This window comes from Micromonospora sp. M42, from assembly GCF_000568915.1.
GTDB classification, from domain to species: domain Bacteria; phylum Actinomycetota; class Actinomycetes; order Mycobacteriales; family Micromonosporaceae; genus Micromonospora; species Micromonospora chalcea.
Window position 1 is genome coordinate 2,479,441 of record NZ_KK037233.1, and the last position, 57,671, is coordinate 2,537,111.

Genomic DNA, 57,671 nt, shown 5'->3' on the forward strand with positions numbered 1-57,671 from the left:
CGTGGACCCACACCAGCAGGCCGACCACCCGCGAGAGTCTGGACCGCGTACACCGTCACCGCCGCCGGCACCGACCGCAGTCCGGCCGTGCCGCCGGTGAGGACCGCGACCGGCCAGGCGGCGACCTGGCAGATCCGCACCACGACGAACAGCCCGATCAGGCCGGTGGTCAGCGGAATCGCCGGGGAAGGGCCGGGACCGGAGCGGGAAGCGGGCGGAGCGACGGCGGCCGTGGCAGTCATGGCACTCAGCATGCCGGACCGGGCCGGACCGCTGTCGGCAGGACTGCCGACAGCAGTTCGTCCGTCGTGCGGGGGTGCGACCGCACCAGGCATGATCGGGACGGCTCCACCGAATCCTGGTACGACCGGAAGGACAGGCAGATGAGATGTCTCCAGCGGAAGCTACCCGCGCTGGCCGGGATCGCGCTGCTGATCGCGGCGCCCGGTTGCGGCAACCCGGCCGTGCCGGTGAGCGGACCGGACAGCGCCACCCCCACGAGCACGGCTGCCCCGGCGAGCCTGCCGGGCAGCGACCAGGGCGACCGGGTCGAGGTGGACGGCCGGACTGTCGCCGGGGTGGCACCGGGGCTCGGGTTCCCCGCCGGCAGCAAGGTCGACACCGCGTTCGGCGACCCTGGCTCGGCCACGGTGATCCTCACCGCTCCTCCGCCCGAGCAGGTGCTCGCCCACTACCGCCAGGCGGGCCCGCCGGCCGGATACCCGGTGGGCACCGACACCGGTCAGACTCTGCACCTCGACGGACGCGGGTGGACCGTCGAGGTCATCGCCACCTCGCGCGACACCACAGTCACGTTCGCCCGCAACCGGCCGGCCGAGCAGTCGACCGCGCCGCCACAGGCGGAGGAGCCGGCGCTGACCGGCCGGGATCTGGGCGTGACGAACCTGCCGTTCAACTTCCGGTTCCCGCCGGGCAGCCAGGTGCGCGACCTCTCCGACACCGCCGCCGGCGCCCGGCTCACCCTGGTCGAGCCCGACCCTCAGCGGGTACTCGCGTTCTACCGCACCGCCCTGCCCCAGGGATTCTTCGACGTCACGGGCGACCGCACGACCGGCGGGACCACCATCATCACGTTCGAGAAGGACGACGGTGAGTGGACCGGCACCATCGAGGCTACGGACGACCGGGTCACCGTCAGCACGGTCCATCGTCGATAGGACGACCCTTCCGGCGGCCGGCACGTTCCCGTCCGACGGGCTTCGACGACGAACCGGGGCGGTGAAGGGCAACCGTCGGTGGCGTCAGCTGCGGGGGCCCGGACCGGCCACCTGCGTACCCTGGTCGCGCCGTACCCATCTGGCATCCTTCCGGGACACCCTGCGATCGACGAGCGCCAGCACCGTTGCGGGCCGGGCGAGGGCGAGGGCGGTTGGTCGAGCCGATGCTCATGCTCTGGCCTGCGAACGATGGCGTCGCCAGACGGCAACAACCCCCCGATGTGAGCCCGATCATCGATGCACGAGCACCCTATCCGACTGGGGAGTCGAGGAGAACTGGAGCGCTCCGGGTACGCGCTGCCCTCGAACCGGCGGCGTTCGCCACCGGTCTGGGTGTCGTGACCGCACCGCACGGCCGGCGCGTCCCGGCCGGACGGGGCAGGTCCGGCCGGGGGTCACCACGGGTTCGCCGGCGCCACCAGCAGCAGGCCGGTCGCGGGCAGCCCGGTGGTACCGCCCGTGGTACGGCCCGCCGTTGTCGCGCCGGCCTGCCGGGGCCGGTTGGCCTCACCCGGCTCGACGGCGTGCCCACGCTCGTCGTCTTCTGATCGTCCGCGGCCGTGGGCCGCTCTGCCTGCTCGGCTCCCCGCTCGCGCCTGTCCAACGTGTGTCATGCCGACTCGACTGTGAGGATGATCGGGTGCTGCCCGGTGCTCGGGTCTGACTCCTCCTCCTGGTCGCCGCCCTGACCGGCCTGGCGTACACCATCACCCCACAGCTGGACCAGGCCCTCTACGGCGACCAGCTGGCCGTGGCCGCCGTCGGCGACCAGCCGACGACCCTCGCCCAACAGGTCACCGCCGCACGGGCCGCGCACCCCGACGGCACCATCGCCACCGTGGCGCCCGGCGCAGGCGACCGGACCACCCGGGTGGTGTTCTCGCTCGAGAAACTCGGCGACAAGCAGCACACCGTCTACGTCGACCCGTACACCGGCGAGGTCACCGGGCAGCTCACCACCTGGTTCGGCTCCACCCCGGCCACCACCTGGCTCGACGACCTGCACCGCAACCTGCACCTCGGCGAGGTCGGCCGGCACTACTCCGAGATCGCCGCCAGCTGGTTGTGGGTCCTCGTGCTCGGCGGCGTCATCCTGTGGTGGCGCCGCCGCAGCGCCACCCGCGCCCGGACGACACACCTGCTCATACCGGACCTGACCGCCCGCAAGGGAGTCCGGCGTACGCGGGGCTGGCACGCCACCACCGGTGTCTGGCTCGCGGTCGGCCTGCTGTTCCTCTCCGCCACCGGCCTGACCTGGTCCCGGTACGCCGGCGCGAATTTCGGCGCCGGCCTGGACGTCCTGCGCGCCGGCACTCCGGAACTGTCCACCACCCTCGACGGCGTGCCCCCGCCCGCTAGTGGTGGTGGGCACCAGCACGGTGGGGCGGTGACCGGCACGGCGGACAATCCGGCGTCCTTCGACATCGTCCTGACCTCCGCGCGCGGCGCCGGACTCTCGGGGCCGGTGGCGATCAGCCCTGCCGCGGAGTCCGGCCAGGCATGGACCGTCGCCCAGGTCGACAACACCTGGCCGGTCGCGAAGGACCGGATCTCTGTGGACCCCACCACCGGCGGGGTCACCGACCGCAGCGACTTCGCCGACTGGCCGCTCCTCGCGCGGCTCAGCAGCCTCGGCATCCAAGCCCACATGGGAATCCTGTTCGGCCCGGTCAATCAGATCCTGCTCGCCGCGCTCGCTCTCGGCCTGCTCTGCGTCATCGTCTGGGGCTACCGCATGTGGTGGCAGCGCCGCCCCACCCGCGCCGGTCGCCGCGCACCGCTCGGCGCGCCGCCCGCCCGAGGTGGGGTCCGAGGGCTTCCGTGGTGGGCGCTGCCGCTCGGTGGACCGGTCACCGTGGCACTCGGTTGGGTACTGCCCTGGCTTGGCGTCACTCTGCTCGGCTTCCTCTTCATCGACATCGCCCTCGGCATGCTCACCCGTCGGCGCGGTCGGCCGATACCCCGTCTCACCCGCCCCCGGCCGGTAGCTGACCCCGCACCGCTGTCCGGCCGCCACCGCTGCGGGGCGGCCGGACAGCGGGGTCGCGTGTCGGTCAGCGGGGCCGGGAGCCGGTCACCGGCGGAATGGCCCGGTGATCTCCGAACCGCTCTGTCCGGTGGTCCGCACGAAGACCGAGATCTTGTCGTCGGGCGTGATCATGCAGATCTCCATGTTCCGGCAGTAACAGCAGGGGTCGGCGCGGCACGGACTGCCCGATCCCTCCGGGCGTGCAGGACCCCTTCGGCGGCTCGGCGCGGGCGACAGCGCCGGACGTGACGGTCCACGCCGTCGTGGTCGTGCCGTTCTCGGCCGTCGGCCGGTAGCGCCCAGACTCGACGGGGAGTTCATAGGTGGCACCGCGAATCCGGCTCCTGCCGCGCCGGCCCTAACCTCGACGAGCACCAGCGCCCGAAGGCCCGGTGAGCACCTGGCCCAGCCAGAGCAGGTCCACCTCGCGGCTGATCAGCAGGGGCGCCGCCACCCCGCCCGCGCCCGGGCCGGCCACATCGCAGCTTTTCCCCGGCTGCATCGGTGGACGGCCTGCCGACCCACCGCACACGTACGGCCAAATCTCGCCCTGCCCAGCCTGACCGTTTTCAAGGGCGGAAAGGAGGTTTTACGCTCTCAGATCGATCGGGTTGAGATATAGCACATTGTCGTTTGCCGTTGCATAATGTCCGCTGCACGCATGGTCGCACCATCGGTTTCCGATGCAGCGACGTCGACCGAAGGGAACCGATTCCGTGAAGCAGGACCACTCACCTGTGCTGCCCGGCGACGGCGCCACGGACTATGCGCGCTACATGCGACTGAACACGCTGCTCGCCCTGCAACGACGGCCGGACGAGATGATGCACCGCGACGAGTTGCTCTTCCAGGTGGTGCACCAGTCCACCGAGTTGTGGCTGAAGCTCATCGCCGCCGAGTTGGCCGAGGCGGTCACCCGGCTGCGCGTCGGCGAGCTGGCGGTGACCGAGTCGCTGCTAACCCGGGCGACGTTGGGGATCCGACTGGTCACCGACCAGCTGGAGATGTTCCGGCACCTGTCCCCGGCCGACTTCCAGGCCATGCAACCGGCGCTGGGCAAGGGATCCGGGGCCGAGTCACCCGGATGGCGGCAGGTCCACGCTATGAGCCGGCAGCTCGGCCGGGCGTTCGCCGAGCACCTCGAAGTCCGAGGAATTGAACCGGCCGCACTGGGTCGGCCGGATCCCGCCGACCCCGTCCAGCGGCTCGCCGAGGCGCTCATCGAGTGGGACGAGCGGGTGTCGCTGTGGCGTATGCGGCACTACCGGGTCGCTCTGCGCGTCGGGGGCCACGATCCCGGCGGCGCCGAGGCGACGATGCTCGCCAAGCTCGTCGGGCACCGGTTCTTCCCTGCACTGTGGTGGGCCCGCCTGAAGCCCTCCGACGGATCCGCTAACGAATCACAGGCCGACCAACGTTGACAATCCTCGTTCACCAGTAATTGTCAATTTTTCCTCACCCACCTGCGTAGCGACCGAAATGTCGAGGTGCGGTTTCGTGCGCGAACTGACGAGTTGGCTGTCCGGCGGCGGTCAGACCTGCCGTTTTCCGTACTCCGCCGTGCTGGCGGAGTTTCACCGGGTCGGTAAACACTTCGTCGAAAAGGAAGTGCTGGCTCTGCTCGACCAGGCCCGTACGCAGCTGACGGTGCCGGCGACCGCGCGGGAGCCGCAGGCCCGGCTGCTGGGTGACTTCCTCGACGTCGCGCTCGATAAGTGGGACGGCCGGTACGACTACCGCAGCTATCTTGCGCTGCGGCTGCTCCGGCTGCCCGGCGGGGGCGACGTCGCCGGCCCGTTCGGTGCGCGACGGGACCGGGACCGGCTCCTCGTTCGCCTGGTCGCCGACGTGCTGGCCTTCGAGTTGACCGCCGCCTCCGGTGCCACCGACCTGCTGCCCGAGCGGCGCCCGAGCCGGGACGTGGTGTCCAAGCGCTACCGGCTCGGCGTGCGGGCCGTGTCACCCGCTCTCGCCCGACTGGGCATCGCCGGGATGGTCCCCGGCCGGGAAGCTGTGGCGACCCCGGACGAGCTGCGGGCCGTCGCCGCCGACGCCGATCCCGCCGGCGAGTTGGTCCTGCGGCTGACCATGCTGCCGGTCCATGTGTCGCACGACGAGTACCTGTTCATCCGGGTGCTCCAGTCGTACGAATGCCTCTTCGCGGGGGTCGCCGAGGAGTTGCGCGCCACCATCGCCGCCCTGACCGCCGGCCAGGCGGGGCGGGCGACCGAACGGCTGGCGTACGCCCGACAGCAGCTCACCGCCGCCGGGCCGCTGTTCGCGCTGCTGGCGACGATGCAGCCGGAGGCGTTCCGGACGTTCCGGGAGTACACCGCGGGGGCCAGCGCCATCCAGTCCCGCTCCTACAAGCTCATGGAGTCGCTGTGCCGCACACCCGAGGGGTCGCGATTGGACTCGGCCGCGTACCACCAGGTCCCGGAGGTACGCGAGCTGGTGCACGCCGGCCAGCCGTCGATCGACGACGCGTTCCGGGCGGCGGTGCGTGACGGCCTGCTCGCCGCGCCCGAAGGCGGGCGGGTCGAGGAGGAGATGCGGTCGTTCGCCGCCGCGGTATTCCAGTGGCGGCGCACGCACCACCGGCTCGCGACCCGGATGCTCGGCCCGCGGGCCGGCACCGGCTACACGGAGGGCACGCCCTATCTGGCCGCCGCCCGATCCATCCCGGTCTTCACCTCCGTCGCCTGCGAGCCCCGACCCGTCCCCCATCGAGCCGACCAGAGGCAGCCCTGAGTGAGCCCACCGCACCGGAACTCCGACCTCGATACGCCCGAGTGCCTCGACGCCAGCGCGCACGCCGCACTGCGCGCCGAGTTCCCCCTGCTGAGCACCGGCGTCTACCTGAACAACAACTCGACGGGCGCGGTGCCGCGAGGCGCGGAACAGGTGCTCACCGGCTACTGGCGGACGCTGCGGAACTGGCGGGACGAGGTCTGGCAGGACTGGCACGCCGGCCTCGACCGGTACGCCGACTCCGTCGCCGCGTTCATCGGCGCACCGCCGGGCAGCGTGGTCACCGACGCGAACCTGAGCACGCTGCTCGCCCGGGTAGCGTCCTGTTTCGACTATCGTCCGCCGCGGAACCGGATCGTCACCACCGATCTGGAGTATCCGACGGTGCCGTTCATCTGGAACGCGTTCCGTCGGTACGGCGCCCGGCTCGACGTGGTCGGCTCGGGCAGCCCGCGGTTCGACGAGGACGCCGTCGAGGCACGGATCGACGAACGCACGCTGCTGGTGTGCATCCCGCACGCCAGCTTCTCCTCGGGGGCCACCGTCGACCTGCCCCGGCTGGTGCGGCGCGCCCACGACGTCGGCGCGCTGGTGGTCGTTGATGCCTTCCAGAGCGTAGGGGTCATGCCCATGGACGTGACGGCGCTCGGCGTCGACGTGGTTCTCGGCGGCGCGCACAAGTGGCTCTGCGGAGTCGGCACTGCCTTCCTCTACGTGCGCCCGGGTCTGGTGCCGCAGCTGGAGCCAGCGGCGACCGGCTGGCAGGCCGGTGACCGGGCCTTCACATTCCAGCCGTCGACAGGCTGGGCCGGTGGGGCCCGACGGTTCGCCGGCGGGACGCCGTTCCCCCTGACCTCGTTGATCTCCCAGGTCGGCCTGGATCTGCTGGCCGGGGTAGGTGCCGGCCCGATTCGACGGCACTCGCTCGCCTGCACCCAACGGATCCTGGAGCGGGCCGCGGTGGCTGGCATCGACGTGGTCAGCCCGACCGAGCCGCACCGGCGCGGTGGCGTCGTGTGCCTGGACGTCGCCGACGGCGAGGCGGTCAAGCGGCGGTTGGTCGCTCGCGACATGGTCTGCAGCTGGCGGGGCTACCTGCGGGTCGGCCCGCACGTCTACAACACCCTCGACGAGATCGACACGTTCATGGACGCCCTGGAAGAGGAGCTGAAACGGTGAAGGTCACGCTGTCCCCACGCGCGCTGATGAGTCTGCTCGCCAACGGGCCGAAGGCCATGGACGTGCTGGAGACCGCGCTCGGCACGGGTCTGCTCGACGCCTTGGAGCCCGGGCCGGCGAGCCTCGGTGAGCTGGCCGCCCGCTTCGACGTGCGGCCCCTGCGGCTCTACAAGTTCCTCGACTGCTTGGAAAGCCTCGGTGTCGTTGAGCGCAGCGAGCCAGGTGACGACATCGCGATGGCAACGTACCGTGCGGTACCCGGCCTCCGGGATGCCGTCATGGCGGTCGTCGGCCCCGGTGCTGTCGAACGTGACCGGGACCGTTACCCCTGGCGGTTGCTGCACGGCCGGCTGGCCGAGAGCCTGCGCGGCGAGGTGAGCATGAGCGACGACGACTTCGCCTGGCCCCCGAAGACCGACGAACAGACCGCCGACTTCGAGCGCAGCATGGCCGTCGGTCTCGGTCCGGTGATCGAGACGATGCATCGCAACGCCAGCCGGCTGTGGTCGGACCGGCGCCGTCTGCTGGACATCGGCGGGGGTGACGGCACGCTCGCCGCGCACATCCTCGACGACGCGCCTGGGCTACGGGTCGACGTGTACAACCTGCCGGCCGTGGCTCCGCTGGTGGAGGCGACCCGGACCCGCACCGGGCATGTCGACAGGCTGGGTTTCGTCGGCGGCGACTTCTTCGCCGAGCCGCTGCCCTCGGGCTACGACGCCATGGCATTCGTCCGGGTGCTGCACGACTGGCCGAACGACGTCGCCCGCCGGCTGGTCGAGAAGGCGTACGCGGCCCTCGAACCGGGCGGGCTGCTGGTGATCTGCGAGGAGTTCCGCACCCCAGACCGCCTGGCGATGCAGTTCTTCTGGAGCTACTTCCTCATCGGGGTCGACAGTTGCGTCAGTCGGCTGCGGGAGGTGGAGTTCTACACCAGTCTGCTCAAGGAGGTCGGCTTCGACCGGGTGGCCGTGCTGCCCGGCGGCTGGGAGCTGGCCTGCGGGCACAAGCCGGTGGCCGAAGCGTGACCCGCCCAGCCGGCGTGACGATGCGGGCGTGGCCGCACCCGCCGCAAGTCGTCCCGGGCTCACCGTTGCCGGCCGGCGCGCCCGTCCCTGCGGCCGTGACGGCCGATCCGTCCGGCGCATCGGTGCGGAGCTCGGCGTCGCGCACCGCCCACCGTGTCGCCGTCGGTCAGACACGTCCCAGCGCTGTGCGGCACCAGCGACTCCGGCAATACACCTAGGTGAGCGCGTGCACCAGTGCGGTCGCCGCTCCGGCCAGGAGGGCCACACCCGTGCCGGCACCGACGACGGCGCTGGGGGTGAAGTCGCACCGTCGGGCGACAGGGACGCTGACGAGCGCGACCAGGGCGACGAGCGCGGCCCAGATCGCGAGGGCCGGATACCCCAGAAGCGGCGCTAGGGGGAAGAAGTGCAGGCCGACGATCAGGGCGATCCAAACCGGAACCAGGGAGGTGCGGCCGGCGCGCCGGAGCCAGATCGCGCCGACGGCACAGAGGACCACCTCGATCAGAACGATCACCCCGAAGACCGGCCCCGTCCTCTCGTCCACGGAACTGCCCTTGTCCCAGGTGCGTGCGGTGACGATGCCGCCGATGATCGCTGCGACCAGAGACAACACCGAACCGATGCCGAGCCACGGACGCCACGCCTTGGGCGGTGCCTCCTGCGCCCAGCCGAACCAGACGATCCCGAAGACCCCGAAAATCGCGGCGGTGGCCGCGGCGTTGGCCGCGAATTCAGCATCCATCGGCGCAGTCTAGGTGCAGATGACCACCGCTCCGAGCGGTGCCCGCACAGGCGCCACGACGCAATGTCGCCTAGGAAACACGACCAGGACGGCCCGCACCAGTGCGTCACGGTGGACGGCACCCCGGTCGACCATATGGGACTCCGGCAACCGCCAGTCCGACCAGACGTGGAGCTCCCGCTGACGTCCGGGTGGTGACCGGCGCTCGTCCCGTCGATCCGCCGAGACGGGCGCGACGGCCGCTCAACTGGGGAATAAATCGAGTCCAATCTATTGACAAGGATCGTTTACGGTTTCAGGCTGAGAGCGCTCTCCCGCGCCGCCTCCGGTGCGTCACGAACAACCGGAAGGAGTTCGATGATCAAGACAACTGCGCTGCTCACCGCTGCGATGCTCGGCCTGTCTGTCCCGGCCGTCCCCGCGGCGGCTCACATCGCCCACCAGTCCGAAGCACGGCCGGCCGTGGCGGGCCTGCCGCTCGGCATGGCCGCCGCGATGCGCCGCGACCTGCACCTGACCGACGATCAACTCACCGCCCGCCTCGCGGCCGAGGCCGCCGCGGCGGTGGTCGACCGACGGCTGCGCGGGCGCCTCGGCACCGGGTACGCCGGCTCGTGGCTGGAGACGGACGGCCCGCTCACGGTCGCCGTCACCGACGCCTCCGCGGCCGACGCGGTGCGGGCCGAGGGAGCCCGGCCCAGGCTCGTCCCTCGGACGCTCACGAGCCTGACATCGGCGCGTACCGCCCTGGACCGGAGCGCCGCCGGTCAACCGCCCGGGGCCGCCGTCCGCGGCTGGTACGTGGACGTCGCCGCCAACCAGGTGGTGGTGCGGGTGGCACCGGGACAGGAACGCACCGGCCGAGCGTTCGTGCGCGGCGCCGGCCTCGCCGACGCGCTCGTTCGCTACGCGCCTGCGCCCGACGCGCCGCGCCCGATGTACGACATCCGCGGCGGCGACCAGTTCGTCATCAACGGCAACGTACTCTGCTCCGTCGGCTTCGCCGTGGTCGGCGGGTTCGTCACCGCAGGGCACTGCGGAGCCGCCGGCAGCCCCACCCGCGGCTTCAATAACGCAGCCCAGGGCACCTTCGCCGGCTCGTCGTTCCCGGGCAACGACTACGCCTGGGTCCGCACCAACGCCGACTGGACGCCGCGGCCCTGGGTGAACAACTACGCCGGCGGCAACGCTCCCGTCGCCGGGTCCCGGGACGCGGTGATCGGCAGTTCCGTGTGCCGGTCGGGACGCACGACCGGCTGGCGGTGCGGCGTACTGCTGGGCCGGGAGGAGACGGTCAACTACGCGCAGGGCGCGGTTTACGGGCTCAGCCGCAGCAACGCCTGCGCCGAGGGCGGCGACTCCGGCGGCGCCTGGCTCTCCGGCGATCAGGCCCAGGGAGTCACCTCCGGCGGATCCGGCAACTGCACCACCGGCGGCACCATGTGGTTCCAGCCGGTCAACGAGATCCTCGGTGTCTTCGGACTCAGTCTGGTCACCACCGGCGGGGGCGGCTCCGGCACCCGGATCATCAGCAACTGGAACAACAAGTGCGTCGATGTGCCGAACTCGAACTTCTCCGACGGAGTCCCGCTGCAGGCGTGGAACTGCAACGGCACGGCCGCGCAGGCGTGGACGTTCACCGGCGGCAGCCTGCGCACGCAGAACAACATGTGCATGGATGTCGCCTGGGGCTCCCGGGACAACGGAGCGGTCATCCAGATCGCCACCTGCAGCGGCAACCCGGCCCAGCAGTTCGTGCTGTCCGCCGCCGGCGACCTGGTCAACCCGCAGGCCAACAAGTGCGTCGACATCAAGGACTGGAACGGCAACGACGGTGCGCGGTTGCAACTCTGGGAGTGCGCCGGCACCGCCAACCAGAAGTGGCGCTCCGGCTGATCCGAGGCCTGACACGGCGGTCCCGCCCGGGGCGGTCCGAGGTGGGCCGACGGCGGCACGCCGTGTCGCTCCGGGACGTGCCAGCTCAGGTGCGGCCGTCGCCGCGCAGTGACCGGTGTCGAACGGTGCGCCGATCACCCTCGTCGCGGGTGCTGGCGAGCCGGTTCCGCGCTGCGCCCATGGTGACCGACGGCCCCCGGCGGACCGACGAGCCCGCCGAGGCGGACCCGCTACTCCGCCAGTCAGGATGGCCGGACCGAACCGTGGAGGCCACCTCGGTAGGCATGGCGGATCGTTCGCCGGGGAATACTGCCGGGCATGGCCTCGTACTCGGTGGATCAGGCGGCTGTCGTCCGCGCCCGGCGGCTCATCGAAGCACGCCAGTACGTGCTCGACAGTGACTGGGGTGTTGTCCAGCCCCGGGCCACCAACGAGAACGACTACCTCGACAAGCACTCGTGGCGCGAGTATGGCGAATGGTTCCTTGGCCGTACCGAGGGTGCGAACGAGGAGACGAAGGCCCGGTACGCCTTCGCCTAGGGCGACTTCCGCCGCGTCCACCGGTCCGGTCTGGTCGCGTGCGTCTACCGCGCCTCGGAGTGGCGGCACAAAGACGTCGAACTGGCCGCGCACGACCTGCTGCAACTGCTCGACCAGGTCGCCGGCTGACCCTGCGCGGGGTGGACCGGACACACGCGCGACGCCAGTTCAGCAAGCCGTGGACCCCGGCACCGGCGCCCGCCCTCGAAGAGGGACGATGGCTCACCACGAGCCGGCACACGTGCCCTCGATATCCTCACCGCAGCCGAAACCGACTCGCCGCTGGGCGAGGTGGAGTTCTACGTCGCCATAGCCAGCGGCCAGTCCCTGGCCTCCGCACTGACCCAGGGGCAGACCGCGATCGAGTTCCTCACCGGTGAGGGCAGCAGGCCCGACGTGCTCACCCGCCCGGGGATCGACCCGGCTGAAGTCGTTCTGGTGACGGCGCCACCCGACTGATCGCACTTGTCGGCCGGCGCCTCCACTTGCACTGGAGGCGCCCGCCGCCGAACCCGTATACCCCTCCTGAGGAGGAAAGAATTGCCTCTCCCCACCGCTGGTCGCGGCTCCGGGCCGTTTGCCCGCTATCAGGAGACCGTCACGATCGTCCGGCAGCGTGACGGCAAGCAGACCCGCGAGTCTGCGGCCGCGTTGATGCAAAGCGACTCTGCCACCTTTCCTGTCGAAACTGACCTTGAGGAAGGTGACCTGATCGAGAAGCCGCTGCCGACCGGCAAGACCAAGATCTACCGCGTCACCCACGTGACCTACCACACCCAGGCCGCGCTTCCCGCTTACGCGAAGCGTGTCACTGCCGCCATCGAGCCGGCCGCTACTCAGCTCGCCCCAGCGGTGCTACAGCGAGTCGAGATCTCAGGTCTACACCCGACCGTTTCGAGGGCGGCCGGAGCGCTGTTCGCGAACGGTCACTACAGCCGAGCGGTGTTCGAAGCCTTCCGCGCCGTAGAGCACGCGGTGCAGGAAGCCACCGGGCTGACCGAATCCGGCGTCCCGCTGATGCACCGCGTGTTCAATCCGCAACAGCCGATGATCGATGTCGCCCGTCACACCGGACGCAACGCTGACGACGAGCGCAAGGGCTTCCAGTTCCTGTTCGCCGGAGCGATCGCCGGGCTAAGAAACCCCAGGGCACATGGCGAAGAACTAGCCGACACTCGCGACGAAGCACTCGAATGCCTCGCCCTGGCGAGCCTACTGCTGCGCCGCCTCCCGCACCCGTAGCAGACTTGCCCAGGCGCCGTCCGGTTGATCTTCAGGCAGGGAGCACAGCGGCTACACGTTGCGATCGGTACATCCGAGGCAGAACTAGAGGAGATGCAGGTAGTCAGCCTGCGGCTGCAGATAGAGCAGCGTGTTAGGAAACCGATGCTCTATCCCCTGAGCTACGAGGGCGCGAGTGCCCAGTCTAGCGGCCTGCCGGTTCACCCGGGGTGGCAGGGAGTGGCCCACGTTCACCCACGTCGTCGCCCTGGTCAGGGCCGACCGATGACCACACCCCGAGCACACGGACCCCGGCAGCGACCCGGCCCGTTGACCCGCCGTGGCATCCGGTGGCACCGGTTGCCCCACGGTGGCATCCGCTCTCGAGCACACACCGCGCACATCATCGAAGGTCCGGAGTCGGGTCTCGGGTCGCCCGCCGATAGACGTTGCTCGGCGCGGACAAGGACGTCGGCGCCGGGGTTGTTGAGGCGCTGGCCGGTTCTGGCGGAGATCGGTTACGGTAACGTCGCTTTGCGTCAATGCAGCCGTCGTGTCCGTACGGGGTTGTGAAGGGACGGGCGTCATGATCGATCCGCAGCGGGTAGACGATGCGAAGCGGGCACTGGGTGCAAGGCTTGCCGCCTGGCGCAACGTGCGTGGGCTGACCCAGTTGGCATTGGCGAGGCGGGTGCCGGTTTCCCGGACCACGATCGCGGGCGTCGAGCGCGGGCAGCAATGCCCGGACCGGATCTTCTGGCAGCGCTGTGAAGCGGCCCTAGCCGCTGGTGGAGAGTTGCTGGCCGACTACGACGACTATCGGCGCCTGAAGCAGCAGCTTGATCAGGAGAAAGTCGAAGCGGCACAACGCATGCGGTGGGGCGAAGTCGAGGACCGCTCACTACCGGCTGGCACTCACGGTGTCCCGGTGACGGATCCGGCACGGGAGTCGTTGCGCGACCTCGCCGCCACGGATCTGACGGCCGGTGGTCCGAACGGCCTGACGGCACCACTCGCGCGGGTCGCCGGTGCCGCGGTGGCAGGTGAGACGGACTTTCACGATGGTGACGCGGTTACGCTTGCGGTCATGTCCGATGGGCAGGCGATGTCATTGCGGGTAAGCCGGAGGGCTCTGCTGGAACTGGCCGCTGGCCTCACCGCCGTGCCGGTTGTCACCACCACAGGCGTTTCTCACCCACGGTCCGTCGACCCTGCCGTTGTCGATCACTTCGCGGAGCTTCGCGCGCTCCTCGTACAAGCGGACGACCTGCTGGGTGGCCTCACCATCCTGTCGACCGTCGAACAGCAGATCGCGCTGATCGCCGCCCTGCGTCGGCAGACACGTGGACAGCTTCGTAACCGGCTTCTCAGCACCGAGGCACGGTGGAGCGAGTTCGCGGGTTGGCTCAGCGACGATCTCGGCGACCGGGCCGCGGGCGACCGCTGGCTGGACCGCGCGGGAAGCATGGCGCAGGAAGCCGACGATCAGGAGTTCTGGGCGTACGTCCTGACCCGTAAGGCACAGCGGATGGTGGGAGCCGGGGACGAGGACTGTGTCGTCGGGCTGGCCCGTGCCGCTTCCCGCCTGCCCGACACGCCCCCGCTCCTGCACGCCTTCGCCGCCATCCAGCAGGCGCACGGCAGCGCCATCGCGCAGGACGCCTCCGCTTTCCAGGCCGCGGTCGAGCGTGCCCACACACTCGTGGCGACCGCCAGGCCGCCGAGCGGGGGAAGCAGTGCCCTCGGTTCGTTCTGCACCCGGCCGTACCTTGCGGCGCAGGAGGGCGAGGGATGGCTCCGCCTCAACCAACCGCGTCGGGCCATCGACAGCTTCACCAACGCCGTCAACACGTGGCCCGACCGCTACCGACGCGAACGGGGCGTGTACCTCTCCCGCACGGCGCACGCCTACCTGGCGGCTTCGGAACCAGGCCAGGCCGCCACCGTCGCGGCTGAAGCGTTGACCACGGCTACCACGACGGGCTCGGTTCGGGTCCGCCGAAACGTCACCACCCTGGCCCGGCGACTCGAACCCTTCTCCAGCCAGCCGGAAGTGCGACAGCTCCTCGACCAGCTGGCCACCAGCGGATGAGTCACCAACTACCCGATCAGGTCCGTACGCCGCATGTCGCCTTCGTCGGCCGCGCCAACATCGACATCACCGTGCGGATCCCCCAACGGCCCGTCGCTGGCCGGACGACGTTCGCCTCGTCACCCGCGACGACCACACCGGGCGGCAAGAGCCTCAACCAGGCTTTGGCCGCACGACAAGCGGGCGTCCGCGCCAGCCTGATCACCAACGTCGGCGACGACGAATGGGGCGCCTCCCTGAGCCGAGCCCTCACCAACGCGGCCATCGACATGTCCTTCCTTCAAGTCGTGCCATCGGCTCCGACCGGTACCGCGATCATCGAGATCACCCCCGACGGCGAGAACTACATCGTCCTCGCACACTCCACAGAGACTGAGCTCGCCAGCGAGCATGTGCGCAACGCACTTCAGCAGCTACGAGCTCCGATCGTGGTAACCCAGCTCGATCTCCAGCCCGATGCCGTTGACGCCGTCTTCCGGCATCACCACGCAGAGACGCTCATCGGCAACCTCGTGCCACATCCCTCGCTCGGTCTGACCGCCCTGGCCCCACTCGACCTGTTCGTTTCGAACGAGGCCGAAGCGGCAGCGATACTGGGCCGCCACCATGCCAATCCGTCGATCGCAGCGCAGGAACTCCGCAAGCTGGGCCCACGAGCGGTGGTGGTGACCGCTGGCGCTCGCGGCGCCGCCTACAGCGATGCCGACCACACCGCACTCGTCCCCGCATCACACGTCAAGGCCATCAACACCAGCGGGGCCGGTGACGCCTTCCTCGGCACCCTCGCCGCACGACTCGCTCACAACGTGCCGCTACCCCACGCAGTCGCCAAAGGCGTCGCCGCCGCAACAACCTTCGTGCAGGTCGACAGACGCTAGGCGACTAGGTCGGGACGACGGTGACATCGCTGGCCTTCATGGTTGCCAGACGCCCGCACTGATCCGAGTCTCCACAAGATCGCGAGGGACGATCGGTTCGAACTCGAGTGCGTATCCGACAAGGCCTCTGGCAGCGGCATGCCTGGCACACCGACTGCGGTCAGCAGAACGGCCAGCCTCCCAGGGTCCTGCTCGAAGAGGATGTCGCTGAAGGCATCGAGGCTTCCGCTCGGGTTGCGTGACAGAGCAGCTGCGAGAACTCGTAGACGAAGCCGGCAAAGTCGACGAGCGACGCTCCGTCGATTACGAGCACAGGGGTTTACAACGATGCCGCAAGGGGTCTCGCCGGCAAGAGGGCCTCCAAGGCAGGATAATGCAGCGCTGCGCGCGGCCACGACTACAACGGACAGACGGAATGGACTTTCCCCAGCAGCCGTGTCGCCAATGGCCGCCGCCGCGAGATGGTCAGCCCTGCCTACTTTCTATACCCGGCGGTGACTGCTCCTGCTCTACCCTTGGGAAGAATTGGTGCCATTCAAGTCCAACATCTGCCCGAATGCGTTAAGAGCCGAGCGGCTAGTCACATCATTAGCAGGCGCTCGCATTCGCCATTCGGATACTTGATCAGCAGGCTTCGGCCATCGCCGCGCTTTAGGACATCTTGCACTAGATCATATACTTGAATTGCGCGGTTGATGGTGTCCGTTCTGGTATCTCCCGACTTCCGGACGGCACTATCGAGCGCCAACATTGACCTTTGAGTAAAATTGACGGTTACACGGGTTAGCGGCCCGCTGCTCCCACTCGCACCTCCAGACGCAACTGCCGGAGGGGTGATGCCGCCATCGGACTCACGCCGTTTCGGAACGCCGCCATTGCCCGCTTCAACAGACCCCTTCGCTGGCATATATATCCCCTTCTCCCATGCCCGGTACTCTTTATCGCTGCTGACAGTTCCCAGGAAAATTTAAGACACTTCGCGTTACCAATGGGCGCCCGTCAACAGACTCACGGGTTCAGGGCTGCTAGTCAACCGTCCCTCCAAGCTGGAACATCGCACACCATGTGCGACGGGTCTTGCGATGCACGTTGAGACCATGACAATGGGCCTAGGAGTCTCGTCCTACGACCCATGTCGGTCAGTCTTTATGCACAGCAACCGCACCCGATCCAACACGCAGGAAGGAAGTGAAGCTTGTTCGCTTGCACGATTGGGGTTATGCAGTGAACCAGGGGCGTTGCCCGTCCCAGCAGATTGACCAAGAGCTCAACCTGGCCGATCACACTGACCCCATCGAGTCCGAACCGTCGGACAAGGCACGCGTCTGGGCGCATCACCGAACAGAAAGATCAACGGAAGGGAATTTCTTCGCAACCTGGTGGCGATTCGCCATTGAGATAAAGTTTCTGCCTTCGAAGCGAACGGCTCGACACGCCCTAACCCTATCCGGGCTACTGGTAGCCGCAATCGCCGCAGCGGTTACATGGGTTGCCGCTTCGGTGAATGAAATTCCCGACGCCATTTCCGTGCCTACACCGATACTGGTCCCGTTGATCCTTCTAGCAGTTAGGGCAATCGTGACGAAAGGTCGGCGATAACTGGCCCGACTGAACACTTCGGACGCCAAGGCCAGGATCGACCGAAGCGGTTCAACCATCACGCACCAGCACTTTACTTGGGGCCGGACGATGTGTCCGGCCCCGCCAGCGCTTCACGACCATTGGGCACTAGCCCCCTCTGTGAGGAGTCTGCTGTGTCTTGAACTTGCAAGCGCCGCGCGACTGGGCGCATCGACCTCTGTTGGCGGTACCGCAGATGGTGGTACGGGTTCGACCGGGCGTGGCCACTGCTCGCCTGGCGGCACGGGGGCACGGCCGAAGATGGCTTCCGCGGCTGCTTGGGCGAGGACGGCCTGGGTTGTGGCGGGTATCCCGATCCGGTTCCAGTGGAAGATCACGTGCTCTGCGATCACGGCGCGTAGCCCACGGGTGAGTTTTCCTGTGTCGCGTAGGTGGCGGAGGGCTGTGCCGGCGTTCTCGAAGGCGGTCTGCCAGTCGCTGGTGGTGCGGGTGGTGCCGAGTTGCAGGTGACGGACCTTGCCGGTGAAGGCTTCCCAGGTGGCGGGGTCGGCGGCGGGGGGCCAGGTGCGGTGTTCCAGGCGGTGTCGGGCGACTCGCGCCCATACGTCGCCTTGTTCGTTGAGGTCGAGTCCGGTGGCGCGCATGAGTGCCGTGCACAGGATGAGGGAGCGTTCCCGTCGGTCTGCCGGCTGATGGTGAAGGTAGGTGAGGAGGTGGCGGCTGTCGTGGTGGAACAGGGTGTGTGCGGTGTCCATCGCGTCGGGGCCGCCGAAGGCGTGGATCTCGGGTTCGTAGATGTCGCTGGTCCAGGCGCGCGTTCCGGTGAGCAGGTCGTGTACCGGGCCGGGGTCGGTGTCGGGCGTGGTGGGCAGGTAGCGGATGCGCCACGGTCCTTTGCGGATGAACCACCAGGAGGTGATGAGGCCGGCGGTCTCGGCGGCGGGTAGGACGCGGTGGAGGTGGGGTATCGCGTGTTGTTCGCGTTCGTGGCGGCTCTGGCCAGGGTAGGTGATGTTCACCTGTTGCCAGGGGGTCTCCTTCATGGCGGGCCTTTCGTCAGCTGAGTAGGAGGCAGGCGTCCCACGAGGTTGAGGTTGTGGAGGCTGCGGCCAGGGCGTGACCGGCTGTGCCGTCAAGTAGTCCGGTGGGTTCGTCCGCGGCGGGGGTGGCGTGCAGGTGGAGGCGGGTCAGTGGGGCGAGGGGTGTCGGGGTGAGTGCGTCGGCGGCGATGCGCCGGCCGGTGGCGAGGAGGCCGGCGGTGCCGTGGCAGAGGCTGCGGTCGGTGAGACGGCGGATCTGTGCGGGGTCGTTCACGCAGGTGGTGAACGCCGTCTCGGCGAGGAGCTGCCGGGCGGTGTCGTGCAGGGCGAGGGCGGCCAGTTGTTGGGCGCGGGCGATTCCGGGGGTGCCGTAGCACCAGGAGGGGCGTAGTGGGTGTTGTTGTGCGGGTGCGCCGTGGTGCAGGTCGTCGAGGGTGAGGGTCTGCGGCCACCAGATGGTGTCGGCGGTGTGCTGCTGCCAGGTGTCCAGCCATCGGCATATCCGCAGGATCGCCTCGGTGTGTCCGTCGACGGTGATGCCGGCGCGGTGGGTGAGGGCGAGTAGCGCGAGTGGGCCGGTGATGCCGTGGGCGATCCCGTGGTTGGCGTGGCCTCCTGGTGGTGGTGGCTGGTGTCGGTCGGGTCCGTTCGCGCACCACCAGCCGGGGAGGTCGTTGACCGGTTCGGTGAGCCGGACCAGGTAGGTGAGTACCTGGCGGAGCAGGTCGTGGTCGCCGAGGCGGTGCAGGGCGACGCCGAGGCCGGTCAGGCCGCGGATGAGGTCGTACTCGGCGTAGTGGGGCCGCTGGTGGGAGTCGATGCGGCGGTGGGCGGCGTGCAGCCGTCGGCGGGTGACCGTGGCGGTCCCGGTGGCGGCGATCGATCGTGCTCGGGTGAGGCCGGGTTGGTTGGGGGTGGCGAGGACGAAGGCGAGTGCGGGTGCGCCGTAGAAGAGGCTGGCGCCTGCGGCGATGCTGACGCCGTTGGCGGTGGCGGCCCGCAGTGCCGCGTGGGCGGCGGGCCGGTTGCCGGTTTCCAGGTGTAGAAGGGCGACGCCGGCCGCCCCTTCGGCGAGGGACTGTGCTGCGGTCACGGCGTCGCCTGGCGGGTGCGGGCGACGGCGCGGGCCAGGCGGAGGCAGTGCCGTTCGGAGGCGGGGTCGACGCCGATCATGCGGGCGTGGTGCAGGTGCAGAATGTCGGTCAGTACCTGGTCGAGGTCGAGGTTGTCGGCGTGGGCCAGTGTCCGGTAGGTGGCCAGTGCCTTGTCCAGGTCGTCGTCGCGGTAGGGGGTGCGGGCGAGGTCGAGCTGGACGGGTTCGAGTCGGGGGCCGCGGTGGTGGGGGACGTGTTCGGCGAGCCAACGCGGCCCGTCGCCGGTGAAGGCGTCCGCGATGGCGATCATCGTGGCGGCGGTGCTGGCCTGGCGGTCGCCGGTCAGCCGCTGCAGGGTGGCGCGGGAGTCAGCGGCGAAGACCGCTTCGGCGGCGGTGAGGGTGGGGCCGGTGCCGTGGCGGGTCTCGGGCCGGTAGGTGCGCAGGCTGTAGTCGTGCAGGACGCGTTTGTGCTCCAGTTGTTGCGCCCATTCGGCGAGGCATGCGGCGGTGGCAGCGAAGGTGGTGTCCTGGAGTGGGATGCGTAGCCGCAGGTGGGGCTCGGGGTCCGGGTACCGGAGGAACCACCAGCCCGCCGCCGGGAGGTTGCCGGTCCGGTGGGCGAGGTCGGTGAGGATGTCGTCGGCCCGGCCGTACAGGCGGGCCTCCAACCACGGTGACTGGCCGGGCCGATGCTGTTGTGCGGTCACGGCCCGCGCTGGTCGGCTCGGGTGGGTGGCCGGACGGGTGTGCGCGAGGGTGAGGAGGAGTTCGGCGGGTCGGCCGCCGATCCAGCCGGCCGGGCCGGGAGCCTCGGTGAGGGTGGTGCGGGCGTGCCGGTCGACGTGCCGGCGCAGCACTGCCAGGTGGGTGTTGTCGTTCAGGTCCAGACGTACCTGCACGTCGTCGGCGCCGACCAGGACCTCGTCCGGGAGCCGGTGCTGTTCACGGTATCGCTGCCAGGCGTCGCGCCAGTGGGACCATGCCAGGGTGCGGGCGGGGAGCGCGGTCCGGTCGATGGTCCAGCGGGCGGGGTGCACGATGCTGCGTCCGCGTCGCAGGCGTGGCAGGAACGGCAGGCTACGCGCGTGCCCCCAGTCGAATCGGCTGCACGGAGCCGTCCACGCCGTCCAGATCTCGGTCAGGAACCGCATCAGGGGCTGCTGGAGGTCGGGTAGCAGCACGCTGTTGAGCAGCAGCGGCTCGACCGGTCGCCCGGAGGTCCGCGACACCAGCCACAGCCGCTGGCCGTCGCCGGTCACCGCGAGGTCCGCGAGCGTCCACGGCGGGTCCGGGTGGAAGTCGCCGACGGGCAGGACGGGCAGCACCGCAGGTGTCCGGGCGACCGCGGCCAAGCGGGCATCCAGCGGCGGGCCGGACAGTTGCACCGTGTCCGCGCCGGGCAGGGCGGTCGGCAGGTTCCGGTAGACGTGCTGGAACGACGCCAGCTCGGCGGGAGAAAGCAGGTGCAGGAACCGGCCGGCGGCGACCCCGGCGTGGCGGGCTCCGCTGACCACCGTCAACGTGAACGCGCCTCGGTCCAGGTCCTGTGGGGTCGCGGCGGCGAGGGTGAACCGTAGTTCGGTGTGTGGGATCGGCGGCCGGTCGTCATCTCCTCGTAGGCGGCCTGTCAGCTCGTCGTCGAGGATCACCTCCGTACAGTCGTTCAGCGCCGACTGCTGGGCGAGCTGCGCGAGGAGCCGGTCGCGGGCGGTGAACACCGCAGGTAGACGCCGGGTGGAACCCCGGTATCCGGCGGGAAAGCCCAGAACGTTCAGGACGTCGCGTAACGGCACGGCCGCGCCCGGGCCCCACCGCTGAATGAACGCGCCGTGGTATTCCGCCCATCCCGGCAGGGGCGCTGCCACCGCCACCAGCGTCGACGCGGCACGGGCCGCCTCGTGGAGCACCGCCGGTGGCAGCGTCACCGAGGCGTCGACACGCAGGTCGACCGCGACCCGGTCGCCGGGATCGGGCATCGGGACGTGACGGGCCAGGTGGGAGGCCGGGTCGGTGACAGTCGTCGCCGGCCGCAGCGCCGACAGCAGGACACCCGCCTGGACGAGCGACGCCAACATCCGTTCGGCCGCCCCGGTAGCGGCGGGCAGCGGCCCGGCGACCCGGGCGGCGAGGTCACCGAACATGACCGGGGAACGCGCCGCGCGGATCGCCGCCCGCACCGGCCTGGTCAGACGGATCTCTATGTCCCACCTGCGGTCGCCGTCGCCGCGCAGGCAGGGCAGCACCCACACCTCGCCGCGCTGGTACCCCACCGAGTTCGTCACCACCGCGACGTCGCGCAGCGCCGCCAGGTCCTGCTCGGCGCGCCCGGTGTGCTCGGCGACGAACGTCCCGTCAGGGCGGGTCACCACCTGATGCGCCTCGCCCCACCGAACCGATGCGCGGGCGCCGAACTCGACCGGAGCCACCCCGGCGAAGGTGCCGAACGGTGTCGCCCGGGTGGTCCACCTCAGCAGGTACCGGACCGTCGAGTCGACCATGCGCCCGAACCGGCGGTCGGTGGTCGGCGCACTGGCCACGGTCCGGGTGATCTGTTCGGCCAACTGGGGTGTGGCAGCGGCGACGGCGGTGGCGAATCCCGGCAGCGCCCACACTGCGGCCAGCCACTGCCGCCACTGCTCGGGCTGATCCGTCGTCAGGTCGGGCCACGCGGGCAGGGTCAGACCGCTGGGGTAGGCGGCAACTCTGATCAGCGCCGCACCGGCCGTGGGGAACATGAACGCACCCTCGAAGACGGGGGCCCGGCGCTGGAGACGCCGGGCCCGGGGTGGATCGTCAGGGACGGTTACTTGCTGCCGCCGGAACAGGCGTTCGAGCCCGTGTTGCCCGAGCCGCAGCCGTCGTCGGTGCTGGTGGCGTACCCGCTGGCAGCGGGGCCGGCGTCCACCAGGGTGATGTCCAGGTCGAACTCCTCGAGTTCCATGGTCTCCACTCGCGTGTTCCTTCCTATGCGGAGGTGAAGGTGAGGACGAGGCGACTGTGTCGCTTGTCCAGCACCGTCCCGGCCGGCAGGGCGCCGTCGGGAGTACCTGCGGGTAGGACGTGCAGCACCGGAGAGGGCTCGCCAGCGTCCACCCACGCGCGCATGTGCCCGGCCATCCGTCCCGCCGCCGCGGCGGCGTCGGGCCCGTGAGCGCAGGCGCCGAGGTCGAACGTGTCGTCGGTCCAGCGCAGCGTCGACCGGTAGGAGAACGTCCCCTCGTGCAGGGCGGCGGGCGTACCGAACCGCCAGGCAGGGGCGACGATGCCGGCGTCGACGGCCTCCTGCTGCGCCGAGAGCACCACGAACTGGTCGACCTCATCGGCGAGGCGGGCCGCCAGCCACAGGTCCAGGTCGGCCAGGACGCTACGAGGCGGCAGGCCCACCCCTGCCCATGCCTGCTCCTGCGGCTGCGACAGCAGCCCACCGACCGATTCCGGGTCGACCTGCTGGCCCTCATCCAGCCGCAGGTGGACACCGGCGGCGATGTCGACATACCGCATCTCGTGGGCTCCGGTGCCCCGCATCGCCACGAACCCGCAGAGGCGCTGGCTGTGGCTGACCAGCCGGTCACCGACCCGGCGCAGCGCCCACGACCGGGTCATCCCGAACGTCCGTAGCGGCACCACCAGCACGCCGTCCTCGGCGAGCTGCGCGATCCACGCCGCGGGGATGTCCCACGCCCCGGCCGTCACGATGATCAGGTCGTAGCAGCGCCCCAGGTCGATCGGCTGCTCCGCGTCCGCGCACACCACGCTGACATCGCCGTAACCTGCCACCGCCAGACACGCCACCGCCCGCTCGGTCACCTCCGGGTCGATGTCCACGGTCGTGACCGAACCCGACGGCCCGACCAGCTCGCGCAGCAGCGACGCGTTGTAGCCGCCCGATCCGATCTCCAGCACGTGCCGGCCGTGCAGGCCACCGGTGAGGGCGTCAGCCGCCTGCCCGAGCATCTCCGCGATCAGCCACGGCGCGGACACCGAACTGACGGTCTCATCACCGAGCCGCTTGGTGACGACCGCGGTGTCGCTGCGGTACGCCTCCTCCATCGGGACACCCGGCGTGTACAGCTCGCGGGGAACCACCCGCAGTGCCGCCTCGACCTCGGGCCGCATCGTCAGCCCCTTGGCCGCATGGTCAGCGACCAGCTGGTCGACCATCGCGTCACGGAGGTCGTCGCTGCTCATCGTGTCGACGCTCATGTGCGCGTCACTCTCCTGTTCGTCAGGACCGCCGCCGTTGCGGACGGCCCGCACTTTCCGTTATCCGCCAAGGACGAACACGGCCTCAGACGCCCGAGGACTGTTCCCCTGCTGGGCAGGACGCAGGCCGAACTCACCGGGTGCCCAACCGGCAAGGCGACGCAAGGCGGCCCGGGTTCGATCAAGCCGCAGTCAACGTGAGGTCCGAGCCGTCCCGGCCACCAGCGGTCCCGGATTCCTCGGCAGCGGCGAGAAACTGCGGTACAGGGTCACACGGATCAACTCCCCTCGGGTTGGGCGGTGCCGGGGACCCCTGAGCGGCGGGCGCCGAGCGGTCATGTCCACCACTCAACGCCGGTCTGACCGTGTCGAACACCCTCGACACGGGATTTCGACACGGTCAGACCGGCCCCAGCGCCTCTCGGGGGCCGACTACGACAGGCGGGCGGACAGCCTGTGGAGTTCGTCGAGGATCACGTTCCAGCGGAAGGGCTGATCGTCGTGAGCTGGTCGCAGCGCCTCGGTGGCGGTGAGGCGTACGCCGTGGTCGGCGAGGAGCCGCAGGTGGGCGTCGAACGCGGGGTGGCGGGCGAGGGTGGGTTTGACGTACGGGGAGACGATGATCGGCATGCCTGCGCCGAGAGCTTCGTTGAGGATGCCGAGGGCCAGACTGTCGTTGATGCCGGTGGCCCACTTGTTGATGGTGTTGAACGTCGCCGGAACGACCGCGACGGCATCGGCGCGTGGCAGGACGCTCGGTTCGTCAGGATGCCGCTGCCGGTAGCTGACGGGCCTGCCCGTAACGGCGGCCAGCCGATCGTTGGGAAGCCAGGTGTGCGCGGTTTCGGTCGCGATGACGTACACATCCCAGCCGTCGCGCCGCACCGCCTCGACCAGCTCGACGATGCGGCGGGCCGGTGGCGCGGCACAGACCACCAGGTAGAGCAGACGGGCATTCGCGGATCCGGACGTCACGCGGCGATTCCGGCGCGTTCGGCGAGTGCCCGCAGGCCGGGGGTGACGGCGCGCCGCTCACGGGTGAGCAGGTCGCCGATCAGATGGCGCGTCCGGCCGTGCACGTGCACCGTCTGCGGCGCGATGCGTTCGGCTTCGAGCAGGTGCAGCACGGCTGCGGGATCGTTGCCGGGCGAGCAGGCGTAGGCGGCGGCGAGGTCGAGGTGGACCCGGGCGCGGCGGCTCACCAGGGCCGCCGGCAGCGACGAGGTGTCGAGCTGTTCTCCAAGGTGGATCGCCAGCTGAGGCTGGTCCGTTCGGGCGGCGATGCTGATGCGGTGGATCATCACGTTCGTCGGACCGAACCCGGTCCACAGGTCGTTACGATCGGCGCCGAGCCGCCGGGCCAGGGCGTTCGCGTCGTCGAGGTGCCGCTCGACAGCGGCGGGCTGGGCCTGCCGGGCGGCGATCAGCGCCGCGAGCAGAGTCAACGCCCCGTGGGCCGACAGGACACGCGGACCCGTCGACGCGGAGTCCCTCGTGTCCGTCACACCATCGAGAGCGGCCAGCACCACCTCCTCGGCATCGCCGACGCGGTCCGGCATCGCCAGCAGCGCAGTACCCACCGAGAACGCCGCCGCAGCGACGAGCGCAACATCCTCGGCCTGCTCGGCGGCGACACGAGCGGCACGGTCCGCCGCCACCCAGGCAAGGCTGGGATCGCCGAGTTTCACGGTGAGTTTGGCGGCGGCGAGATTCGCCGCCGCCAGCGACCCGACGGCCAGGGCGCGCTGCGTGCCGGTGCAGGTCCGGGTCAACAGGTTCGCCTGCTCGAACGTGTCGGGCAACGCCCGGACCGCCTCGGCATAGTTGCCACGCTGGTAAAGGCTATGGAGATGGGCCACCCGCTGACGGACCTCCGAAAGCGTGAGAGGCTCGACCGGCTGTTTCGGTGCGGCAGGTGCGAGCAGGTGCCGGCGCAGCTCGGCCAGCAGTCGCGACCTGGCATCGTGGTCGGCTTCCTCGCCACGGCCTGCTACCGCGTTGACGACTGAGACCTGCCCGGTTCGTGTGGTGCGGCCCGCCTCCGGGCGCTCGCCGTGGAACCGGTCCGGCGGGCGTCGATTGTCGCCGACTTCGCCGTACCTTTCGCCTGTGGCCTCGCCGGCTGCCATCACCGCCTCGGGTACCGCTCCCCACCGCGCCCGCTGTGCCGCCTCGGCCTGCTGTGCCTGGAACCGGGACTGGAGGTGTCGGTAGGCGTCGTAGGCGGCGAGTAGCTCGCCCTGGGCGTCCAGCAGGGTGTCGCACTGCAGCCAGAAGATCCGGTCCACGACCTGCCGGCCCCGCTCGACCATTCCCAGGGTGCTGCGCGTCGTGTGCACCTGGCGTGCGAGGGCTTCCTGAATGAGTCCCCTCGACCTACGCAGGGCGGCGAGCTTACGGCCGAGATCGTCCCTGGCCTGTTGAAGATCCTGGCGATCAATCATGGGCTCGCCTTTCCGTTCGCATCGACCTGCGTCGAGCCGACTGTTGCGGCGCCCCGACGCACGGCGATTCGACGTTAGCGGATCGCACGCGACCTGGGCGTGGAGCTGGTGCGAATGGCGTGCTGGCCTGGCAGAGAGGGCGCCTGTGTCGAAAACCGGGGGAGCGGGGTTGGCACCTCGAACGTCAGCCACGATCACGGCGGAACACACTTCAGCCATCCCCACTCCCGGCCCAACGGGCACGGCAACCTCAGCCTGCCGCCGTCACCGACAGACACCCCGGACACGATGTGCGAGTTCGGTGGGCATCGGCCCTCTTCGACGAGCGCGGAAGAGCGTGCGGTGATGCCCATAAAGGGCGCGCGGCGCCAGCCCTGCCGCAAGGGCTTTCGGCGGTTCAGTAGCCCCACCGGTGCCGGACGCGGGTTTCGCGTACCGGGATTTCGGGGTGGGGACTTCGGGTTCGTCGCCTACGCCGACACCGACACCGCCCAGGACGTCCTGGTCCGCGTTGTCGGTGGCGACACCGACCCGGGAGCCCAGACCGCCCCCCTCGCACGCGCCCGCGAGTTGTGGTGGCTCTCCCGCGCCGTACGGGCCAAGTACACCGCCATCTCCCGCGCCGTGCCGCTGCTGCTCGCCGGGTACGCCGGCGCCGCCACCACCGCAGCCCTGGCGATCTGGGCCCGGTGACCACGATGACCGCGACCACCACCCTCGTCGTGCAGGACCCCGTCGACGCCTACGAACTGTTCGCCCACGCCCGCACCGTGCTCAGGCTGCCCCTGGACGGCCGATGGCACCTGGTCGACCACGGCCGCGTCCACATGCTGCAAACCCTGCCCGGACAGGGCGCACCGGCCCTGGCCAGCGTGCACCTCCCCGTCGACGGCAGCCGGCACCCCGGCGAGCCCCACGCCGGCATCCCCGGCGGCTACGCCCTGCTCGCCTTCACCACCGACGGCGGCGACACCAACAGGACCCAGCGCCGGCACCGCGACCTCGCCGGCCAGGCTAGTGCGTGGCTGACCCACCGACGGCTTCGCTGGACCTGGTCACACGCCGACGGGCCCTTCACGACCAACCACGCCGATCTTGCGACCAGGGGCCAAATAGTTGATCTTTTTGGGGGTCTGCGCGGTCCCTGATCGCTGCCACGGTGGTTGACCGCTGTGAGTCGATCTCCTCTGAGCATCGGCGAGCTGGTCGAGCACTGGACCCTTGTCCCTGCTGAGCTGGACCTGGTTGCGTCCAAGCATGGCGAGATACGGCCGGGTTCGCGCTGTTGCGGAGGTTCTACGACCGGTACGGCCGCTTCCCGCGAGGTTGGGCAGATCTGCGCCCGGAGGCGATGGACTTCGCCTCTCGCCAGGTCAAGGCGGAGCCGGGTTACTTGGCGTTCTACGGAGACCAGGGCCAGCGGATCCATCACACCCCCAATCGGCTAGATCAACCCGACAACGCACCCAGAATCCAATCCACGGATTCAGGCTAAGGTCCGGTCCGGCAGCGGAACAGGGGCGCAGGACCTGCGGCAGGGTGGGGCGAGCGCCCCACCCTGCCGTTGAACTCAGCCGATCTGCAGGGTCACGTCGTCCAGCACGAAGCTGGTCTGCAGGTAGGCGTCCTCGGTGCCGGTGAAGGTCAGCGTGACCGTCTGGCCGGCGTACGCGCCGAGGTTGACGGTGCGCTGCGTGTAGCCCGTGGCAGCGTTCATGTTGGACAGCGACGCCACGGTGGTGCCGTTGGCCTTGATCGTGAACACGTCGTAGGCGAGCGCCCCGTACTCGTTCGTGTCGATGTGCAGCCAGTAGGTCAGTACCGCACTGGTGCAGCCCGACGGGATGGTGACGGTCTGGCTGATGGCCTCGGTCGCGGTGTAGCCGTATCCGCCGAGCCACGCGTACCGGGTGCCGCTGCGCGGCACCTGCCCGATAGAGGTGCCGATCGCGCCGGTGGAGCCGGTCCACGGCGAGGTGCCGCTTTCGAACCCGCCGTTGAGGATCAGCTGGGCGGCGGTGCAGCCGCCCGGTCCGCCGGTCACGGTCAGCGTGTACGTGGTGCTGTGCGACACCGACCCCGTGCCGGTGATGGTGATGGTGTAGGTGCCGCCGGCCACCGACGAGCCGACCGCGATGGTGGCGGTCGACGAGCTGCCGGAGGTGACCGACGACGGGCTGAACGAGACCGTTACGCCCGTGGGGGCGCCGCTGGCGGTCAGGGTCACCGTCTGGGCGCTGCCCGAGGTGGTGGCGGTGCCGACGGTGGTCGTGGTGCTGGACCCCGCGTTCACGGTGCCCGACGAGGGGCTGGCCGAGATCGAGAAGTCGTTGGTCGGCGTCGAGGTGCCGACCGCCCGGTTCCACAGCGTGTAGGCGATGCCGTCGGCAGCCCGGTTCAGCGCGGTGGCGTCGATGTTGCTGAGGGTGTCGCACGAGGAGTGGTAGCAGGAGTCGTAGGACTGACCGGCCGTGCCGCCCCACTTCGACGCCTGGGCCGACGTCTTGGTGGCGCTGGCGCCCATCGCGTAACCGGAGGTCGGGATGCCCGCGTTCTGGAACGAGTAGTCGTCGGAACGGCCCTGGCCCTCGACGTTCTCCTCCGGCTGCAGGCTGAGGGAGTCCCAGTACGCCTTCATCGGCTGCGACGCGGTCGAGGTGATGTTGTTGATGAAGTAGCCGCCGTTCTTCGACGCGATCATGTCGAAGTTGTAGTAGGCCTTGATCGCCGTTCGCTGGGTACTGGTCAGCGAGTTGACGTAGAACTTGGAGCCGTTGAGGCCCTGTTCCTCGTCGGTCCACCAGCCGAAGCGGACCTTGTTCAGCATGGTCGGGTTCTGCGCGGCCAGCGCGAGGGCGACCTCGAGCAGCGCCGCCGAGCCGGAGCCGTTGTCGTTCATGCCCGGACCGGCCGAGACGCCGTCCAGGTGGGCGCCGAACATGTAGACGTTGCTCGCGTTACCGCCCGGCCACTCGGCGATCAGGTTCGGGCCTGCACCGCTGGTGCAGCCGGAGGTGCAGGGCTGCTCGGTGACGGTGAAGCCGGCGGCCTGCAGCTTGCCCTTGACGTACGCCACCGACTGCAGGTAGCCCTGGCCGGTCGAGCGGCGGGTGCCGCCGTTGTTGGTGGCGATGGTGCTGAGCTGTGTCAGGTGCGCCTGCACGTTGGCGACGTCGATGTCCGGCGCGGTGCCACCGGGGGTGCCGCCGTTGACCGTCAGCGTGTACTGGGCCGTGTGGGTGACCGACCCGGTGCCGGTCACGGTGATGGTGTACGTGCCCGCGGCCGCGCCGGACGTGGTCGCCACCGTCATCGTGGAGCTGCCGCCCGAGGTGACCGACGACGGGCTGAACGACACGGTGACCCCCGACGGGGCACCCGAGGAGGTCAGCGACACGGTCTGCGCGCTGCCGGAGACGGTGGCGGTGTTGACCGTCGCGGTCACCGAGGAGCCCGCGTTGACGCCGCCCGAGGTGGGGCTGATCGACATCGAGAAGTCGGTGCTGGTCGCGGTGCAGGTCGGGTCGCCGGTCTGGGCCGGGACCGCGACCGCGTTCCACGCGTCCTTGGTCCGGTTGAACAGGACGCACGAGGAGTCCAGGTTCTTCGCGGCGGTCAGGGTCGCGGTGCGGTACTTCTTGTGGGTCATGCCGGAGGTCTTGAGCAGCATGCCGCCGTAGAAGATCTTTCCGGCGGACTGGATGCCGACGCCGGTGACCGACGACGGGCCGCCCGAGCAGATGGGGCTGTTCGGCTTGCCGCCGCCCGGCGCGCTGCCCTCGGCGAGCAGGTAGAACCAGTGGTTGAGCGGGCCGGCGGCCGCGTGTACCTCGGTGTTCGGGATCGACGAGGAGTAGCAGTTCGGGTGGCCACCGACCAGCGAAGGGTTGTACATGTTGCGGATCGGGCCGCTGCCGACGAGGTCGATCTCCTCACCGACCAGGTAGTCCGGGTCGTCGTAGGTGGCGGACTGGTTGGCGTATGCCTCGGTCAGGGCGCCGAAGATGTCGCCGGTGGCTTCGCCGAGGCCGGCTTCGGAGCTGGTGCCGCCGGGGGTGTTCTGGTCGAGGCCGTGGCCGAACTCGTGGCCGACCACGTCCATCGACGAGATCCAGTTGCCTGCCGAGTTCTTGCCGATCGTGATCGTGGAGCCGTCCCAGTAGGCGTTCTGCTCGTTCAGGCCGACCTTGATCGGCCAGCTGCCACCGTTGCCGTTGTGCCCGTTGCGGCCCAGCCAGGCCGACAGCATGTCCCATTCCTTCTGCGCCGAGTACAGTGCGTCGACGCAGCCGGTCTCCTTGCTGGTGCCCACCCCGTTGCCCCAGCTGTCGTCCGCGCCGGAGAAGACGGTACTGGTGCTGTAGTCCTGGCAGTTCAGGCCGGTGCGCGTGGTGTCGCGCAGGTAGTACGTGCTGCCCGACTGCGACGTGGTGATCGACAACGGGCTGGGCCCGTTCCACTTGCCGGTGCCGGAACCGGCCGCGGCGTCCTCCTGCTTGGCCAGCACCTGGCCGGTGCGCGCGTCCACGAAGACATGCAGGTGGCTGGGCGCCGAGGCGGTGCGCCCGGCGACGACGACCTCCCACGCGAGGCGGGCGGTGCTGTCCTTGACGTGCACCACCAGGGTGCGCGACTCGACCCGGTCGACCTTCGCGAGCAGGCTCTTGGCGGTCTGCTCGGCACGGTCGACGGCGACCGTCGGCACCACCGACACGTTGATCTTCGTCTTGGTGGCGGCCGAGATCGCCCGGATCGCGCCCTTGCCGTCGGCGAGCACGGCGGCGTCGCCGCCGACCACCGGCAGGCCCCGGTAGGTGCGTGTGTAGGCGATGGAGAACAGCCCGTCGACCCACGGGATCACCATGCGCCGGTCGTACTGCTCGAAGGGGCCTTTCGCCAGCGCGTCGTGACCGCCGTCGGCGGCCCGGTCGGCCGCGGAGATCGCCAGCGACAGCGGGCTCTGCGCAACCGTGGGTGTAGGGGGCGGGGTGGCTGCGGTCGACTGGGTGGCCACCCCGGTCACGGTGCCCAGGGTAAGCGCAACCGCGACAGCGGCCGCCATGGCAGTTCTTCGATACATCGCAATCCTCCCGCCGAGATGGGTTGAGGGGTGTGGCAGCAGGGCCCGTGTTGATGGGATCTCCGGCAACCGGTGACAGCTCGGCTTTGGCGATGACACTAGGAACGGCGGAGGCTGGCCGAAATCAGGGCAACCCCTTGCTCTGGTGCGCGAAGGACCGTCGGGCGCACTATGATCCGGTGCCAGATTCTGCGACGGCAGTGAATGCGCATCAGGGGGCCACCGGCACCATGCTGCCGGTGGTACCGGGCGTCGTGCGCGGCGCCCGTCGGGTGGTGCTGTTCGGTCCGCCCGGGATCGGCAAGACCGCTGCGGCCGGTGTACTCGGGCAGCAGCTGGGCATGCCTGTCCTAAGGCTGGCTCCGAGCCCACAGGACGCCCAGGTCCCCTACACCGGACTGCTCGAACTCGCACTGGCCCTCCAACCGCTGCCGGCCGCGCGGGAACTCGCGACCGGAATCGACAAGGCCGTCGGAGTGCCGGGCTCTGCCGATCCCGCCGGGACCGCTCTACGGCTGCGCCGGTTGACCGCCACCCTGCTGCTGGACACCCCGCCTCTGACACTGGTGGTGGACAACGCCCAGTGGCTGGATACGGCCAGCGCGGCCGTCTTGCGTTGGGCACTGCGCCTGGCTCCCGACCTTCCCGTCATAGCCGCAGAGCGAATCTGGCGCCCGGGGAGCGAAGGCCACTGGTGCGGCGAGGACCCCTGTGCGGTACGCATCCCGGCGCTGACACCCGATCAGGTCGCAACCCTGCTGTCGCCGTACCGGCTAACCCCCTACGAGGTCACGCAGACCCACATCCGCAGCGGAGGGAACCCGGCCCTAGCCCTCGCATTCGCCGGGGCCCGCAGCCGCGCCACCGACCTGCCGGCCGCTCAGGGTCTCGTAGACGACCTGGTCCTGCCGCCGGCCGCCCGCCGACTGGTGAACGAATGGCTGGGCACTGTGTCGGCCGAAGTTCAGGAACTGTTGACGGTCGCCGCACTCGACGACCGGCCCGACCGCGAACTGCTGAGCCGCCTCGCCGGCCCGCCCGCCGAAAACCTTCTCGCAGAGGCCGAGGCAGCCGGACTGATCAACATCGGGCAGGTCGACGGGAAGATCCGGTTCGCCGCCGCCGCGATCGGTGCCGAACTCGCGGCCCGACCGCCGGTCGCCACACGCAGGCTCCTGCACGCCCGCCTGGCCGAAGCCAGCCGCGACAGCATCCGCCGCGACCGTCACACCACGCTGGCGGCCGACACCAACGACCCGCAGTCGGCCGACTGCGCCGACCGCGCCGCCGCCCGCGCCCGGCTGCGCGGAGAACCCGCACTAGCGGCCGAGCTCTCCCTGCTCGCCGCCGAACGTACCCCGGAGACCGACGCCGACCTGCTCACCGAACGGGCGCTGACCGCCGTACGCGACGCCGCCCACAACGGCGACCTGCCCCGCGGCCAGGCTGCCGTCCGCCTCGTCCTGAACCACGACAGCAGCCCCGCCAACCGCGTCAACGCCCTCATCGCCCTGATCGACTCAGGCGGACAGCACCTGTACAACGGCGACAAGCTGTTCGCCGACGCACTTCACGAAGCGGCCGGACATCCGGACCTGACCGCGCAGATCCTCGTCCGCCAGGCGATCTGGGCCAACGTCAACGGCGATCCCGACCGGGCGTGCGCCCAGGCTGCCCGGGCCGCCAGCCTCGCCCGGAGCGCTGGCGACACCGCCACCACCGCCATGGCCCTCACGATGCAGGCCCGCATCCAACGCATCCTCGGCCGCCCCCAAGCCGAGACCACGCTCGGCCACGCCCTGTCCCTGCCACGCAGCACTCACATCCCCGTCAACGCCAGGCCCGAACAGCTCTCCGCCCGGCACGCCATCTTCGACGACCGTCTGGACGAAGCCCGCAGCGCACTGCTGCCTCTGCTCGTCGAAGCCGAGCGGACCGGAGACGCCGAAGCCACCGTGGATGTCCTGCGCAGCCTCGCCGAAGTCGAGATCCGCGCCGGACGGTGCGGACTGGCCCTCGACTACGCCGGCCGCGCCCTGTCGCTTACCGACAGAGCCGCCTTGGACCCCGCACCAACGTGCTACACCTCCGCCCTGGTCGAGGGCACCGCCTCGTGCACCGACTCCGCCCTCGCTCACGCACGCCGCGGGGCGGACACCTCCCGCCGGGAGGACAACAAAGTCTTCCTCTCCCGAAACCTCTTCGTCCTCGGACATCTTCTCCTGGTCACCGGGCGTCCGAAAGAAGCCCTGGAGGCGCTGGAAGAGGTCCGTACGCTTGAGAAGCGCCAGCAGGTCCGCGACCCGTCCGTCCTGCGCTGGCACGCCGACCTCGCCCAAGCCCTCATCTCCCTCGGCTACCTCGACCAAGCCCGCAAACTGCTGACCGATACCCGTCGCACCGCGACTGATCTAGATAGAAGCTGCGTCCTCCCCGTGCTCGACCGCTCCCAGGCACTCCTGGAAGCCACCCTGGGCAACTACGATGCGGCCGCCGACCTCCTCACCGCAGCAGCCGACCACCTCCGCCACCTGCCCATCGAACACGGTCGAACCCTCCTGGCCCTCAGCCACACCGAACGACGCGGACGCCGACGCGCCAGCGCCCGCACCGCGGCGCAGAGCGCCGCCGACCTCTTCAGCACGCACCAGGCACACCCCTGGATCGAAGCCGCCACCCGCACCCTCCACCAACTGGAGCCCGTCCCCGCGCACAGCAGTACGCTCCCCTGCCTCACCTCCGCCGAACAGCGCTGCGTCGAGCTCGCCGCCAGCGGAGCGACCAACCGCGACATCGCCACCGCCCTCACCATCAGTGTCAAAACAGTCGAAGCAAACCTCACCCGCGTCTACCGGAAGCTCGGCATCCACTCACGCGTCCAACTCGCGCACCTTGCAGCCCTGACGGCAGCGCCGGCAGAAGCCCTGCAGCCCGGCCTGGCGCATCAGCCTGGCAACGCGTTTGCGCCCACTTCCGACTCCGGTGCCCAGGCGTAACTCGGCGTGCGGCGTAAAGGAGCGGGTTGGGCGAGGATCGCACGTGCTTCCCCGGACAGCATCCTCGCTACGTCAAGTCGCAAAATGCCGTGACGAGGATTTAGAATCGAGAAAGTTGACACAAAAAGCAACAGAGGCGGCCGGTTTGCTACTGTAACCGCCAGCAACGGAGCGCAGCAGCTATCCAATGCGACCAACAAACAGAGGTAATGAACGGCTGAATCGCAGGCAGTCGGCCTACCGACATGCATAGATGACGGTCTTAGGAAACCGGTGCTCTGTTGGCCGTCCTCAGGAGCACGCCGAGCGCGGCGCGGCCCCGGCGAGCGGACGGACGACTGGCCCCATACCTCGCGGCCAACGCCTTACGGCCCGAGTGGAGAAGTCCGAGTACCGTGGTATAAGAGTCCTTCTAGTTCGGCGTCCTGGGCCGGGCTTACGCAGCATGGGTCGTTTCCGGTCGATGCCCGCCGGTACAGTCTGCCCACACCGGGCAGGAGACGACGATGGGGCTCAGAGACCGACTTGGCGTCGACGCGTTCTGGACCCCTGGTGAGGTTCTCACACACGGGTTCGACTTTCGTCCACGCTGGTGGCAGCAACGCGTCCCCGCCGAAGGGTGGACGGCATGGCTATCCGACCTGCCCGAGGCCAACAGGGGTCGGCAGTACCGACATATCACGCGTAGCGACCTCCTCACCGCAGCGAATGGCGGTCCAGACGACGTCGGGCGACTGCTGGTCGGCAGCTACGCCTGGGGCACCGGCGACCGAGCATTCCTCGTCGGTCGTCGAGCTCAGGTCTTCACTAAGAACACGACTGAGTCCACCACGGCCAAGCTCGTTAAGGCTTTGACCGTCCTTCGTGATCAGGGACCGGCGAAGGCGTACGAGATGCTGGCCCTGGGCGGCGAGCAGAAGCTTCCCTACCTCGGGCCCTCGTTCTACACCAAGCTGCTGTACTTCGCGGATGCCCGGCCCGACGCACAACCTGGTCGCGCGCTGATCCTCGACCAGTTCGTTGCCATAGCTTTGAAGGAAGTCGAACACTGGGACATTACGGAACGCGGCCCTTGGGGCCCAGATCAATACCAGCGGTGGCTCGAATTCGCCCACAACCATGCCAGAACTGAGTCCACTAACCAAGCGGCCGTGCGCCCGGATGCTATCGAGGCGGCGATGTTCAGAAAAGGCTGGGCAATCTACCAGGCGCGTATAGCTGCCGCCCGCGCCGCGCGCCGGCAACCGTGACTCCTGACGCCATCATCGTCGCTCTGCCGGATCAGCATGGCGGGCCCCAATCTTGGCGCCAGCAGCAGTTCGTCGCGAAGGATGAGCATAGAGTCGCGGTTGTCGCCGCCCCACAGAGCTGAAGCCCACAGCCGAGCAGCTGACGGAACGACCAGCATCGTGGTAATCAACATAGTGACAGGGTCACCTCGACCAGTTCTCTCGCCTAGCAGCATCCGCAACCCCGAGAAGCTTCTCCTCGGCCGATTCGACCGGCGCGGCCGGCTGCCGGCACACCGGCCGCACGCATCCGCTGGCCACGCCGCAGCGCCAGCAGCTGGCGAGACTGCTTTCCCCGCCACGTCCGACCGAGCGCCGTGTTGTCATCCACCCCTGGCCCGATCCGTTACCCGGCTGCCTGGTCGGGCCAGTTCGAGCGGCCTGAGCGGCTGAACTACGCGCAGGTCGAGGCGACCGTGGTGGCTGAGATTCAGGTGGACACGGCGTACGAGCACCACCGGTGGCGCCACCGGGTGCGGTACGCGCGGCCCAGGCCGGATCTGTCGGTGTACGACGTGCCGCTGATCCTCAACGAAGCCGAAGACCGCTTCGCCGGCTACGCGCGCAGTGCCTGACCGGCCTCATCCCACTTGCCAATACACACCGGCGCCGCAACCCACCGATCAACCAGCAGGACGGGCAGGCGGCGGCGCCCTGCGGTACGAATCAACTAATGGAAATCGAGTCAGGTGCCGTCACTATTGCGGTGAGGTCTAGGTATTGTCAGCAGGAATGGTACGGTGAGCGCGTCCAATCGGGTGATGCTGGCCGCCTGCGTTTCGAGGCTCGCGAGAAGGGCATGCTCGCTGAGTTGCGCGACGCGCCTCCTGCGGTAGTCACCCTTGTAGGTCCATTGTTCGAGCGGATACCAGCCCACGAGATAGATGCCAGTTCGTGTGCCGGCTTCCGGAAGGTAGCGCTGGGCTAGTTGCTGCTGCTGAGCGCTCAGCAACTCTCTATTCCAAGGTCCCTTCACCTCGATGACGACAACGATGCGGTCCGGCGTTGGTCCTTTCACCGGATCGTCGCGCATTGTCGCCTCGATCTGGATGTCAGTGCGGTCTCCAGCACCGTAGGCGTCAGTTGGGCGGACTAGGACTTCGCGGTTGACAGCTAATCCGCGCCGCTCGAGCCTCTTGGTGAGTTCGTGTGAGATGTACGCCGAGAGTGCAGGTTCGGGTTTCGGGAGCCAGGCTTCCTTCAGTTGGTATGACTTGGGCAGAACGCGTGCGGGTAAGCGGTCCCACAACAATTCTCCGTGCGTCGGCAGATCGTTGCCGATGGCTTCGAGGACCTCCACAAGCAGATCGGCCAATTCGCGTTCGGACCGAACAAGTCGCCGGTTGGCGTCCTCAAACAACGCTGCCAGTTCGACGGGGGTCGGTGGGGACCAGGCCGAAGCGAATAGGTTGGTCCGAGCCCGAAGAATATGAGAGGTTATGATGACGCGGCTGGGGTACTCGTCGCGAAGCTTTGTGAGCGCGCGCAAGGCTTGCTCGCTGCCGCGGCTGCTGATGCTCTGAAGGACGCGATCCCGCCACTCCCGAGTTTGTTCCTCGGGGCCAACGAAGTGTACTCCTTCGATGGGGACGTCATCTTCGGGCGGAAATAGTCCCGAAAGCCACCGATAAAGCTCCGCCAGTTGTTCTTCCTCTAGGTCAGCGAGAAAGTCGCTGTAGCTGGCGCCGAGGCACAGAGCTACGTCCCGACCTAGGGCAGCATCTTTGCCTACGGCCGATAGCACGGTGGCGAGGTACTGGTGAGAATCCACGGTGAGCAGCGCTCTGGCTGCTCGCGCCGCGAGCTGCCGTTGCCATCCGCTTGAGACATCTGCCTCCAGCGCATGGTGTGCGGTGTCGACTGCTCGCTGGTCCTGTGCTTGTAAGAGAGCGACGAGCATCTCCTCCCACCGTTGCAGGGCATGCGTTCGACTCTCGTCCGTCGTAAGCGAAAGCGCGGCCTGGTCCGCCTTCCGGCCGTTGGGCGGCTCGTCGGGTGCCGGGTGAGGGGCTTGCTGACCCGCGGCGTCGCTTGGTCCGTCGTCTCCTCTCGTTCGGGTGATAGCGTCAGCAAGTTCGGTGAGTAGTGCCGCAAACGTGTCGGCCAGTTCAACGTGCCATGCCGGGTCTACAAGTTCCGTCTCAGATGCCAGATGTCCCTGCATCAGTTCCCCACGCACATAAGCGTCGACCGCCGCTGCGAGCTGTGACGCCGAGTGCTCGACGGCTCGCGACAGGAGTCTCAACTTGATTTCCCTATCACCGGCGTTGCTGGGCACGGTGTGGAACCAAATCAGCGCCCCTGCCCAGGACGACCAGGCTGCGTTCGGCACTTCCGAAAGGCGGTCTTTCCTTTCGAGGAGTGCCAGCGCCAGATACCCGGCCCATCCACGCTTGTCGTATCGGTTGGTGCCGAGCCATTCGTCCGAGTGGTCGTGCTCGTTGGCGATGAAATGGACCGCTGCTTCGATCAGCACGTCCACCCCGCTCCCATCGAGTGCGGCTAGACCGGGGAAGTCTAGGATGTCGTCATCGAGACGGAGTGTCCCCTCGCCACTGTTGGGATCGGCCTGAAGCTGCCAGGCCAGGCGCCAAAAGGCGTCGACATTGCCGGCTGCGGCATCGGCAAGCAGTTGGTTGAGCTTTGCGACAAATTCCTCTCGCTCGACTGACGGCAAACCATCATCTACTCGATCCCGCCTCCTGCCGTGGGCCTGTCGCCACAGATTCGCGAGGTCGCTGTCAAGCGGGACGGGCTCAAACCACCATTTGACGTGTGGCCAGACTGGATGGTCCGGGTTCGAGTAGGCAAGTTCGCCCGATGCGGCATCGGATAGGTCGAAGAGGTAGCCAGCCACCTGTGCAAGCGCTTCCGCAAGAATTCTGTTGCCGACACCTAGTGCCTCGGACGCCCGCTCGTATGCCCATGGAAAGTCGGCACCCGTTAGAAGGTAGCCACGGTTGGCTCGACGCAGCCCGTCAGGAAGAACGGGTTTTCGGACGCGCCAGGAGCGGTCTCTCGTGCCCCAGCCGTCAGCAATCGCCCAGATCTTGGCGCGATCGAACGTATCGGTGGTCGCCGCTAACTCGACCAACGAGTGCGCGAGGGCATGACGGAGGTCGCGGAAGCGTGGTGGCTCTCGGCCATCCTCGTCCTCAGCATCTACCGCTGTGGGTAACGGTGGATGGTCGAACCGCTCAAGTCGCGGTCGCAAGATCAGAGCAACCTCGCGCGCTCGGCTTAAGGCACCGTCACCGGATAATGCCCGCTCTACGATCCCGTCAATGAGTTCAATGTCCAACCGGCCGACCGGACGTTCGTCAGGAGGCTCTTCGTCGCTTCCTTGTACATCCGCCGTCGAGGATCGCAGTTCGGAGGGGCTGCGACCGTTGTGGAGCTGCCCGATAGCCCACTCGAGTACGGCAGGCAGGTCCTCTTCCGACAGCTCTGATGCGAAGCGCATCTCAAAGCCCAGGTAGGAGCCGACGAGGTTGCGGTTTCGCCGAGGTCGAAGGTGTTGGAGCACGTCCTCAACAGAGATGTAAGCGGGCCACAGCATGTCTAGCAGTGCCCCCCGTAGCTCGTCGTCTGGATCGACCCGTGAGGCGTAGCTGGCGTCCACGAGGCTGCTGGCAACCTGCGCCAGTTGCGGCGCGGCATCTGTGGGACTCGTCTCAAACGCTGTCATAGCCGCCAGAAGACGTAGGTGACTACTCCATCCGTCCTTCGCCGCCAAGTCGAGCAGCGGGCCGACCAGTTCCGGGACCCCCGCCTCTCGGGCTAGACGGACCGCCAACCGCAGCCGCGCAAGTGAGGGCCAGTCCTGGGGCTCGCGATCGCCTGCCTCGTTCAGGACTGTAAGTAGCTGAGCGCCGAGTCCGGGATGTTTAAGGCGGCGAGGTGCGCGGGCCCATGGGACATCCCCCAGCTCGACCTCGCCGGCACGGCGTAGCAACGCATCAACGACCAGCGACCGGACCTCCGGTGAGTCGACAATCGAGCTGTGCGCCACCAGGCTTTCCGGATCCGCGTCCGCCAGCCACTGGGCATGGCTCGGGTCGAGAGTGACTAGCCAGGCTGCCGCTTCGCGTAGCTGAATCGGCACGCTCCGGCTGTCATCGCTGCCGGCAACCAGGAACAACCGCTGCAATTGAATTACCGGAACGGCCCGGCCTATGAGATGTCGTGCGGTGAGGAATCCGGCAAAGGAGCCGTGACGGAAGGCCAGCCTGTTGCGGCCGCGGCCGGTGAAGAGCGCAGTCGCCAGCGTTGCTGAAACGGCCCTCTTCGTGACGACAAAGGCTGCGTTGTCGACGCTCTCCTGCCCCCCAGCGATGGACTCAGCGTTAAGGTCCTGTTCGCCGGACTCCAGCACCGCTCCGCGCCATATGGTTCGCCGATTGGACAGAAGCAAGCGCGCGGCGATCCGTTCGGCGATAGCAAGCCGCTGATCCAGGGTTGACTCGTCGTCCTGGGTGCGCCGCTCATCGTCGTGCTCGCTAAGCAGTTGAGTAACTCCAAGCGCGAACAGCTCCGTCGGCCGGGCATTCAGATGACCGGTCCGTCGGTAAGTGCGAATCAAGAGCCCGAGCGTCAACGGAACGCTTGCCAGGACTCCCGCGCCGGCAGCGACTGCCGACGCCACCAGCGACTCACCGTCGATCTGATCAGCGCTAGCCGCCAGCCGAACCGCTTCCTGCCTCGTCAATGGCGCTAGGTCGGCCACGATGCATGGGCCAAAGTGTGATGTCAAAACGTTTGTCAGGTCTGGCGGGTAGTCGGCGGTTCGGCAACCGAAGATGAAGCGGGCACGAGACGTGTCACGACCTCTGAGCGCGAGCCGTAGCCTGGCTGCAAGATGCCGAACCAGTGGACTTTCGTCGATCTGGTCGATGACGACGATCAAGTCGGCAGCGGTGCGCCCGGTGGTCAGCCCGACCACGGGCGTGTCGCCACCCGACATCAGGTGGCGCTCGGGAAGACGGCGCAGATGACGGCCTAGCAGCTCATCGAACGTTGCATCCGATAGGTCAGCCGCATCCACCTCGACGATAGGAGAAGGCGAGAGAGCGGTGGGCTGCTGATTCCAGTTGCGCACGAGAGCCGCAAACTCAGTCGTTTTGCCCACGCCGGGCTCACCTAGCAAGACGAGGGACCCTGCTCTTGCCGCGGTTTCCGTTGCGACCAGGGCCCCAGGCACCAACTCCACTACGGGCCCGTTTTGAACGGCGGACGGATCGAGGAAGCCGTCACCGTCGAGAGGGAACGGCAGCTCGTCCTCCACCGTGCCCGATCGGATGCGGCACAACCGTTTGACCGTGGTTGTGAAGATCCCGTTCTCTTCCATGTCTCCACACCCGCCAACTCAGATCTCGACCACCCGGCGTGGACGGCCGTCGAAGCGTAGCGCTTCGTTCCGACAACGAGGCCGTCAGCGGGCCGGGAGGCGGGGGACGGGGATATAGCCGCCTGCGATGACAGCAACGTGCCGCTGGTGGTAGACGACCAACAGCCGTTCGTCGACACGGTTACGGTTCCGCCAGGCGCACCTTTGGCCAGATCGGGCTGCCACCCGCCCGGAGCGTCTTCGCCGCTGAGGTCGCCCGAGTGTTGGGGCGACCCCTGCCCCTGTACGGCGCAGGCATCAGCGTTCGCGGCGAGCCCCCATCGAAGGTTTTGCGGGTGGCCGGACCACTGTCGCGAGCGCTGGCCGGAATGCCGTTGTTTCTGATCAATACCGGTCGAGAACAGACGAAAGCCGCACTAAAAAAGAGCAGGAAAGGGGACAGCTCGCGCTCAAGTGTTGCCTTATCATTCATCTTCACGGGGAGGGCGCGGGGGTTCACATGGGGGAATACGGGGACAGCGACGTCGTCCCCGACGACGGGCTCATCCGCCGGCTGAAGGCGCTAGCCTGCACGGCACCGCTGAATGATCTCGATTCCCGCAAGTCGCACCTGGAGTGGGTCGACGGCTCGATCTACCAGATGGCCGAAATCGGATTGCACGTCATCGACCAGGTCACCATCGCCATGGATTTCGACGCGGGCGCTGACGCCGAACAGATCATCGCCCGCACGGTCCCGCTCGTGGCGATGCAGGGTCCCGCCCGTACCAACGAGGAACACGGCCGGGTTGCCCGGTGGGTGCTTGACAGCTTGATCAACGTCGGCACCGTCGACAGGGGATTCCAGCGCGTGTATGGCGAGGTGGACGACGTGGGCGTCTACGTCCGTCGCCGGTTCGACTTCAAGCTCCTCGTCGAGCTATCCGGCGCGGGCGGCGAGATCTACCTGAGGGCCACCGACGAAGCGATCAACGTGCTCGTCGGCGCGCTCGACACCGACATTGAGTCCGCCCAAGTCGCCGCCGAGGTGAAGCTCGACAACCTGATCAGGCGGGGCCGGCTGGCCGACGCGAAGCTCGCCGCCGAGCAGGCCCGCTACCGCACCGTCCAGCTCGGCGAGACACTGCGCACCATGCTGGAGGCGACCCGGCGCGACGTGCGGGCGGTGGACTGGGACGAGGCCGCCCCCGCGCTGCTCGACTCTGCGCTCGACCACGTCCAAGACCGGTTCACCAACGAGAACGTGATCCTGCGACACATTGCCGACGCCCGCGACGAGGCGACCGACCCCCGGCACAAGCGCCAGGCTGCCGACCTGGTCGCCATCGTCGAGGACTGCATGCGCCGGCACAGCCAGCTGCTGATGCGGCTGCAACGGGCCCGGGCGCTGTTTCGCGCGGAGCAGGACCGACAGCTGTTCGCCGATCCGCCGCGCCGGGAGGCCGCCGACCTACACGGCCAGCTCCTGCGCCCGATCATGGACCTCCCGGCCGCCGACGCCCTCGACCCCCTCGAGTCGTACTTCCGCTCGTCGGCGGGCCTCGCCCGGCCGCCCGTCGTGACGCTGAGCTCGCTGGTCGACCTCCTGCTGCGGGTGCCGCCCGAGCCGGGCGACCTCGGCCGGGAACTACCCGAGCCGGAGTTGGTCCCGGTGACAAGCACGGACCGGTTCTCCGACGAGCACTGGCAGATGGCGGGCCTCCTGCTCGACCTGCAAGAAAACACGCGGCCGCTGTCCGAGCTGCTCGTAGAGGCCGCCGAGCTCGACGAGGACCTCCCCGCGCTGGTCAGCCTGCTCGCAACGCACGCCTACGCGCCCGAGCTCGGCTCGGCGATGCGGCGCGGACAGCTGCACGTCCTGCTGGCTCTGCCGGCCGGCGGCCCGCTCCCGCCGGCCGGGGTGGGCGGTGTCAACGGCGACGACCTTCTACTCAGTACGGTCGCGCTGCTCGACGATGAGGCATCACGGTGATTGACGACGTCACTGCCGCAGCCTCGCTGGTCGCGTTCGGCCTCCGCCCGAAAACGCTGCCCGGTCGTGAGCCCGCCTACCGGAGCCTGGTAACCCGGCACCGGGACGACGACGCGTTCGCCGCCCTGGTGACCGCGGTCGCCGAAGGGCTGGGCCTGCGGGTGCTCGACGTCGACGCCGAGTCGGGCATCGTGCTGTCGGCGCTGCACGGCTCGGTCTTCGAACTCCGGCTCGACCAGTACGCCCGGCAGACCCGGACGGGCGAGCGCCGCGACGTCGAGAAGGTGCTGCACGGCGTCATTTTCCTCGCCGCCGCGGCTTTGGCCTTCCCCCGCCCAGCCGACCTTGCCAACGACCAGTACACCGGCCGTGTCTCGGTTGCCGAGGTCGACACGATGGCCCGCGAGGTCGCTCGTGTCCTGCGCGAACGCGCGAACGGGACCGACCCAGAGGCCGACGCGCCCCGGCTCGAACGGGTATGGCGCGCGTATGCCCGTCGGCCAGAAAGTCAGTCCACCAAGGACGGCCGGGTCGCCCCGGACAGCACCCGGGGCATGGTCGCCCGAGCGCTGCGCTATCTCGCCGACCAAGGGCTGCTCGTGCCAGTTCCGGGTGACATCGACGGCCTGTACCGCACCACCCGCCGCTTCCTGATCCAGGTCCGGGAACTGGCCGTGGAGCGCACCATGGACGAGCTGCTAAGAATCGGCGTCGTCCCGGTCTTTAAACCCGGCGGATCGCTGCGCGCGATGTCCGGCGGCGCGGAAGGCGAGGGCTGACCGATGTACGAGCTGTCCCGGGTACGCCTCTACTCGGTCGGCCCGGAGCCGGCCCGTTACCAAGATGTCACCCTGGACTTCAGCGACATCGGCCGCCCGGTGCGGTTCCAGGCCGACACCCTGCTGGAGCCGCACCAGCCGCACCGCCGCCCGTCGCCCGCGAGCGTGCTGTTCCTCGAGAACGGCGGCGGCAAGTCCGTCCTGCTCAAGCTGATCTTCTCGGTCATGCTGCCCAAGCGGCGCCAAATCGTCGGCACAACCAGCACCCGGGTGCTGGAAAACTTCGTCCTCGCCGGCGACGTCGCGCACGTGGTCCTCGAGTGGATGCACGCCGAGACAGGCCGGCTGCTACTGACCGGCAAGGTGTCAGAGTGGCGCAACAACACCGTGTCGGGCGATCCCGAGAACCTCGCCACCTTCTGGTACTGCTTGAGGCCGACCGAAGCGGTGCGGCTAGACACGCTGCCGTTCGCGGCCGACCGGCGCCTGGTCAGCCGCGTCGCATTCCGGCAGCGGCTGGCCGAGAAGTTCGCCTCGGATCCGCGCCTGGAGTTCTTCGCCAGCCGCCAGCCCGGCGAATGGACCCGGCAGCTCGACCAGCTCGGCCTCGACCCCGAGCTGTTCCGCTACCAGCGCGAGATGAACGCGGACGAAGGCGAGGCCGCCGGGACGTTCACCTTCGCCACAGACGAGGCGTTCGTCGAGTTTCTACTGCGGGCCGTGGTCGCCGAGGAGGACCCCGGCGAGATCGCCGACCTCGTAGCGCAGCACAGCCGCGACCTGGCGCAGCGCGACGGCCTCCTGCTGGAGTGCGAGTTCGTCGCGGGCGCGCTGGACCGGCTGGTGCCGCTTGCCGATGCGCACAAGGCGGCGCGCGCCACCGAGGTGACCGCAGTCGGCGCGCAGGCAGCGATCGACCGGTTCGCCCAGAGCGTGGCCGCCCGCAGCCGGGCGGAGCAGGAGTTGCTCGCCGTCCGGGAACAGTATGCGCGCGAGACCGCCGAGGCATTGGCCGCGGCCCGCACCGACGCGGAGCACCGGCAGGCCGCGGTCAAAGAGCTGAAGCGCCTAGCGCTGGTCCTGCAGCTGAGCACGGCACGGGCCACCGAGGCGGTCGCCAAGCAGGACCACGAGGACGCCGACGCGCTCGCGGAGTCCTGGCGGGAGACTGAGAAGGCCGCCGAGCTACGGGCGGCGGACGCGGCCGCCGCCGAGACGGCGGCCCTGGTCGAGGACGCCGAGGAGTCCGCCCGCCCGATCCTGGACGCAAAGAAGGCCGCAGCCGCACAACTGGCCCGCGGGCTCCTCCAAGTCGCCAACAAGGCCGCGGACGCCGCTAAAGAGGCCGGGAGGCTGGCAACGGACTGCACCGCCGGGGCCGCCGCCGCCGAGGACGCGCTGGTGCGCGAGACGCAAGAGGCGGCGAGGCTCGATGCCGGGGCGGCCGTCGCTGCGAAGCGCATCGGCGAGATCGACATGATGCTCTCCGACGCCGCGGCGAGCGGGCTGCTGCCGGCCGGGCCGTCCGCGGCGGCGGCGGCGGCGCTCGCCACGGAGGCGGCCACCGAAGTGGGACGCCGGTTGACCGCAGCCGAAGAGAAGGCCGCCGAGTTCGACGAGGAACGGGTCGCGGCGGTGCGCGTCGAGAACGACGCGGCGACCGCGGTGGTTCAGGCCAACGAGGCACGCCTCCGCGCCATGGAGGCATACGAGGCGGCGGCCGCCCGCGCCGCCGAGCTGGCCGGCCGCCCGCGGCTCGCCGAGCTGATCGACAGCGAGGAGGTGCGGCTCGCCACGGACGCCGAACCGCTCGCCGAGCGGCTGGCCGCCGCCGTCGCCCAAGCGGAGAGCGCCCGGGCCCGGCTCCAGGCCGAGGCCACCGCCGACGAGCGCATCCGGACCGCGCTCGAGGCCGACGGCCTACTGCCGCCGCCGGCCGAAGTGACCGCCGCGTGCGAGGCGCTGAACGACGCAGGGATTGTGGCGTGGAGCGGCTGGGACCACTTGACCCAGATCGACAACCTCGAGCGGCGCCGCGAGCTGCTGCGCGGTGCCCCGCAGCTGGTGTCAGGCGTCGTGCTCAACGATCCAGCCCAACTCGCCGACGCCGGCGCCGTCCTCGCGTCGCGCGAAATCTACCCGGTGTTCTTCGTCGGGATCGGCACGACCGAGGCGTTGCACCAGGCGGAACCGGCGGGTGCAGAGGCATTCGTGCCGCTGAACCCGGCGCTGTACGACCAGGAGGCCGCCGAGGCTGCCCGAGCCGCCGTCGAGCGACGCGACGAGGAGCGCCGCGAGCAGCTCGCGACGATCGCCCGGTCGCTCGTCGTGGACCAGGAGCTGATCCGCGACCTGCGCGACTGGCGACGAGACTTCCCGCCGGGGCGGTTGACCGAGATGGAGGAGCACTGCGCCGACCTCACGGCCGGCCTGGAACAGGCAGAGAGCGCGCACATCCTCGCGGCCGAAGCGACCCGGGACGTGACCGACCGGCGGACCGCGGTGCGCGATTCGCTTCCCGGTCTGCGCGCCGAACTGCTCGCCGCCGAGCAACGCGACCGCGACCTGCAGGCGCTCGCCCGGCACGAGGCCGAGCGCCGGACGCTGGACGAGTCACGCCGGCAGGCGCTCGCCGACGCGGCAACGCACGCCCGGCTGGCCACGGCGGCGCGGGAGCTGGCTCAAACTCGACGCGAGGAGGCCACGGGTCATCAGCGCCACGCCGACGGCCAAAGCGACGTCGCCGTCAGGGCCCGCCGGGAGCTCGCCCAAGTGCCCGGCGGCGGGGACGTCTCGCCGGACGCGCCCGTGCCCGCCGAGCCCGTCGAGGTGCTCCGGGCGCGCTTCATTGCCGCGTCGGACGCGTACACGCGGGGGGAGGTCGGCGCCGAGTTGCGGGTCCGCCTCGACCAGGCGGAACGCGAGCAGGCCCGGGCACGGTCCCGGTTCGAGGAGCTGACCCCGGCCGTGCGGCAGCGGGCCCTGGAACTGCTGGACACGCCCGAGGGCGCCGACTTCGGCAGCCGGAGCGCCGCCCGGCGGCGGAGCACCGACCGGGTCGTCCGGGCCAGCGAGAACCTGAGGACCGCCGTTGCCGCGACGGCGGCGATCAACGCGCGACTCAGCGAACTCACCGAGCAACGGGCTCTCCCCGCCGATTTCATCGCCCCGGCCGACGAGGACAACGCTGCCGCCCTGCTCAACGCGGCCGAACGTGCGGCGGCGCGGGCCGACCGACGCCACGCTGAGCTTGGTGAGGTCGCCGAGAAGGCGGGCGCCGAGCTAGAGGCTGCCAGGGGAATCGCCCGCGGCTTCGCCGACCTCGCCGAGGATCTCGACGTCAGCGCCGGCGAGAGCGCATCAGCCTTCTCCGACGACCTCGACACGGCGCGGGCGCGCAAGCGGAGCCTCCGCACCGCCCTGAACGCGGCGAACGACAGCGCCGCGACCGAGCGCGCCCGACTGACCCGCACCACGGAGGCGCTGCGGCGGCACGCCGTGGACTCCCGGTTCCGGCTCCTCCAGTCGACCATCCGCCAGCAGATGTCCGCGCTCGACAGTGCGAGCCTGGCAGGGCACGCCGATGAGTGGATCACCGCGCTCCGGCCGCGGCTTCGGTCGCTGACTGACGAGCTCACCAGCATCGACCGGCACCGGGACATGATCAATGTGCGGCTGCACGGCATGGTTGGCGCCGCCTTCCGTACCCTGCGCAACGCGCAGCGGCTTTCCCGGCTGCCAGAGGGCCTGGACGGCTGGTCGGGCCAGGAGTTCCTGCGCGTCGCGTACCAACCACTCGAGGAGGCGGCCCTGCTCGAGGCGATCGGTGAGGTTGTCGACGAGGTAGTCGACGGCGGCGGCGTCGATGGGATGACCCTGCTGCTGCGCTGTGTCCGGCGGGCGGTGCCGCGCGGCTTCCGCGTCGACGTCCTGAAGCCGGACTCGGCGCTGCGGCCTGAGCGGCAGCGGGTCTCGGAGATCAAAGACGTCTTCTCCGGCGGGCAGCAGTTGACCGCCGCCATCATCCTGTACTGCACGATGGCGGCGCTGCGGGCCAACAACCGTGGCCGGATCGGAAACCGGCACTCCGGAGTGCTGTTCCTCGACAACCCGATCGGGCGAGCCTCGGCCGGTTACCTGCTCGAGCTGCAGCGGTCGGTCGCCGCGACGCTGGGCGTGCAGCTGATCTACACGACCGGACTCTTCGACGCCAACGCGCTGAGCGCCTTCCCGCTAATCATCCGGCTGCGTAACGACTCCGACCTGAGGGCCGGGCGCAAATACCTGGCGGTCGATCACGTCTTTCGCAAGCGGCTGGACGAGCTGGGTCCCGAGGACGCCGGCGGCGAGCTCACCGCGATCCGGACCTTCGTACGCGCCGAGCACTGATGGCCGCCTCCCGTCCTGCCAGTGACCTGCTAGACGAGCTCTGCGCGGCGGCGGAGCGCGGCGGTTGGAAGCGGACCGCCCGGAGGCGGGTCCCGATCGGCCGCGTCTGGGAGGCCTACCACCGCATCCCCGCGGCTAACGCCGACGACGAGTACGAGCGTGCGGTGCTGCGGCGGTTGCTGCTAGAGCTGGAAGACTCAGGCCGGATCCGGCTCCTACGCGCCGACGACCGCGAGAAGGTGGCATTGCCTGCGGCGATCTGGCTGCTGCCGACCCGCAGCGCTACGGCGCGGCCGGCACCCATGCCGCCGTGGCATCCGGAGGTGCGCGGGCTAGCCACCCACTGGCCGGTGGCAACCCCGAAGCAGCGGGCGGCCTACACAGCGGTCAACCGGTGGCTGATGACCAATCCGGACCGCTCGCCGGTGCCCATCCGCGAACGATCATTGGAGATCTTCGGCCGGCACGGGTCGGCGGCGGACTTCCCGATGCCGGAAAAGGTGCTCGACACCCTCCGTTCGGGACCGCTCTTCTCTGACCGCGACGAGCTGCTGCGGCTCATCGGGGCGTTCATGGTGCACCCGCCGCTGCTGGCGGAGCGCTTCACCGAGGCGATCGGCGACGGATATTACCAGCGGGTCGGCGCCGGGCGGATGCTGCTGGTCATCGAGAACGCGACGACGTGGTGGTCGGTGGTGAACAGCCTGCCGGAGCGGCACGACCTGGGCTACGTCGCTTGGGGCCTGGGCAACACGTTCACGGCGTCGGTGAACACGATTAGAGCCCGCCACGCCGTCGCCGAGATCCGGTACTTCGGCGACCTGGACCTGAGCGGGCTGCGGATCCCGCTCTCAGCCTCGGCGACCGCCGTGCACAACGGGCTACCGCAGGTGCGGCCCGCGATGCACCTCTACCGCGCCCTACTGCAGCTCGGGCTGCCCATCGCGGCGAAGGAGAAGGCCGCGGCACCGGCGGACGCCGCCCGGCTGGCCGGCTGGCTCGGCGAGAATATGGGCCAGGTCGCCGCCCTGCTCACCCGCGGCGAGCGCTTGGCCCAGGAGTGGGTTGGCTTCCGGCACCTGCGCACAGACGCGAGTTGGCACGCCGACGTCCGCATCGCCGCCTGGGCCTGACACCCCTTCTTTGGACAGTACGGCTCGACTGCGTCCATCAACGCCGACTGAGACAGGAGACGGCCGCTGTTCCGGCTGACGTGCGGTCGCCGTATGTCGTGCTCCGCGTCGCGCCGAGACCCGTAGACTCTGGGCGGCGGTCACGCCCGCCCGTCTCCGAGCTGCCGGCGCCCACGCCGCAGGCCGCGATCGAGGACAAGCCGTCGCCGACGCAGCGTGAATGTCCGGCAGACCCTTTCTTGGAAGGGGCGTGGGCCTTCGTCGGAGGAACATCATGGGCAAGCGAAATCGTGCACGTACCCGGGCCATCCGCGCCGAGATGGCGAAGACCGGGGAGAACTACACCCGGGTCGCCGCTGCGGTGGGAGGCTCATCTACCTGGCGCGGTGACCGCAGCAGCACCGACGTGGTCAAGGAGCACATAGTCCGCATCTTGCAGGAGCGGGTGCGCGTTGATGAGGCCCGCTACGACCTCGCCGTGGATCTCAACCGGCGGGGGCACCGTGTCATCTTCGAGCGGCGAACCTCTGGCGACGGCTGGGAGATCAGGGACTGGCTCACCGACGAGCTGCTCGCCGAGGGCGACGACGGGCACGACGGGTACGCCGCTACGGTGAAGCGGCTGGATCCCGACGACATGTGGTACCACGAAGACTTCTTGGACGACGAAGAGCCGCTGCAGACGGTTACCACCTTGGGGATGCCGCCGACGCTGGGGCAGGCAATCGACGACTGGGTCGCGCAGCTGAGCACCTCCGACGAGGAAATCGCACAGTTCATCGGCTGGTCGGTCGAAAAAGTCCGCGAGCATCGGTAACTAGCGGTGCCGCAGCGGCAGCCTTCTCGTGGTGGGCCAGGTGATAGCCAAGGAGGGGGTAGCCACCGGCGGCGGAGGAGCGCCGGCCGGCCTGGGACCGGTCGGCGTCGCGTAGCGGGATCTGGTGGCGAAATCGTCGGGGTCGAAGTCGCAGCCGTCGTGCTGGGCGGCGGCATAGAGCTTCATCGTGATCACGTCGGTCGGGACGAACAGGCTGTGCCGGGCGGATCGGCTCGGCGCCGGTCAGGTCGCAGGCTGGACCGGCCCCGTCGCGGAGGTAATGGCCCAGGACCATAGTGGTGACGCCGTCGTTCGTAGGCATGGTGACGGCAGCGCCCGCACCGCCCGATCCGACCACCGCCTACCGGGCCGCTGATCACAACCACGCCCACGTACCAGAGCGCTGACCTACACCGACGCGGTCCTCCCGCTCCTGGGTGTCGTGGTCGCCGTCCGTGTCCAGTCACGGTGACGTCCCGGCGTGCGGGCACCGGCGCAAGCCCTTTGCCGGTAAGTGTGCCCATTCGAAATCCCAGTCTGGGCCGCCACCCGCGATGATCGCCGGCCGGCCAATCGCGTTGATGCGGCCGATGCCGCTGGGGTCAGGTTTCCTCGATTCCGATGGCTCTGGTTGTGGTCAGGCTTAGGAGTTGGTGTGGCGGACGGGCCAGCCGAGGAACCGGTCGAACATGCCAGCAGCGGTGCCCGTCTCAGCGGGGTTGAGCCGGTGCAGATCGTCGATCGCCTCGTGCAGGCATCCGGCCAGGTAGAGGAACAGGCTCACCCGGTTGTCCTGGTACTCGGCGAGGAGAGCGAGTTTCGCCGCCCCGCAGGGCCACGGCTGCCCGCACCGGCGGCACAGCCATAGCGGTCGCAGCGGCAGGTGCTCCACGGGCTCCCTCGCGATCGGGCGCCCCAAGACGCGGCGCGGCTCTCCAGTCATCGGCGATCGCCCTCCCGGGCCTGCTGCTCAAAGAGCCGACGCCACACATGGGTGAGCAACGGCGGATCAGGGGGATGCTTCTGCCGCCGCGCGGGAACGTGCGTCAGGGTTTCGGATCGCCAGGTCTGGTCGTCCCTCGCGTTACGCGAGACATACACCGTCATGCCGCCGCCCCCTTCCAAGTCTGTGAGTGGTGGGCTCGCCGGGGAAAGGCGAACCCACCGCTGCACTACAGCGGCTAGGAGCAGGCCGCCGGTCACCCACCCACGCAGCCCTCATGGCAGTACGCAGATGGGGCATCACCAACAAGCGAGCGGAAGTGCGATGCGGCGTTAGCAACCCATGATCAAGGTTGTCCTCGGCAGCTGTCTCAGTTGGATCTAGCTCTTCGGAGCTCACCTCGCGCCCCCGCTCGTTAGGTCGGGCTTGATCGCCGCCCGTGTCTTCACCTAATCGCGGAGGACATGTGGTTCCCAGGGCGGCGATGACGCAGAACTGATGCATCCTCATTGCGCTACACGGCGTTAGCTGGATGAATGGATCGGTGATGGTCAGCGGCGGAGGAGGGCGGCGCGCGGGCAAGCGTCGGCATCGGCTGGCCGAGCGCCGCAAGGCGTTCGGCTTGAGTCAGGAACGCCTTGCCGAAGTTCTTGGTGTCGACCGCTCCACCGTCGTGCGGTGGGAGCGGGCAGAGACTGATCCACAGCCGTGGCATCGACCGCGTTTGGCTGCAGCTCTCAAGCTGTCGGTCGAGGAGCTGGCCGACCTGCTGGTCGAGGTCGGCCAGCCACCGTCGCCGCCCAACGAGCGTCTCAACTATGTGCTGCGGCACCCCCGCCGGGTCGACCTGGTCACCGTTGCCTACCTACGGGAGCGGGTGCAGCACCTTGACGAGCGCTACGACCGGACGCCTTCGACGCTTCTGCTCGTCGAGGCGGGGCAGCTACACGGCCAGGCGACCTTCCTCCGCCAGCACGCCAGCGACGGCTTGGTTCAGCGTGAACTGGCCGCAGCCGTCGCCGAGTCCGCCACGCTGATGGGTCAGCTCGTGTGGGACGCCTCCCAACGTCACGACCACGCCGCCAGCGCCGCATATTTCGACGAGGCGATCCGCGCCGCACAGGACACCCGCGACGCGGTTACTGTCAATCCCCTGGAATCGTGGAGGGCTCCGTTATGCGGCCTGGGCCTCCAGGGCGCGGGTTTCTGATCGTTCGTAGTCGATGGGTGAGCGCCAGTTGCAGACGGAGTGCCGGCGGCGCCGGTTGTAGAAGTCGGTGATCCAGGTGGCGATCTTCAGGCGGGCCTCGGTACGGGTGCGGAAGTGACGGCGGTGCACGTACTCGACCTTGATGGTGGAGAAGGTGGCCTCGGCGACGGCGTTGTCGAAGCATGACCCGACCCGGCCCATCGACTGGCGTACGTTCCACCGGTTGCAGGCCCGGGCGAAGTCGGCCGAGGTGTACTCGCTGCCCCTGTCGCTGTGGAAGATCACTCCTTCGACGTTGCCGCCGCGGGTGACGGCGGCCATGTTCAGCGCGGCGACGACCAGCCCGGCGTCGTGGTGGGCGCTCATCGCGTAGCCGAGATTCCGACGGGAGTACAGGTCGATGACGGTGGCCAGGTAGAGCTTGCCCTCGTCGGTACGGATCTCGGTCATGTCGCCGCACCAGGCGACATCCGGCGCCGGTGCGGTGAACACCCGCTTGACCAGGTCCGGTGCGGCCGGACGCTTACCTTGGCGGGTCAGGCCGCGTCGGCGGCGCTTGACCCGCGCGGCCAAGCCCAGCTCGGCCATGAGCTGCGCGATCGTGTTGTCGGAGACCTGCCAGCCGGACTCGCGCAGCTCGATGCCAATGCGAGGGCTGCCGTAGGTGCCGCCCGAGTCGTCGAACACCTTCTGGACCGCGGCCGTCAGCCGGACACGCTGGTCATCGCGGCGCGTTGGCGGCCGGTCACGCCACTTGCAGAACCACGACTCGGACACCCCCAACGCCCGACAGGCCACCGCGTGCGGCACGGAATGCTCGGTCCTCTGGGAAGCGATGAACCCGGCCACGCTCACCGGCCCGTCGCTTCCTTGACCCACAGGACCACCGATCGCTTGAGAACATCACGCTCCATCGCCAGCTCGGCATTCTCCCGCCGCAACCGGGCCAGCTCCGCCCGCTCGTCCTCGGCCAACTTCCCGGCAGCGGCCTCACCGCGAGTCTCGCGGTCCCTCTTCACCCAGTTGGCCAGGGTCCCGCTGTTAATCCCCAGGTCACGGGCGACCTGCGCGATCGACTTACCCGTCTCACGCACGATGCGCACCGCGCCCGCCCGGAACTCCGGATCGAACTGGCGTCTCATCTCAGCCATGAACCTCTATCCCTCAAGCTCTGGCCTCCACGCTACGAGGGGAAGGGCATACCGAGGCCAACGCGCTGCTTCGCAAGAGCTACCTCGCTCTATACGGCACCAAGCAGCCGACCGCTGGCGTTGGATTGACGGCGCGCGCCGCCGCCGTAAGCCGCAACGACAGCCATGTGATCACGGGCCTCGCCCAACTGCACCGTGCCGAGGCGCACGCGATGCTTGGCCAGGCCCGGGACTGCTTCGATGCCCTTGGCATCGCTGAAGATCACTTCGCTTCGATAGATCGTCGAGATCCAGCCGCTGCCCTTTTCTGTCCCAGCCATCACGCGCGACTCGCGGGGTCTTGCTGGCTGTCGCTGAGCAAGCCGGCCGACGCCATCACAGCCTTTAGAGGAGGCTCGGCAACTCATCGCCGCACGCCGCAAGTCGACCGCCGTTGTCCTCGGCAATCTTGCCCTTGCCAGCATCCTTCATCGTGACGTCGATGCAGCCACGTCCCACCTGCGCCAGACCATCGAGGTCATCGAGCGGACCCGCGCCGGCGGTGGTCTCAACCTCGCCTTCGCCGCAGCCCGTCAACTGCGTCCCTGGCGCGACCTGCCCTCGGTCGAGGACGTCAACGACCGACTGTTCACCCTCATGACCCGGTAGGAGGAGCAGCGTGACCAGCATTGGCGATGCCAAGCAGTCCGTTCGGCGACGGGTCTGGGATCTCCTTGAACGCGAAGGCGCCGCACCCATCGGCGTTCACGGTCACATCCCTGACTTCACCGGCAAAGAAGACGCCGCTGCCCGACTCGCCGAGCTGGATGTCTGGAAGCAGGCACGGGTCATCAAGTGCAATCCCGACCGGGCCCAACTGCCCGTACGAGTACGCGCTCTTCAAGAGGGCAAGCTGCTCTACGTGGCGGTCCCGCGACTCGCCACGCCGAAGCCCTTCTACCTGCTCGACCCGACCGTTCTGACCGCTCCGTTCGAGGCTGCCGTCACCAGCACCGGCGCACCGGACGTCGCCCCTACAATCGGCCCCGACGACATGCGCCCGGTGGACCTGATCGTCTGCGGCAGCGTCGCCGTCAGCCGGCGAAACGGCGTACGAGTCGGCAAGGGCGCCGGCTACTCCGACCTAGAGATCGCGCTCCTCACCGAGGCTGGACTCGTGTCCAAGGGCACCGCCATCGCCACCACCATCCACCAGATCCAACTCCTCGACGAGGAACTCCCCCACGCAAGCCACGACTTCAACGTCGATCTTGCGATCACCCCCACCGAGGTGCTTACCTGCACGGCGGACCGAGATCGACCGGCAGGCATCATCGCCAAAGACCTCCGTCAAGATCAGCTAGACAGCATCCCAATTCTGGGCGGCACAAGGGGGCAAGATACCCGGCACAACCCCTAGCAAGGCCGCCGGAGCGAGCGTTCCTGGGCATGAATGCTGGCTCGGCCGTCGAACCCATAGGTCGAGCAGGCCTGCTGGTGGAACTCAAGTTGCTGCGGGCGGCGGGAGATGCGATCAGGCCGGTCGCAAGTGGACTTTGCCAACCGACGGTCCGAGCCGCAGCACGCCGATGAACGTCCGCCCAGGGCCTTGGGAATGCCAGGCCAACCAAGGGCGGGAGCGCCGTGCTCCCAATCTGCTCCCAACTTAAGGGGCAACAGCGGAGAAGCCCGTTACCGGTGATCCCGGTGACGGGCTTCCTACCTGCCTATATTCATGGTGGGCGATACTGGGATCGAACCAGTGACCTCTTCGGTGTGAACGAAGCGCTCTCCCGCTGAGCTAATCGCCCTCAGCGCGCATGACTCTACCCGATCACCCGCCCGGACCAAAAACCGGCCCTCAGTGCGTCGCGAGGTAGTGCAGCGCCTGCGCCACGACGTCGATGCCGAGGCTGTACTTGAGTGACAGCCACACCACGACGGACACGAACACGAGCCCGACCGCGCCCAACACGAACCGCACTCCCAGTGACTGTCGCTTCACCCACTGCGTCCAGGAGTTGACGTGCCGGCGGGTGAACGCGAGCAGCCGTCGCGCCCAGTGGAACTCGACGGCCCAGACGCCGAGGCCGGCGATGACCAGCAGCCAGCCGGGCCCGGGCAGCGGGATCAGCGCGATGCCGACGGTGACCACGATCGCGCCGAGGATGCCGATGAAGATCTTCAGGGCGACGCGGCCGGTGGGGTTGGCGCGGATGAGTTCGAGGGTGGTGTGCAGGCGCAGCCGCCAGCCACGTCGGCGCCGGCGCTGCTCCGTGAGAGTGCCTCGCGACCGCCCTTCCACAGGCACCTCGTACCCCCGACTTTCGGCTGCTCGGGCCGCACCTTTCGGCGATTCGGCCGTGGTCCGCGACGTCACCGACCCGCCCCCCGTGACCATTTCCACCCCCAGTGTCGCGCGGGACCGTCACCCCTGCTGACGACTGGACGTTACCGGAGTAAGTCGACGACTGAACCACCCGTTGCCGGGCGGGACGACGGAGTGGGCGGAACCGGAAATTCTACGCGGGGCCGAGTGGTTCCCGGGGGCTTTCCGAACCCCTTCCCACCACTGGGTGAAGTCAGCGTATGGCGGAGCGTAGCCAGGAGCAGCACCTGAGTATGGGAAAAGCGGGACACGCGCGTTCCGCAGCGGTGCCGGGGGGAGAACGTCCATGAGTGTCATCCGACCGACGACCGTAGAGGTCGAGACGTCGCTAAGGCTCGTCGCGCCTGACGCCACCGCCTTGCCGGTGCGTGCCAGTCTGCGTTACGACCCTGCTGACCCGTATGCGGTCCATGTCCTGTTCCACGCCGAGTCCGCCGGCGGCGAGGCGGTGAGCTGGTCGTTCGCACGCGAACTGCTGGTCACCGGGCTCGACGAGCCGGCCGGCATCGGTGATGTGCGGGTCTGGCCGTGGGCCACACCGCGCGGCGACTTCGTCGCGCTCGCGCTGTCGTCCCCGGACGGCAACGCCCTGTTCGAGGTTCCGCGCAGCGTGCTGGTGCGCTTCCTGCGCCGGACCTACGTCGTCGTCCCGCGCGGCCGTGAGGCCGAGCACCTGGACGTCGACACCGCGGTGAACCGGCTGCTCGCCGGTCGCTGACACGGCAACACCCGGGGCCGCGCGGATCTGCCGAGTCCGCGCGGCCCCGGGCCGTCTTCACCGGGGTACGCCTCAGCCGCGCGTGGTGATTCCGCCGTCGACCGGGATGACCGCGCCGGTCAGGTACGCGCCGGCGCGCGACGCCAGGTAGATCGCCGTGCCCGCCATGTCCTCGGGTCGCCCGATCCGGCCCAGCGGCACCTGCTGCTCGATCGCCGAGCGCGACTCCGGGTCGTCGAGCGCGAACGCCATCATCTTGCTCTCGAACGGGCCGGGCGCGATCGCGTTGACGGTGATCCGCTCGCCGGCGAGCTGGTGGGCGAGGCTGCGGGTGAGCATGTGCACGGCGGCCTTGGTGGCCGAGTACGCGTACACCTCCATCCACGGCACCCGGATGCCGTCGACCGACCCGATGTTGATCACGCGGGCGGGGTCGTCGGCGCCGGCTGCGGCGCGCAGTTGCGGCAGCAGCGCGGTGGTGAGCCGGAAGACGGCCTTGACGTTGACCGCCCAGAGCTTGTCGAAGGCGCCCTCCGGGTACTCCTCCAGCGGCGCGCCCCAGGTGGCGCCCGCGTTGTTCACCAGTACGTGCAGCCGGTCGTGGCGTTCCCGCACGGCTTCGGCGAGCGCCAGCGCGCCCGCGTCGCTGCCGAGGTCGGCCGGGATCGCCTCGCAGTGCCCTTCGGCGGAGAGTTCCTTGGCGACCGACTCGCACACGTCGGCCTTGCGTGAGGAGATGATCACCTTTGCGCCGGCCCGTACGAAGCCCCGCGCGATCATCAGCCCGATCCCCCGCGAACCGCCGGTGACCAGCACCGTCTTGCCGTCGACCGAGAACAGTTCCGTCATGCTCATCCCATCGCCGTCGCCCGGCCGGGGGCCGGTCGGCCGACCCGGGGCTTACCGATCGGTAACCTAACCGTCGGCCGTGCGTGCCGACAAGACCGGTCCGTGCGGGCGAAACCGTCGAGATGCAACGTGCGGCCGGGCCGGTTACCGTCGGGGAGATGGTCACTACCGGTCAGCCCTCCCCGGCCACCCGCACCGGCCCGCCGGAGCCGCGCCCCGGCGCCGACGAGATCCTCACCGGTGCGCTCGACGACCTCGCCGCCGAGCCCGGCTGGCCCCGGCCGGTCCTGCTCGACCGCGACGTGCTGATCCTGGTCACCCACGGTCACGGCACCGCCGAGCTGGACTTCCGGCCGGTGCCCTGCCGGCCCGGCACGCTGCTGCGCGCGTACCCCGGTCAGGTGTTGCGGTGCGTCGGCGCGCAGCTCGACGCGACAGTGGTGAGCTGGCGGCCGGACGCGCTGGCCGGCCTCGACGTCGACCCGGACTCGGTGCCCGCCCACCGTCAGCTCGCCGGCGAGGACGAGGACGCGGTGATCAGCGAGGTCAGCCAGCTCGCGGTGGACGCCGAACGGCACGCGATGGTGCCGCCCGCCGCGGCGCTGCTGCGTCACCAGCTCGCGGTGCTGCTGCTGCGGCTGAGCCTGCTGCCGCATCCGGAGAACGGTG

Annotated in this window: 46 protein-coding genes, 1 tRNA gene and 1 pseudogene (1 of these 48 running past the window's edge); 26 read left to right on the forward strand and 22 right to left on the reverse strand. The window is 69.1% G+C overall.

Annotated features, from left to right (window positions below; all coding sequences use genetic code 11):
• On the reverse strand, positions 1 to 242 hold a 242-nt coding region (locus MCBG_RS33000), incomplete at its 3' end, for a hypothetical protein (RefSeq protein ID WP_043325482.1).
• A gap of 141 nt (positions 243 to 383) precedes the next feature.
• Here MCBG_RS33000 and MCBG_RS11195 point away from each other — a divergent pair.
• Positions 384 to 1,178, forward strand: coding sequence for a hypothetical protein (locus tag MCBG_RS11195; RefSeq protein WP_013476112.1), 795 nt, complete (start codon positions 384 to 386; stop codon positions 1,176 to 1,178).
• 670 nt (positions 1,179 to 1,848) lie between these two features.
• On the opposite strand, the gene MCBG_RS33940 is transcribed toward MCBG_RS11195, so the two are convergent.
• The gene (locus MCBG_RS33940) at positions 1,849 to 2,028 is read right to left on the reverse strand and encodes a hypothetical protein (protein ID WP_223201186.1); all 180 of its coding nucleotides are present in this window, start codon (positions 2,026 to 2,028) and stop codon (positions 1,849 to 1,851) included.
• Between MCBG_RS33940 and MCBG_RS11200 the strand changes: the two genes are divergently transcribed.
• The 5 genes from MCBG_RS11200 to MCBG_RS11220 all read left to right on the forward strand — a co-directional run bounded on the left by MCBG_RS11200 (position 1,957) and on the right by MCBG_RS11220 (position 8,225).
• Entirely contained in the window at positions 1,957 to 3,516 is a 1,560-nt protein-coding gene (locus tag MCBG_RS11200; protein ID WP_255358661.1) for a PepSY-associated TM helix domain-containing protein, read from the forward strand. The genes MCBG_RS33940 and MCBG_RS11200 overlap by 72 nt on opposite strands.
• A gap of 467 nt (positions 3,517 to 3,983) precedes the next feature.
• Positions 3,984 to 4,688, forward strand: a complete 705-nt coding sequence (locus tag MCBG_RS11205) for a tryptophan 2,3-dioxygenase family protein (protein ID WP_043325484.1) — start codon at positions 3,984 to 3,986, stop codon at positions 4,686 to 4,688.
• Positions 4,689 to 4,746: 58 nt separating this feature from the next.
• Positions 4,747 to 6,018, forward strand: coding sequence for a tryptophan 2,3-dioxygenase family protein (locus tag MCBG_RS11210; protein WP_049800115.1), 1,272 nt, complete (start codon positions 4,747 to 4,749; stop codon positions 6,016 to 6,018).
• The gene (locus MCBG_RS11215) at positions 6,019 to 7,197 is read left to right on the forward strand and encodes an aminotransferase class V-fold PLP-dependent enzyme (protein ID WP_043325486.1); all 1,179 of its coding nucleotides are present in this window, start codon (positions 6,019 to 6,021) and stop codon (positions 7,195 to 7,197) included. It begins immediately after the preceding gene.
• On the forward strand, positions 7,194 to 8,225 hold the full coding sequence (locus MCBG_RS11220; protein ID WP_030274725.1) for a methyltransferase: 1,032 nt from the start codon (positions 7,194 to 7,196) through the stop codon (positions 8,223 to 8,225). The genes MCBG_RS11215 and MCBG_RS11220 overlap by 4 nt, the downstream gene beginning before the upstream one ends.
• A 214-nt stretch (positions 8,226 to 8,439) precedes the next feature.
• Here the strand turns inward: MCBG_RS11220 and MCBG_RS11225 are convergent, their stop codons facing one another.
• Positions 8,440 to 8,970, reverse strand: a complete 531-nt coding sequence (locus tag MCBG_RS11225) for a hypothetical protein (RefSeq protein WP_013476103.1) — start codon at positions 8,968 to 8,970, stop codon at positions 8,440 to 8,442.
• Between the two features lie 357 nt (positions 8,971 to 9,327).
• Here MCBG_RS11225 and MCBG_RS11230 point away from each other — a divergent pair, with 357 nt between their 5' ends.
• The 6 genes from MCBG_RS11230 to MCBG_RS11250 all read left to right on the forward strand — a co-directional run bounded on the left by MCBG_RS11230 (position 9,328) and on the right by MCBG_RS11250 (position 15,597).
• Entirely contained in the window at positions 9,328 to 10,866 is a 1,539-nt protein-coding gene (locus MCBG_RS11230; RefSeq protein WP_013476102.1) for a ricin-type beta-trefoil lectin domain protein, read from the forward strand.
• 318 nt (positions 10,867 to 11,184) lie between these two features.
• On the forward strand, positions 11,185 to 11,406 hold the full coding sequence (locus MCBG_RS33945; RefSeq protein ID WP_223201187.1) for a hypothetical protein: 222 nt from the start codon (positions 11,185 to 11,187) through the stop codon (positions 11,404 to 11,406).
• 291 nt (positions 11,407 to 11,697) lie between these two features.
• Entirely contained in the window at positions 11,698 to 11,865 is a 168-nt protein-coding gene (locus tag MCBG_RS32455; protein WP_157560779.1) for a hypothetical protein, read from the forward strand.
• An 81-nt stretch (positions 11,866 to 11,946) separates the two neighbouring features.
• Positions 11,947 to 12,648: a TIGR02391 family protein gene (locus tag MCBG_RS31165; RefSeq protein WP_051611161.1), complete on the forward strand. Its 702-nt coding sequence runs from the start codon at positions 11,947 to 11,949 to the stop codon at positions 12,646 to 12,648.
• Between the two features lie 565 nt (positions 12,649 to 13,213).
• Positions 13,214 to 14,719, forward strand: coding sequence for a helix-turn-helix transcriptional regulator (locus MCBG_RS33950; protein WP_043325488.1), 1,506 nt, complete (start codon positions 13,214 to 13,216; stop codon positions 14,717 to 14,719).
• Positions 14,716 to 15,597, forward strand: a complete 882-nt coding sequence (locus MCBG_RS11250; RefSeq protein ID WP_051611164.1) for a PfkB family carbohydrate kinase — start codon at positions 14,716 to 14,718, stop codon at positions 15,595 to 15,597. Before MCBG_RS33950 ends, MCBG_RS11250 begins: the two co-directional genes overlap by 4 nt.
• 1,712 nt (positions 15,598 to 17,309) lie before the next feature.
• On the opposite strand, the gene MCBG_RS11255 is transcribed toward MCBG_RS11250, so the two are convergent.
• From MCBG_RS11255 to MCBG_RS31175, 7 genes are all read right to left on the reverse strand, one after another.
• Positions 17,310 to 18,221, reverse strand: coding sequence for a thiopeptide-type bacteriocin biosynthesis protein (locus MCBG_RS11255; RefSeq protein WP_069089169.1), 912 nt, complete (start codon positions 18,219 to 18,221; stop codon positions 17,310 to 17,312).
• A 13-nt stretch (positions 18,222 to 18,234) separates the two neighbouring features.
• Positions 18,235 to 19,311: a lanthionine synthetase C family protein gene (locus tag MCBG_RS11260; protein ID WP_043325490.1), complete on the reverse strand. Its 1,077-nt coding sequence runs from the start codon at positions 19,309 to 19,311 to the stop codon at positions 18,235 to 18,237.
• A complete protein-coding gene (locus MCBG_RS11265; RefSeq protein ID WP_043325491.1) occupies positions 19,308 to 22,049 on the reverse strand; it encodes a lantibiotic dehydratase in 2,742 nt (913 codons plus the stop codon). Before MCBG_RS11265 ends, MCBG_RS11260 begins: the two co-directional genes overlap by 4 nt.
• Positions 22,050 to 22,117: 68 nt before the next feature.
• Positions 22,118 to 22,255 (reverse strand): FxLD family lanthipeptide, encoded by a 138-nt coding sequence (locus MCBG_RS31715; RefSeq protein ID WP_082159628.1) that lies wholly within the window; start codon positions 22,253 to 22,255, stop codon positions 22,118 to 22,120.
• Positions 22,256 to 22,278: 23 nt separating this feature from the next.
• Complete coding sequence (gene fxlM, locus MCBG_RS11270) at positions 22,279 to 23,517, reverse strand: methyltransferase, FxLD system (protein WP_043330488.1); 1,239 nt, start codon at positions 23,515 to 23,517, stop codon at positions 22,279 to 22,281.
• Between the two features lie 432 nt (positions 23,518 to 23,949).
• Positions 23,950 to 24,492, reverse strand: coding sequence for a flavoprotein (locus MCBG_RS11275; RefSeq protein ID WP_046569670.1), 543 nt, complete (start codon positions 24,490 to 24,492; stop codon positions 23,950 to 23,952).
• A complete protein-coding gene (locus MCBG_RS31175) occupies positions 24,489 to 25,961 on the reverse strand; it encodes a helix-turn-helix transcriptional regulator (RefSeq protein WP_051611166.1) in 1,473 nt (490 codons plus the stop codon). Before MCBG_RS31175 ends, MCBG_RS11275 begins: the two co-directional genes overlap by 4 nt.
• A gap of 345 nt (positions 25,962 to 26,306) precedes the next feature.
• Here MCBG_RS31175 and MCBG_RS11285 point away from each other — a divergent pair, with 345 nt between their 5' ends.
• Positions 26,307 to 26,654, forward strand: a complete 348-nt coding sequence (locus MCBG_RS11285) for a hypothetical protein (protein ID WP_091113588.1) — start codon at positions 26,307 to 26,309, stop codon at positions 26,652 to 26,654.
• A 5-nt stretch (positions 26,655 to 26,659) separates the two neighbouring features.
• Positions 26,660 to 27,109 carry a hypothetical protein gene (locus MCBG_RS11290; RefSeq protein WP_124778772.1) on the forward strand — a complete coding sequence of 150 codons (450 nt, stop codon included), beginning with the start codon at positions 26,660 to 26,662 and terminating at the stop codon, positions 27,107 to 27,109.
• Between the two features lie 422 nt (positions 27,110 to 27,531).
• Here MCBG_RS11290 and MCBG_RS35160 read toward each other — a convergent pair whose 3' ends face one another.
• Complete coding sequence (locus MCBG_RS35160; protein ID WP_369799297.1) at positions 27,532 to 30,984, reverse strand: M28 family peptidase; 3,453 nt, start codon at positions 30,982 to 30,984, stop codon at positions 27,532 to 27,534.
• A gap of 287 nt (positions 30,985 to 31,271) precedes the next feature.
• Between MCBG_RS35160 and MCBG_RS11300 the strand changes: the two are divergent.
• Positions 31,272 to 33,926 (forward strand): annotated as a pseudogene (locus MCBG_RS11300) (LuxR C-terminal-related transcriptional regulator); the annotation flags it as partial.
• Here the strand turns inward: MCBG_RS11300 and MCBG_RS35165 are convergent.
• The gene (locus tag MCBG_RS35165) at positions 33,912 to 34,031 is read right to left on the reverse strand and encodes an IS3 family transposase (protein ID WP_223201434.1); all 120 of its coding nucleotides are present in this window, start codon (positions 34,029 to 34,031) and stop codon (positions 33,912 to 33,914) included. The pseudogene MCBG_RS11300 and the gene MCBG_RS35165 overlap by 15 nt on opposite strands.
• A 512-nt stretch (positions 34,032 to 34,543) precedes the next feature.
• Between MCBG_RS35165 and MCBG_RS11305 the strand changes: the two genes are divergently transcribed.
• Positions 34,544 to 35,287 (forward strand): 8-oxoguanine DNA glycosylase OGG fold protein, encoded by a 744-nt coding sequence (locus tag MCBG_RS11305; protein WP_043325497.1) that lies wholly within the window; start codon positions 34,544 to 34,546, stop codon positions 35,285 to 35,287.
• A 356-nt stretch (positions 35,288 to 35,643) separates the two neighbouring features.
• A complete protein-coding gene (locus MCBG_RS31180) occupies positions 35,644 to 35,901 on the forward strand; it encodes a hypothetical protein (protein WP_051611170.1) in 258 nt (85 codons plus the stop codon).
• 110 nt (positions 35,902 to 36,011) lie between these two features.
• On the opposite strand, the gene MCBG_RS32460 is transcribed toward MCBG_RS31180, so the two are convergent.
• The gene (locus tag MCBG_RS32460) at positions 36,012 to 40,673 is read right to left on the reverse strand and encodes an NACHT domain-containing protein (protein ID WP_140946510.1); all 4,662 of its coding nucleotides are present in this window, start codon (positions 40,671 to 40,673) and stop codon (positions 36,012 to 36,014) included.
• A 499-nt stretch (positions 40,674 to 41,172) separates the two neighbouring features.
• On the opposite strand from MCBG_RS32460, the gene MCBG_RS11315 reads away from it, so the two are divergent.
• The 5 genes from MCBG_RS11315 to MCBG_RS11335 all read left to right on the forward strand — a co-directional run bounded on the left by MCBG_RS11315 (position 41,173) and on the right by MCBG_RS11335 (position 49,763).
• The gene (locus MCBG_RS11315) at positions 41,173 to 42,645 is read left to right on the forward strand and encodes a hypothetical protein (RefSeq protein ID WP_043325499.1); all 1,473 of its coding nucleotides are present in this window, start codon (positions 41,173 to 41,175) and stop codon (positions 42,643 to 42,645) included.
• Positions 42,642 to 43,424: a hypothetical protein gene (locus tag MCBG_RS11320; RefSeq protein WP_219996754.1), complete on the forward strand. Its 783-nt coding sequence runs from the start codon at positions 42,642 to 42,644 to the stop codon at positions 43,422 to 43,424. Before MCBG_RS11315 ends, MCBG_RS11320 begins: the two co-directional genes overlap by 4 nt.
• 3 nt (positions 43,425 to 43,427) lie before the next feature.
• Positions 43,428 to 47,813 carry a hypothetical protein gene (locus tag MCBG_RS11325; protein WP_043325502.1) on the forward strand — a complete coding sequence of 1,462 codons (4,386 nt, stop codon included), beginning with the start codon at positions 43,428 to 43,430 and terminating at the stop codon, positions 47,811 to 47,813.
• Positions 47,813 to 48,946: a Wadjet anti-phage system protein JetD domain-containing protein gene (locus MCBG_RS11330; RefSeq protein WP_043325504.1), complete on the forward strand. Its 1,134-nt coding sequence runs from the start codon at positions 47,813 to 47,815 to the stop codon at positions 48,944 to 48,946. The genes MCBG_RS11325 and MCBG_RS11330 overlap by 1 nt, the downstream gene beginning before the upstream one ends.
• Positions 48,947 to 49,220: 274 nt before the next feature.
• A complete protein-coding gene (locus MCBG_RS11335) occupies positions 49,221 to 49,763 on the forward strand; it encodes a hypothetical protein (protein ID WP_140946607.1) in 543 nt (180 codons plus the stop codon).
• Positions 49,764 to 50,406: 643 nt separating this feature from the next.
• On the opposite strand, the gene MCBG_RS11345 is transcribed toward MCBG_RS11335, so the two are convergent.
• Together MCBG_RS11345 and amcA are read right to left on the reverse strand one after the other, a co-directional pair.
• Entirely contained in the window at positions 50,407 to 50,706 is a 300-nt protein-coding gene (locus tag MCBG_RS11345; protein ID WP_043325509.1) for a hypothetical protein, read from the reverse strand.
• On the reverse strand, positions 50,703 to 50,870 hold the full coding sequence (amcA, locus tag MCBG_RS34915) for a multiple cyclophane-containing RiPP AmcA (protein WP_282596412.1): 168 nt from the start codon (positions 50,868 to 50,870) through the stop codon (positions 50,703 to 50,705). The genes MCBG_RS11345 and amcA overlap by 4 nt, the downstream gene beginning before the upstream one ends.
• Positions 50,871 to 51,238: 368 nt before the next feature.
• Between amcA and MCBG_RS11350 the strand changes: the two genes are divergently transcribed.
• On the forward strand, positions 51,239 to 51,916 hold the full coding sequence (locus tag MCBG_RS11350) for a helix-turn-helix transcriptional regulator (RefSeq protein ID WP_198033296.1): 678 nt from the start codon (positions 51,239 to 51,241) through the stop codon (positions 51,914 to 51,916).
• Here MCBG_RS11350 and MCBG_RS11355 read toward each other — a convergent pair.
• From MCBG_RS11355 to MCBG_RS11365, 4 genes are all read right to left on the reverse strand, one after another.
• Entirely contained in the window at positions 51,881 to 52,795 is a 915-nt protein-coding gene (locus MCBG_RS11355) for an IS3 family transposase (protein ID WP_312246956.1), read from the reverse strand. The two genes, MCBG_RS11350 and MCBG_RS11355, sit on opposite strands and share 36 nt — an antisense overlap.
• Positions 52,768 to 53,067 (reverse strand): transposase, encoded by a 300-nt coding sequence (locus MCBG_RS11360; protein ID WP_043325510.1) that lies wholly within the window; start codon positions 53,065 to 53,067, stop codon positions 52,768 to 52,770. Before MCBG_RS11360 ends, MCBG_RS11355 begins: the two co-directional genes overlap by 28 nt.
• Before the next feature lie 89 nt (positions 53,068 to 53,156).
• Positions 53,157 to 53,390 (reverse strand): hypothetical protein, encoded by a 234-nt coding sequence (locus MCBG_RS32465; RefSeq protein ID WP_124779044.1) that lies wholly within the window; start codon positions 53,388 to 53,390, stop codon positions 53,157 to 53,159.
• Between the two features lie 61 nt (positions 53,391 to 53,451).
• Positions 53,452 to 53,736, reverse strand: a complete 285-nt coding sequence (locus MCBG_RS11365) for a hypothetical protein (RefSeq protein WP_043325511.1) — start codon at positions 53,734 to 53,736, stop codon at positions 53,452 to 53,454.
• On the opposite strand from MCBG_RS11365, the gene MCBG_RS11370 reads away from it, so the two are divergent.
• Entirely contained in the window at positions 53,726 to 54,466 is a 741-nt protein-coding gene (locus tag MCBG_RS11370) for a 5-formyltetrahydrofolate cyclo-ligase (protein ID WP_051611175.1), read from the forward strand. The genes MCBG_RS11365 and MCBG_RS11370 overlap by 11 nt on opposite strands.
• A gap of 316 nt (positions 54,467 to 54,782) precedes the next feature.
• Here MCBG_RS11370 and MCBG_RS11375 read toward each other — a convergent pair.
• Together MCBG_RS11375 and MCBG_RS11380 are read right to left on the reverse strand one after the other, a co-directional pair.
• Positions 54,783 to 54,857, reverse strand: a tRNA-Val gene (locus MCBG_RS11375).
• A gap of 50 nt (positions 54,858 to 54,907) precedes the next feature.
• Positions 54,908 to 55,447, reverse strand: a complete 540-nt coding sequence (locus MCBG_RS11380; protein ID WP_176722870.1) for a TIGR02611 family protein — start codon at positions 55,445 to 55,447, stop codon at positions 54,908 to 54,910.
• Positions 55,448 to 55,721: 274 nt separating this feature from the next.
• Between MCBG_RS11380 and MCBG_RS11385 the strand changes: the two genes are divergently transcribed.
• On the forward strand, positions 55,722 to 56,153 hold the full coding sequence (locus MCBG_RS11385; RefSeq protein WP_007457244.1) for an SsgA family sporulation/cell division regulator: 432 nt from the start codon (positions 55,722 to 55,724) through the stop codon (positions 56,151 to 56,153).
• 72 nt (positions 56,154 to 56,225) lie between these two features.
• On the opposite strand, the gene MCBG_RS11390 is transcribed toward MCBG_RS11385, so the two are convergent.
• Positions 56,226 to 57,002 carry a glucose 1-dehydrogenase gene (locus tag MCBG_RS11390; protein ID WP_043325516.1) on the reverse strand — a complete coding sequence of 259 codons (777 nt, stop codon included), beginning with the start codon at positions 57,000 to 57,002 and terminating at the stop codon, positions 56,226 to 56,228.
• Positions 57,003 to 57,160: 158 nt separating this feature from the next.
• Between MCBG_RS11390 and MCBG_RS11395 the strand changes: the two genes are divergently transcribed.
• On the forward strand, positions 57,161 to 57,671 hold the 5' portion of the coding sequence (locus MCBG_RS11395; RefSeq protein ID WP_043325518.1) for a helix-turn-helix transcriptional regulator. 404 nt of this gene lie beyond the right edge of the window; the window shows 511 of its 915 coding nt (coding positions 1–511); its start codon is at positions 57,161 to 57,163; its stop codon lies beyond the right edge, outside the window.

What these genes read in the sequence shown, in the direction of transcription:
- MCBG_RS11380 (WP_176722870.1), bottom strand. Translation starts at nt 55,447, where the DNA reads ATGGTCACGGGGGGCGGGTCGGTGACGTCGCGGACCACGGCCGAATCG.
- MCBG_RS11195 (WP_013476112.1), top strand. Translation starts at nt 384, where the DNA reads ATGAGATGTCTCCAGCGGAAGCTACCCGCGCTGGCCGGGATCGCGCTG.
- MCBG_RS11360 (WP_043325510.1), bottom strand. Translation starts at nt 53,067, where the DNA reads ATGGCTGAGATGAGACGCCAGTTCGATCCGGAGTTCCGGGCGGGCGCG.
- MCBG_RS11290 (WP_124778772.1), top strand. Translation starts at nt 26,660, where the DNA reads ATGACCGCGACCACCACCCTCGTCGTGCAGGACCCCGTCGACGCCTAC.
- MCBG_RS11210 (WP_049800115.1), top strand. Translation starts at nt 4,747, where the DNA reads ATGTCGAGGTGCGGTTTCGTGCGCGAACTGACGAGTTGGCTGTCCGGC.
- MCBG_RS11390 (WP_043325516.1), bottom strand. Translation starts at nt 57,002, where the DNA reads ATGACGGAACTGTTCTCGGTCGACGGCAAGACGGTGCTGGTCACCGGC.
- MCBG_RS11350 (WP_198033296.1), top strand. Translation starts at nt 51,239, where the DNA reads ATGAATGGATCGGTGATGGTCAGCGGCGGAGGAGGGCGGCGCGCGGGC.
- MCBG_RS11385 (WP_007457244.1), top strand. Translation starts at nt 55,722, where the DNA reads ATGAGTGTCATCCGACCGACGACCGTAGAGGTCGAGACGTCGCTAAGG.
- MCBG_RS11265 (WP_043325491.1), bottom strand. Translation starts at nt 22,049, where the DNA reads ATGTTCCCCACGGCCGGTGCGGCGCTGATCAGAGTTGCCGCCTACCCC.
- MCBG_RS11315 (WP_043325499.1), top strand. Translation starts at nt 41,173, where the DNA reads ATGGGGGAATACGGGGACAGCGACGTCGTCCCCGACGACGGGCTCATC.
- MCBG_RS32460 (WP_140946510.1), bottom strand. Translation starts at nt 40,673, where the DNA reads ATGGAAGAGAACGGGATCTTCACAACCACGGTCAAACGGTTGTGCCGC.
- MCBG_RS11255 (WP_069089169.1), bottom strand. Translation starts at nt 18,221, where the DNA reads ATGAAGGAGACCCCCTGGCAACAGGTGAACATCACCTACCCTGGCCAG.
- MCBG_RS11345 (WP_043325509.1), bottom strand. Translation starts at nt 50,706, where the DNA reads ATGACTGGAGAGCCGCGCCGCGTCTTGGGGCGCCCGATCGCGAGGGAG.
- MCBG_RS11335 (WP_140946607.1), top strand. Translation starts at nt 49,221, where the DNA reads ATGGGCAAGCGAAATCGTGCACGTACCCGGGCCATCCGCGCCGAGATG.
- MCBG_RS11250 (WP_051611164.1), top strand. Translation starts at nt 14,716, where the DNA reads ATGAGTCACCAACTACCCGATCAGGTCCGTACGCCGCATGTCGCCTTC.
- MCBG_RS11225 (WP_013476103.1), bottom strand. Translation starts at nt 8,970, where the DNA reads ATGGATGCTGAATTCGCGGCCAACGCCGCGGCCACCGCCGCGATTTTC.
- MCBG_RS33950 (WP_043325488.1), top strand. Translation starts at nt 13,214, where the DNA reads ATGATCGATCCGCAGCGGGTAGACGATGCGAAGCGGGCACTGGGTGCA.
- MCBG_RS11330 (WP_043325504.1), top strand. Translation starts at nt 47,813, where the DNA reads ATGGCCGCCTCCCGTCCTGCCAGTGACCTGCTAGACGAGCTCTGCGCG.
- MCBG_RS11230 (WP_013476102.1), top strand. Translation starts at nt 9,328, where the DNA reads ATGATCAAGACAACTGCGCTGCTCACCGCTGCGATGCTCGGCCTGTCT.
- MCBG_RS33945 (WP_223201187.1), top strand. Translation starts at nt 11,185, where the DNA reads ATGGCCTCGTACTCGGTGGATCAGGCGGCTGTCGTCCGCGCCCGGCGG.
- MCBG_RS11325 (WP_043325502.1), top strand. Translation starts at nt 43,428, where the DNA reads ATGTACGAGCTGTCCCGGGTACGCCTCTACTCGGTCGGCCCGGAGCCG.
- MCBG_RS11365 (WP_043325511.1), bottom strand. Translation starts at nt 53,736, where the DNA reads ATGCTGGTCACGCTGCTCCTCCTACCGGGTCATGAGGGTGAACAGTCG.
- fxlM (WP_043330488.1), bottom strand. Translation starts at nt 23,517, where the DNA reads ATGAGCGTCGACACGATGAGCAGCGACGACCTCCGTGACGCGATGGTC.
- MCBG_RS11285 (WP_091113588.1), top strand. Translation starts at nt 26,307, where the DNA reads ATGCCCATAAAGGGCGCGCGGCGCCAGCCCTGCCGCAAGGGCTTTCGG.
- MCBG_RS31715 (WP_082159628.1), bottom strand. Translation starts at nt 22,255, where the DNA reads ATGGAACTCGAGGAGTTCGACCTGGACATCACCCTGGTGGACGCCGGC.
- MCBG_RS31175 (WP_051611166.1), bottom strand. Translation starts at nt 25,961, where the DNA reads ATGATTGATCGCCAGGATCTTCAACAGGCCAGGGACGATCTCGGCCGT.
- amcA (WP_282596412.1), bottom strand. Translation starts at nt 50,870, where the DNA reads ATGACGGTGTATGTCTCGCGTAACGCGAGGGACGACCAGACCTGGCGA.
- MCBG_RS11305 (WP_043325497.1), top strand. Translation starts at nt 34,544, where the DNA reads ATGGGGCTCAGAGACCGACTTGGCGTCGACGCGTTCTGGACCCCTGGT.